We start from the raw sequence: 56,684 nt of genomic DNA, 5'->3' as shown, positions 1-56,684 counted from the left end.
AAAGATCAAGAAGGGTGACCAGGTCATCGTTCTGTCCGGCAAGGACAAGGGCAAGACGGGTACCGTGACTGCTGCCATGCCGAAGGACGGCAAGGTCGTTGTGGCCGGCGTGAACGTGGCGACCCGCCACACGAAGCCGTCGCAGATGAACCCGCAGGGCGGCCTGAACCGCTTTGAAGCGCCGCTGCACGTTTCGAAGGTCGCGCACGTGACCGCCGATGGTAAGCCGACGCGCGTCCGTTTCGAAATGCAGGACGGCAAGAAGGTCCGTGTTGCGGTCAAGACCGGGGAGAAGATCGATGGCTGATGGCTACACGCCCCGCCTGCGCAAGCTGTATGACGAGACCATCGTAAAGGCGATGATCGAGAAGTTCGGCTACAAGAACGCGCTCGAAATCCCGCGGATCGAGAAGATCGTGCTCAACATGGGCGTCGGTGAGGCGACCCAGGACAAGAAGCGTGTCGAGCAGGCCGCTTCCGAGATGGAGCTGATCGCGGGCCAGAAGCCGGTGATCACCAAGGCGAAGAAGTCGATCGCGCAGTTCAAGCTGCGTGAAGGCATGCCGATTGGCGTGAAGGTCACGCTCCGTCGAGAGCGCATGTACGAATTCCTCGATCGCTTCATCACCATCGCGCTTCCGCGTGTCCGCGACTTCCGCGGCCTGAACCCGAAGAGCTTCGATGGACGCGGCAACTATGCCTGCGGCCTGAAGGAGCAGATCGTGTTCCCGGAAATCAACTATGACCGCATCGACAAGGTGCGCGGCATGGACGTGATCGTCACCACGACCGCCAAGACCGACGACGAGGCGCGCGAGCTGCTTCGCCTGTTCGGCTTCCCGTTCCCGCGGGATGAGGCGGCTGAAGAGAAGAAGGCGGCGTGAGCCCCTTGGCAACGAACTGAACGAGAGAGCTTAAGTCCATGGCGAAACTGAGTTCCGTGAACAAGAACGAGCGTCGCAAGAAGCTCGTGAAGCAATATGCCCCGAAGTGGGCGAAGCTGAAGGCAGCGGCGAACGACAAGTCGCTCGACGAGACCGAGCGTCTCATCGCGCGTCTCAAGATGGCCGAACTTCCGCGCAATTCGAACCCGACCCGCGTCCGCAATCGCTGCGAGATCACCGGCCGGCCGCGCGCTTACTATCGCAAGTTCCGTCTTGCCCGCGTGATGCTGCGCGATCTGGCCAACAAGGGCCTGATCCCCGGTCTGACGAAGTCGAGCTGGTAAGGACACCAAGATGGCAGTGACCGATCCCCTGGGTGACCTGCTCACCCGCATCCGCAACGGCCAGCGCGCACGCAAGGACAGCGTCGTGTCGCCGGCGTCGAAGCTGCGGACCCGCGTGCTCGACGTGCTTCAGCGCGAAGGCTACATCCGTGGCTATAGCGAGGAAGATATGGGCCCCGTGAAGGGCGTCCGCATCGAGCTCAAGTATTTCGAGGGCCAGCCGGCGATCAAGCATGTCGCCCGCGTCTCGAAGCCTGGTCGTCGTATCTACAGCGGCTCGCAGAGCCTGCCGCGCGTGATGAACGGCCTTGGCATCACGATCGTCTCGACGCCGCGTGGCGTGCTCTCGGATGCCGAGGCACGTGAGCAGAACGTCGGTGGCGAAGTGCTGGCGGAGGTGTTCTGATGAGCCGCATCGGTAAGAAGGCGGTCCCCGTTCCGGCTGGCGTCACTGCCACCGTCACGGGTAACCAGCTGTCGGTGAAGGGGCCCAAGGGCACCCTCTCGCTGACAATGTCGGACCTGATCACGTACGACATCCAGTCGGACGGCATTTCGGTTCAGCCGGCGAATGACTCCAAGCAGGCTCGCGCCTTCTGGGGCATGCAGCGGACCATGGTGCAGAACCTCGTCACGGGCGTGACCGAGGGCTTCACCAAGAAGCTCCTGATCACTGGCGTCGGCTACCGCGCTGCGGCGCAGGGCAAGAAGCTGAAGCTGCAGCTCGGCTACAGCCATGATGTCGACATCGACGTGCCGGAAGGCATTGAGGTGAAGACCCCGGATCAGACCACGGTCGAGATTTCGGGCGCCGACAAGCAGAAGGTTGGCCAGCTGGCCGCCGAGATCCGCCGCTGGCGCAAGCCTGAGCCGTACAAGGGCAAGGGCATCAAGTACGACGGCGAGTTCATCTTCCGTAAGGAAGGAAAGAAGAAGTGACCAAGGGCCTTTCGCTTTTCGAGAAGCGGCGTCGCCGCAACCGTACGGCGCTTCGTGCGCGCAGCGGTGGCCGTCCGCGCCTGTCCGTGCATCGTTCGGGCAAGCACATCTATGCCCAGGTAATCGACGACGCGCAGGGCCGCACGGTCGCTGCTGCCTCGACGCTCCAGGGCCACGAGGGTGCAACGTCGAACGTCGATGCTGCGAGCGCCGTTGGCAAGCGCATTGCAGAGGCGGCGAAGGCTGCCGGCGTCACGCAGGTCGTGTTCGATCGCGGCGGCTTCCTCTTTCACGGCCGAGTGAAGGCGCTGGCGGAAGCCGCGCGCGAAGCCGGACTGGAGTTCTAAGACATGGCTGACGAGAACAACACCGAGGTGCAGGCCGCAGCGCCTGAGGCGAATGCCGGAGCCGGTGAGGCTCCCCGCGGTCGCGGCGGTCGTGGCCGTGGCGGCGATCGTGGTGGTCGCGGCGGGCGTGATGGCGGCCGCGGCCGTCGTGACGATCGCAATCGCGACGAAGGTGGTGAGGAGCTGATCGAGAAGCTCGTTCACATCAACCGCGTGTCGAAAACGGTGAAGGGCGGTAAGCGCTTCGGCTTCGCTGCACTGGTCGTCGTGGGCGACGGCAAGGGCCGCGTCGGCTTCGGCCACGGTAAGGCGCGCGAAGTGCCGGAAGCGATTTCTAAGGCCACCGCGGCTGCCAAGAAGGCGATGGTTCGTGTGCCGCTCAAGGAAGGCCGCACGCTGCACCACGACGGAAACGGTCACTTCGGCGCAGGCCGCGTCACCGTTCGTTCGGCGCCGCAGGGCACCGGCATCATCGCTGGTGGTCCGATGCGCGCGATCTTCGAGTCGCTCGGCGTCGCTGACGTGGTGACGAAGTCGGTGGGCACATCGAACCCGTACAACATGATCCGCGCCACCTTTGAGGCGCTGAACAGCCAGACTTCGCCGAAGTCGGTTGCGCAGCGGCGCGGGAAGAAGATCGCCGACCTGCTCGGCCGCGGCCATGGCGCTGATGCGCAGACCGCCGCTGCCGAAGCCGCGGCCGTCACGGAGTAAGCGGACATGGCAACCATCAAGGTCAAGCAGATCGGCTCGCCGATCCGCCGCACCAAGGATCAGCGCGCGACGCTGGTCGGCTTGGGCCTCAACAAGATGCACCGTGTCTCGGAGCTCGAGGATTCCCCCGAGGTCCGCGGCATGATCCGCAAGGTGCAGCACATGGTCGAGGTCCAGGACTGATTGTCCTTACCTGACTAGTGACAAATTGCGGAAGGGGGGCTATCGGCCCCCCTTCCTTTATTCAGCGCGAAAACAGCGAAAGCGAGTGCACACATGAAACTGAATGAACTGCGGGACAACGAAGGCGCCCGTCACCGTAAGATCCGCGTTGGTCGCGGCATCGGCTCGGGCAAGGGCAAGACCGGCGGTCGCGGCCAGAAGGGCCAGAAGAGCCGTGAGGGCGTGTCCATCGCGGGTTTTGAGGGCGGTCAGATGCCGCTCCACATGCGTTTGCCGAAGCGTGGCTTCAACAACATCTTCGCTAAGGACTATGCCGAGGTGAACCTCGTCGCGATCCAGAAGGCGGTTGATGCAGGCAAGCTGACCGCGACGGACGTCGATCACGCTGCTCTCAAGGCTGCTGGCCTGGCACGTGGCGGTAAGGACGGCGTGCGCGTGCTCGGTAAGGGCGAGCTGACCGCCAAGCTGAACTTCACCGTGGCCGGCGTGTCGGCCAGCGCACGTGAGGCGATCGAGAAGGCTGGTGGCTCGGTTTCGGTGATCGAGGTCGTTCCTGCTGCTGAGAAGGCCGCTGCCAAGAAGGGCAAGACGCGCGAGGCGCGGCTCGCCAAGAAGGCCGCAGCCAGCAAGTAGAGGCCGGTGCCTCCGGTGATCCGGGGGCACTCGCCAGCCGCTCGCGGTCCGGCTTCGGCCCTCGCCGGAGCGGAAAATGTTCGGTGGGTTAGACAAGCCTCCGAGCGCGACTATATGAGCGGCGGGGCGGGGGCATCAGCACCTTCTCCGCCGTTTCTGATTTAGACCAAGGCCAAAGGCTATTATGGCATCCGCAGCCGACCAGATGGCGCAAAACATCAGCCTCGCGAAGTTCGCGCAGGCCACCGATCTCAAAAAGAGGCTTTGGTTCACGATCGGTGCGCTGATCGTATTCCGTCTGCTCAGCTATGTTCCGCTGCCGGGCATTGACCCGACTGGTCTTGCTGCGCTCGCGCAGCAGACCAAGGGCGGTGTGCTCGATTTCTTCAACACCTTCTCCGGCGGTGCGCTGGAGCGTGCGTCGCTGATCGCGCTGGGCGTGATGCCGTACATCACGGCCTCGATCGTCGTGCAGCTCGCCACTTCGCTGTCGCCGCAGCTTGCCGCGATCAAGAAGGAAGGCGAGAGCGGGCGCAAGAAGCTTAATCAGTATACGCGCTATGGCACGGTGCTGCTCACGGCGATCCAGGGCTATGTGATCGCGACCGGCCTTGAAGCTGGCGGCGCGGTGGTCGAGCCGGGCATGCTGTTCCGCGTCGCGGCCGTGATCTCGCTGATCGGCGGTACGATGTTCCTGATGTGGATCGGTGAGCAGATTACCAGCCGGGGGATCGGCAACGGTATCTCGCTGATCATCATGGCTGGCATCGTCGCGCACCTGCCGACCACACTCGTCAACCTTCTTGAAGGTGGCCGTACCGGCTCGATGAGCCCGGCGGTCGTGATCGCGATCATCCTGGCGGTGGTCGGTCTCGTGCTGTTCATCTGCTTCATGGAGCGCGCTCAGCGCCGCATCCTGATCCAGTATCCGAAGCGTCAAACGGCGCGTGGCGTGCAGGCGGACCGCAGCCACCTGCCGCTGAAGATCAACACCGCGGGTGTTATTCCGCCGATCTTCGCATCGTCGCTTCTGCTGCTGCCGCTGACGATCACGCAGTTCGCTGGCAATCGTGTGTCGGGTGAAAGCTGGTGGGGCGATCTGATCATTTCGCTGAATCAGTATCTGCAGCACGGCAGCCCGATCTACATGCTGCTTTATGGCGCCGGAATCATCTTCTTCTCGTTCTTCTACACCGCGGTTGTCTTCAACCCGGAGGAGACCGCCGAGAATCTGAAGCGCTATGGCGGCTTCATTCCGGGGATACGTCCGGGGAAGAATACTGAGCAGTATTTCGACTACGTGCTGACCAGGATCACGGTGATCGGCGCAGCCTATCTCGCGGTGATCTGTCTGCTGCCGGAATATCTGGTGTCGGCGCTTTCGATCCCGTTCTATCTGGGCGGTACGAGCCTGCTGATCGTCGTCAACGTCACCATGGATACGGTGACGCAGATCCAGTCGCATCTGTTGGCGCACCAATACGGCGATCTGATCAAGAAGGCGAAGCTGAAGGGTGGCCGGCTGCGCTGAGGCGGCTAGCGATACACACAGGGGAGGCGTTTTCGCGTGAACATCATTCTTCTGGGGCCGCCGGGTGCCGGCAAGGGCACGCAGTCCGAACGGCTGGTCGCCGAACGTGGCATGGTTCAGTTGTCCACCGGTGACATGCTGCGGGCCGCTGTGAAGGCCGAATCGCCGGTCGGGCTTCAGGCGAAGGCAGTGATGGATGCGGGGGAACTCGTTTCTGACGCGATCGTGTCGGCTTTGATCGGGGAGAACCTTGATCGACTCGTGGATGGCCAGGGCGCCATCTTTGACGGCTATCCCCGAACTGCCGCGCAGGCGGAGGCGCTTGATCTGCTCTTGGAGGAGCGGTCTCGTGCGCTGGATCATGTGATCGAGTTGGCTGTCGACGAGGACGCGCTGGTGGAGCGGATCGTCGGACGGTTTACCTGCGCGAACTGCGGGGCGGGCTATCACGACCGCTTCAAGCAGCCCAAGATCGCGGACACTTGCGACGTTTGCGGTGCGCATGAGTTCAAGCGCCGGCCCGATGACAATGAAGAAACGGTTCGGACTCGGATGGCGGAATATCGCGCGAAGACGGCTCCGATCCTGCCGATCTATGAGGCGCGGGGCCTGGTCCATCGTGTCGATGGCATGGCGGATATCGCCGAAGTGACCCGCTCGATCGAGGCGATCCTAGACGGGCGTTGAAGGGGGCGGGCCGAGGAGCCTTACGTTCCTCGGGCGCCGCTTAGGGCTGTCGTTATCGACGTCCGACGAACACGAGTTAAGGTCATCAACAAGGGCGGTCGCTGCCCGTGCTAGGTAGCGCGATGTCGGTCGTGTTGACATGATCAAGGGCGAGGGGTAAGGGCATCCCCTTCGACCAATCCGGTTACCGGCAGCGCGCGCCGCGCTTGCCGCTTTCCTGCGTGGTGGAAGTCATGCGAGGAGATGGGGTGCGTGAACCATGCCGCACTCCGTGGAGCACGAGGAGAAAAGTTTCATGGCACGTATCGCGGGTGTCAACATCCCGACCAACAAGCGCGTCCTGATCGCGCTGCAGTACATTCACGGCATCGGTCCGGCCAAGGCCAAGGAACTGACCGAAAAGCTTGAGATCGCACCGGAGCGCCGCGTGCAGGATCTGACTGACCAGGAGGTTCTGCAGATCCGTGAAGCTATCGACGCTGGCTACACCGTCGAAGGCGACCTGCGTCGCGAAACCGCGATGAACATCAAGCGCCTGATGGACCTCGCTTGCTATCGTGGTCTGCGTCACCGCAAGGGCCTGCCGGTCCGCGGCCAGCGCACGCATACCAACGCTCGCACCCGCAAGGGCAAGGCGAAGCCGATCGCGGGCAAGAAGAAGTAAGAAAGCAGTCCGGGGGACTGCTTTCGTCTTCTTCTCCGCGGGCGTCAGGTTGAGGCAGAGCGCCTCCCGACCGCCGTATTGCAAGATAGGGTCAGGATTACCAAATGGCACAGGCACCGCAGCGTATTCGCCGTCGCGAGCGCAAGAACATCACCGCCGGCGTGGCGCACGTCAACGCCAGCTTCAACAACACCATGATCACCATCACCGACGCGCAGGGCAATGCCATCAGCTGGTCGTCCGCTGGCATGATGGGCTTCAAGGGTTCGCGTAAGTCGACCCCCTATGCTGCTCAGGTTGCGGCAGAAGACGCTGGCAAGAAGGCCGCTGAGCACGGCGTGCGTACCCTTGAGGTTGAGGTGAAGGGTCCGGGTTCCGGCCGTGAGTCGGCGCTTCGCGCGCTGCAGGCGGTTGGCTTTCAGATCACGTCGATTCGAGACGTGACCTCGATCCCGCACAATGGTGTGCGTCCGTCGAAGCGCCGCCGCGTCTGATGACTTCTGGCCCCCGGCTGACGAGTCGGGGTGCCCTTTTACACTCGGCCGGACGCGCCCCTGTCCGGCCCAACATCAGGGGACACAAGCCTTGTCCGTCAACGCAAAGAACTGGCAGGAACTCAAGAAGCCCAACGCGCTCGAAAAGAAGGGCGGCGATGGCAAGCGCAAGGCGACCTTCGTTGCCGAGCCGCTGGAGCGTGGCTTCGGCCTGACGCTTGGCAACGCGCTGCGGCGCGTGCTGCTGTCGAGCCTCCAGGGCGCGGCGGTCACCTCGATCAAGATCGAGAACGTGCTCCACGAATTCTCGAGCTTGGCCGGGGTTCGCGAGGACGTTACCGATATCGTCCTCAACGTGAAGCAGATCGCGCTGAAGATGCAGGGCGAGGGTCCGAAGCGTCTGCAGCTGTCGGCGACTGGTCCGGCAGAGGTGAAGGCGGGCGACATCGCCGTGTCTGGCGATATCGAGGTGATGAACCCGGATCTGGTCATCTGCCACCTCGACGAAGGCGCCACGTTCAACATGGAGCTGACCGCCGACACCGGTAAGGGCTATGTTCCGGCAACGGTGAACCGTCCGGCGGATGCGCCGATCGGCCTTATTCCGGTCGATGCGCTGTACTCGCCGGTCCGCCAGGTTAGCTACAAGGTCGATCCGACCCGCGTTGGTCAGGATCTTGACTATGACAAGCTCACGCTGACGGTTGAGACGGACGGCACGGTCACGCCGGAAGACGCGCTTGGCTATGCCGGTCGGATTCTTCAGGACCAGCTTTCGCTCTTCGTTCACTTCGACGATTCTGCGGTCACCCGTGCGGCGCCTGTGGGCGTTGCTGCTCCTGCCGCCGGGGCGGAGCCCGCCAGCGACACGCAGCAGATCAACCGTTATCTGCTCAAGAAGGTCGACGAGCTCGAACTGTCGGTTCGTTCGGCCAACTGCCTCAAGAATGACAATATCATCTACATCGGTGATCTCGTCGGCAAGACCGAGGCAGAAATGCTTCGCACCCCGAACTTCGGTCGCAAGTCCTTGAACGAGATCAAGGAAGTGCTGTCGTCGATGGGCCTGCGTCTGGGCATGGAAATCCCGGGCTGGCCGCCTGAGAACATCGAAGAGATGGCCAAGAAGCTCGAGCAGGAGATCATGGGCTGATCCTGCGCCGGCGCAGCGTGGCTGCGCCGGAGACAGGACAGACCCGGTCGGCGGGTCGGCAAAGCCGATCCCGACCGACGGTTTGGCTGGGTCACGCCGCTCCGGCCAGAAAGTTACCGGGGCCCCGACAGAACGCCGGGGTGACGTACACCGGGTGGCCCCCGTCCCACCTGTCCCGGGGTTCCGTGAAACGGCCCCCTGACGAACGAGAGAAGGAAATACCATGCGTCATCGTGTAGGTGGTCGTAAGCTGCAGCGTACCTCGGCACATCGCGCCGCGCTGTTCCGCAACATGTCGGCCGCGCTGATCAAGCACGAGCAGATCACCACGACCCTCGCCAAGGCGAAGGAACTGCGCCCGTACATCGAGAAGTTGATCACGCTTGGCAAGAAGGGCGGCCTCTCGAACCGCCGTCTCGCGCACGCTCGTCTTCTTGACGATGCGCAGCTGGTGAAGCTGTTCGACGTGTTGGCTCCGCGCTACGCCGATCGCAACGGTGGTTACACCCGAGTGATCAAGGCCGGCATCCGGGCCTCTGACGCATCGCCGATGGCGATCATCGAGTTCGTCGATCGTGACGTGTCGGCCAAGGGTCAGGACTCGGGCCCGGTGCTGAACGACGAGGATTTCGACGAAGCCGCCTGAGCTTCGCCTTAGCGGATAATGAAGGGTCGTTCCGGAAACGGGACGGCCCTTTTTCGTTGTCTGGTGGGAGGCCCGCCCGGGGTAGGCGAGGCGGCGCACACGGCCTCTTCCGTCATTCGTCCCGCGCGGCTACAGGCCCGCCATGGAACACCCCGACAGCATCCTCATCATCGATTTCGGCAGCCAGGTCACGCAGCTCATTGCGCGCCGCGTCCGCGAGGCCGGTGTGTACAGCGAGATTGCGCCGTTTCAGTCAGCCGAAGATGCATTTCAGCGGATGAAGCCAAAAGGGGTCATTCTGTCCGGTGGTCCCGCCTCGGTGGTTGACGAGGGCAGTCCACGGGCGCCGCAGGCAGTGTTCGACAGCGGGGTGCCGCTGCTTGGCATCTGCTACGGGCAGCAGGTGATGAACACGCAGCTCGGCGGGCGTGTCGAAAAGGGATATTCCGGCGAGTTCGGGGAGGCGTTCGTTCAGGTCGACTCCGCTTGTGGGCTGTTCGATGGCCTCTGGCAGGAGGGTGATCGCCATCAAGTGTGGATGAGCCACGGAGACCATGTGGCGGAGCTTGCACCTGGGTTTGCACCAGTGGCGTCATCTTCGGGCGCGCCGTTCGCCATCACTGCGGACGAGACCCGCCGTTACTATGGCATGCAGTTTCACCCGGAGGTCGTTCATACGCCGGACGGTGGCAAACTGATCAAGAACTTCGCCCGGCACGTGTGCGGCCTCACCGGCGATTGGACCATGGCCGAGTTCCGCGAGACCAAAATAGCAGAGATCAGGGCCCAGGTTGGCGACAAACGCGTCATCTGCGGTCTGTCGGGCGGCGTAGACTCCGCCGTGGCCGCGGTGCTTATCCATGAAGCCATCGGCGATCAGCTCACCTGCGTCTTCGTCGACCACGGCCTGATGCGGAGCGGCGAGGCCGAGCAGGTCGTCAGCCTGTTCCGCGGACATTACAATATCCCGCTGGTCCACGTGAATGCGGAAACGTTGTTCCTGAGCGGTCTGGCCGGCGTGACGGATCCGGAAGCGAAGCGGAAGTTCATCGGCAAGACGTTCATCGAGGTGTTCGAGGACGAAGCACGGAAGATTGGCGGTGCCGAGTTCCTCGCTCAAGGAACGCTGTACCCGGACGTGATCGAGAGCGTGAGCTTCACTGGGGGCCCGTCGGTGACGATCAAGAGCCACCACAATGTCGGGGGCCTGCCCGAGCGAATGAACATGAAGCTCGTCGAGCCACTCCGCGAGCTGTTCAAGGATGAGGTTCGCGAACTCGGCCGCGAGCTGGGACTGCCGGACATGTTCGTCGGGCGCCATCCTTTCCCGGGACCGGGTCTGGCGATCCGCATACCAGGCGAGGTGACGCGGGAGCGTTGCGATATCCTGCGCAAGGCTGACGCCATCTACCTGGAGGAGATCCGCAACGCTGGCCTGTACGATGCGATTTGGCAGGCGTTTGCCGTGCTTCTCCCAGTGCGATCCGTTGGGGTGATGGGGGATGGACGCACGTACGACAGCGTGCTGGCATTGCGCGCCGTTACTTCCACCGACGGGATGACTGCCCAGGCATTTGAGTTCCCTGGGGGCTTCCTGCCCCGGGTAGCCACTCGCATCGTGAATGAGGTGAAGGGCATCAACCGCGTCACCTATGACTATACGTCAAAGCCACCGGGCACGATCGAGTGGGAGTGATGTGTCTGACATCCAAGGTCGATTGAGCGACCCCGACTGAGTACGACCAGCTGGCACCAACAGGGAGTGCGCGCCCGGCGGGCGCTCCCCCGAGATTAATCGAAAACGGTGCTAATCCGCACATCCGCGCCAAAGTTGCGGCAAATACGTCGGCACGGCGCGACCTAGCCGCGGCATCGGCCGCTGCCCGCGTCAGGTGACGGGGGCGCACAGCATGCATGGCCGAGCGGCAGTTGGCGAGAACCGGCAGGAGTCGGCGCGCAAGGGCCAGCCGATCACCATCGGTCTTTTGTGGCACTCGCTGAACTCCGGCAATCTCGGCGTCGGGGCGCTCACTGTGGCCAATCTGACGATCGCTCGTCAGGTCGCCGAGGAGTTCGGCCTTGAGCCTCGTTTCGTGGTCATGGGGGCACGAGACAGGCAACAGCCGGTCATCCCATTACCAGGCACTCGCCCGGTGCCGATCGATTGGCGAGCGCTGCGTCCGGGGGGCACGATCTGGCGGGCGATGGCGGAGGTGGACTGCGTGCTCGACATCGGAGCCGGCGACAGTTTTGCCGACATCTATGGTCCGCGCCGCTTCTCCTTCCTCGTTATCAGCAAGCTGCTTGCGCTCGCCCGGCACAAGCCGCTGATCTTTTCACCCCAGACGATCGGGCCATTCACCAGGCGCCCCTATATGGCCGTCGCCGCGTTCGTCATGGGACGCAGCCGGGCCTTGTTCGTACGCGACGAGCTCTCTCGCGATGTAGCACGACGGATGGCACCCTCGGCAGCGGTGACGCTCGCGGTAGATGTCGCGTTTGAGCTTCCGTTCGAGGATCGCTCGCATCTACGCGGGGGACCGCTCCTGCGGATCGGGGTGAACCCCTCCGGACTGCTGTTTGATGAGGCAGAACGGGGAAGCAACCGCTTCGGCCTCTCTTATGACTATGCCCGCCTTACTCGCGGACTGCTGACAAGGCTGTGCTTGAGGGAGGACATAGAGGTCCATCTGGTGCCGCATGCGACCAGCAATCGGGATCCGCGGGACGATGATGGCGCCTTGTGTGATCGCTTAGCCGCCGAGTTCCCCGGTGTGGTCCGGGTGCCAAACTTCGCCACGCCCTCCGATGCGAAGAGCTACATTTCGGGGCTCGACCTGCTCGTCGGCGCTCGGATGCATGCTTGTATTGCTGCCTTCTCCGCAGGGGTTCCTGTCGTTCCGGTTGCGTATAGTCGCAAGTTCGGCGGGCTCTTCGGTTTGCTGGATTACGAAACAATGGTGCCCGTCACCGGCATGAATGAGGAGCAAGCGACCAATCTGATCCTGCAAGCGCTGGCTAACCGAGCTGCATTGGCAGATCAGGAGGCAGCGGGAATGAGGCGGGTGCAGAGCCTGCTTGCCGGTTATCGCGACACCCTTCGTTCGACCTTTCTTGCCGTGAGCGCATCGGCATGATTGCGGCATCACCAACCGTTACGCGTGTCCTCGCTGCCGATCTGTGTACTGGGTGCGGACTATGCGCCGGAGTATCCTCTGGCGCGATCGGGATGGCGACGGACGCGGCGGGCTTTGCACGACCCAGGCAGTTCTGCCCCGTCACGGAGGCCGCCGAGGCACGGATCGCCGGCTCCTGCCCCGGCAGTGTCATTGCGCCCTGGTCAAAGGAGGAGCGGCACCAACACCCTTTATGGGGACCCTGGCGACAGACGCTTACCGGCGCCGCGTCCGATCCCGAGGTCCGCTTCCATGGCGCTTCAGGCGGAGCTCTATCGGCGCTGCTAATCCATGCTCTTGAGCAAGGAACGGTTGACCGAGTGCTGCACATTGAGCCGGACCCGAAGCATCCAACGGGTAACCGAGTTCGATGGTCCTCCACTCGCGAAGAGGTGCTTGCCGGAGCCGGATCCCGCTACGCCTCGTCGTCTCCGCTGGCGGCGATCGAAGAGGCTCTCGCACAAGGCGGGCGATTCGCCTTTGTCGGTAAGCCCTGCGATGTCTCTGCGCTTCGGCAACTCGGCCGATATGACACCCGCGTGGCAAAGCACGTGCCGTTGGTGCTTTCCTTCTTCTGCGGCGGGCTTCCGAGCAGTGCCGGGGCAGCCGATATTTTGCGCGCCATGGGGCTCGAGCAGGGCGACGTCGTCGAGTTTCGTTATCGCGGGCAGGGTTGGCCCGGCCTGACAGTCGCTCGCACGGCTGATGGCAGGTCTGGCGAGATGTCCTACGCCGAAAGCTGGGGCAGGCACCTCAGCCGGCAGGTGCAATTCCGCTGCAAGATCTGTCCAGACGCAGTGGGTGGGGTGGCGGATATCGCCTGCGCGGACGCCTGGTACGGCGACGCCGCGGGTTACCCAAGCTTTGAGGAAAAGGACGGGCGCAGTCTGATCATGAGTCGTACGGCGGCAGGCGAGGCATTCCTGCATTCTGCCCAAGCGGCCGCCGCAATCGAAACAGCGCCGCTGCCAATCGAAGAGATCGAGCGGATGCAGCCAGCTCAAGCGCAGCGCAAACGGATGATCGCGGCGCGCACCGCCGCCGTTCGTGCTTCGCTCCAGCCAGTACCGATCATGCGAGACCTGGAGGTCGGTGCCGCCGCGCGGCAGGGCCGCCCATACGACATCACGCACAACTTTCTGGGAACCATGCGCCGCGTGCTGCTCCGGCGCTGGCGAAAGTGGCGCATCACTGCCGGCGGACGGGGACAGCCGGCATGAGGGCTCCGAGCGTCTTGTTGCTGTCGGGCAGCGCAGCCCTGCTTCCGAGAGCGGCTTGGGGGCAGGTGGCGCAACCGCTCGGCCGAACGTTCTCCGTACCTGCGCGATCGGTCACCCTGACAGTCTCAAACGACCTTCTCTACGATACCAATATTGCGCGGGGCGGCGATGCTGCAGCCCGGCTGCGCGGACTCGAGAACGAGGACCTGCGTGTCCTTCCCACCGCATCGCTGGACATGACCCTGCCGAGAGGGCGAGCGTCAATCACCACGCGCGGCAGCATCGGTTATGATTCCTATGCGCGAAACAGCCGCCTGAATCGCGAACGCATAACCTTCGGCGCTCAGGCGAAACTGCCGGTGGCTTTCTGCACTGTCGCCCCGAATGTTGCTTATGCGCGCCGCCAAAGCGACCTCATCGATCTGTCGATCATCCCGGACGTGTCCGCCGGGTCGGCAGAAAATGTGCAAACGCTCAAGGAAGTCGGGGCGACACTCCTATGCGGCCCCGACATCGGCATTCGCCCTAGCGCACACGTTCGCTACGCGGAGACCGCAAACAGCGCGCGACTGCGGCGAGGGCAGGACGTCGAGGAAGTCCGTTACGGCAGCGAGCTGAACTATGCCCAGCCATCGATCGGCATCGTCACGATCTTCGTGCAACGGCGTGATTTCTCCTATGACCAGCGGCGAAGACTTGCCGCGACGCAGGTGCCGACCTTCCGGATCACCAGTGCCGGTGTGCGTTTCGATCGCCGCCTGGGCGCGCCCCTTCAGCTGGTGGGCTCGATCAGCTATTCCGATCTGGGCTCGCCAGTAAGCCTCAGGGGTGCCGAGCGCTATGACGGCCTGAACTGGGATCTCTCGGCCACGCTTCGGCTTGGGGGCAGGGTCCTCCTGGCCGCTGAGACCGATCGAGCACTTGCCGTCTCACCCGGCTTCTCCTCCGATTTCGTTCGGCAGACCAACTATGTTGGCTCGTTTACCTATGCGTTGACCCCGTTGGTGCAGGTTGGTGCGGCGCTCTCGCGTGCGGAACGTAACTTTCGGCTGGTCGCGGCACCGAGAGGATTATCGATCACCAGGGACCGGGTCGATGCCGCCACCCTGCGCCTCGACTATGCGCGTCGACAGGTGCGCATGAGCGTGCGCGGATCTTATCAGCGGCGCGCCAGCGACAACGATCTGTTCGACTATGAGGGCGCCCAAGCGACGCTAAGCGTCAGCTATATGTTCAAGCGCTGACAGGTTGGTGCGTGGCTCGCTGGTCAGCGCAGGCGGCGAGCGACCAATATGAGGAGGAGCCCCACTACGGCGACTCCGGCGCCGCGATCCGCCCAAACCCGCTGGTCCAGCATGAAGCTGGACGATGGCCAATTCACATAGCCAAGGCCCTGACCGACCCACAGCAGGCCGACCAGGGCAAGCACGGCGCCCAGCGCGAACAGCACCGGGCGCCAGCGCCGCATCTCAGCGCTCGTTCAGCGGCACGTACGAACGTGCAGTCGGCCCGGTGTAGAGCTGACGCGGACGACCGATCTTCTGATCCGGATCAGTGATCATCTCGTTCCACTGCGCGACCCAGCCGACGGTGCGGGCAAGGGCGAACAGCACGGTGAACATCGACGTCGGGAAGCCGATCGCGGACAGGATCACGCCCGAATAGAAGTCGACGTTCGGGAACAGCTTCTTCTCGATGAAGTAATCGTCGCTGAGCGCCAGCTCTTCCAGCCGCAGCGCGGTCTCGAACAGCGGGTCGTTGACGTTGAGTGCCTCGAACACTTCACGCACGGTCTTCTGCATCACCGTCGCGCGCGGATCGTAGTTCTTGTACACGCGGTGGCCGAAGCCCATCAGACGGAACGGATCGTTCTTGTCCTTCGCCCGGTTGATGAACTCGGGGATGCGATCCGGCGTGCCGATTTCCTGCAGCATGTTGAGCGCTGCCTCGTTGGCGCCGCCATGCGCCGGGCCCCACAGGCAGGCGATGCCGGCCGCGATGCACGCGAACGGATTGGCGCCCGACGAACCGGCGAGACGCACGGTCGAGGTCGACGCATTCTGCTCGTGATCGGCGTGGAGGATGAAGATCCGGTCCATCGCCTTTTCGACCGCCGGGTTCACCTCATAGGGCTCGGCCGGCACGCCGAAGGTCATCTTCAGGAAGTTGCCGGTGTAGCTCAGCGAATTGTCCGGATACTGGAACGGCTGCCCGACGCTGTACTTGTACGCCATCGCCGCGATTGTCGGCATCTTGGCGATCAGGCGATGCGACGCGATCATGCGCTGCTGCGGATCGTGGATGTCGGTCGAATCGTGGTAAAAAGCGGAAAGCGCGCCGACGACGCCGCACATGATCGCCATCGGATGCGCGTCGCGGCGGAACCCGCGATAGAAGGTCGCCAGCTGCTCGTGCAGCATGGTGTGGCGGGTGATCGTGTTCTCGAACTTGTTCAGCTCGTCGCCCTTGGGCAACTCGCCGTTCAGCAGGAGGTACGCGACCTCCATGAAGCTCGACTTTTCGGCCAGCTCACCGATCGGATAGCCGCGGTGCAGGAGAACGCCCTCGTCACCGTCGATGTACGTCAGCTTCGACTGGCACGATGCCGTGGAGGTGAAGCCGGGGTCATAGGTGAAGGCGCCCGTCTGGCCGTACAGCTTGCGGATGTCGACCACGTCGGGCCCGACCGTGCCGGACAGCACGGGATAGCCGAAGTTCTTATCCGCGAGGGACAGCTTGGCGTCAGTCATTCTTTTCGTCCTTCCCCTGGGCGGCCGTTTGATCCGCGGCATGATCGGCGATGCGGGCGAGACTTTCGTCCCGGCCTAACAGTGCGAGCACGTCGAAGATTCCGGGCGAGGTCCGGCGGCCGGTGAGTGCGGCACGGAGCGGCTGGGCCACCTGGCCGAGCTTCAAGCCCTGCGCTTCGGCAACCTGCCGCACCGCTTCTTCGAGCGCCTCCGTATCCCACTTGGCTACAGCGTCAAGCGCGGCATGAACCTTTGCAAGCGTGACCCGCGCGTCCCCGGCAAGAAGCGGCTCCGCATCGGCAGCGATGTCGAGCGGGCGAGTAACCAGAAGGAAGCGTGCGCCATCGGCCAGTTCGTTCAAATTGGCGGCACGTGGCTTCAGCGCAGGCATGGCCGCAACCATAAGCGGCCGCCGAGCATCACCTTGTGCGAGACCAAGCCGGTCCGACACGAGTTCGCCCAGCCGGGCGTCATCGGCGCTTCGGATATAGTGACCGTTCAGGTTCTCGAGCTTTTTCAGATCAAATCGCGACGGCGACTTGCCGACGCTGCTCAGGTCGAACCACCCGATCGCCTGTTCGCGGCTGATGATCTCATTGTCGCCGTGACCCCAGCCCAGCCGGAGAAGATAATTGTCGAGCGCTTCGGGCAGGATGCCGAGCTCATCGCGATACGCCTCAATGCCAACCGCGCCATGCCGCTTCGACAGCTTGGCACCGTCGCTGCCATGGATGAGGGGGATGTGGGCATAAACGGGCTCGGGCCATCCCATCGCCTTGATGATGGGCAACTGGCGAAACGCGTTGTTGAGGTGATCGTCGCCGCGGATGATATGGGTCACGCCCATGTCGTGGTCGTCGACCACAACCGCCAGCATATAGGTCGGCGTGCCGTCCGAGCGCAGCAGCACCAGATCGTCCAGTTCGGCGTTCTGCACGGTGACGGCGCCCTGAACCCGATCTTCGATCGTAGTTGCGCCCTCCGTCGGCGCCTTCAGGCGAACGACGAACGGAGCGTTCGCATCGTCATTGGTTCGGTCGCGCCAGGGTGAGCGAATGCGCAGCGGCTGCTTTTTCGCTTGAGCCTCTGCTCGCATCGTCTCGATTTCCTCGGACGTCATGTAGCAGCGATAGGCGGCACCAGCGGCAATCATGGCCTCGGCCACTTCCACGTGGCGTGCCGCGCGGCTGGATTGATAGACTTCCTCGCCGTCCCAATCGAGGCCGAGCCAGCGCATCCCGGACAGGATCGCCTCGATCGCCGGCTGGGTGGAGCGGGCGCGATCGGTATCTTCGATGCGCAGGAGAAAGCGGCCGCCGTAGTGGCGGGCGTACAGCAGGTTGAACAGGGCGGTACGGGCGCCGCCCAGATGAAGGAAGCCCGTCGGCGACGGGGCAAAGCGGGTTACGACAGCAGGCGTGCCGGTATCTGTGGTTGCGCTCAAGCGCGCTAGCTCCCAGGCTGGAAAACGATCATGGCGACAACTGCCGCGCAGCCCCCTAGCACGCACCTCTCGGCGCTTCAAACCGCACGGGCATGGCTGGAAAGCCGGCTGGATGCGGAACGGGATCAGTTACCCCTGTGGCTGCCGGTCATGCTGGGGGCGGGGATTTCAGCGTGGTTCGTTCTTCCGGACAGCATCGGTTGGCGAGGCGTGCTGCTGGCGGGGCTTGCTGTCATGCTGTTTGCTATTGCCCTGGGGCGTGGCGGGCGAACCGGCCGCGTGGTTGCCATCAGCGCGGCTGCCTTTTCGCTCGGCGTAGGGCTGATCTGGACCAAGGCTGATCGCGCCGCTGCGCCGGTGTTGCAGCGCCCCATCGTCGCTCACCTCACCGCCCGCGTGGAGAAGGTCGATCAGTTGCCCGCCCGCAGCTTGGTGCGGCTTCGTCTAACAGACCTTCAATGGACCGATCCTGCGCCCGCCAACCGGCCGATCCGAATCCGCGTGAATGTTCTGGACCGTGACGTGCCGGCAGGGCTGGTACCGCACGCAACGGTGGCGTTGCGCGCGCGCTTGATGCCTCCTCCGCCACCTGTCGTGCCGGGAGCCTATGATTTCGCGCGTGTCGCCTGGTTTGACGGCATTGGCGCCACTGGGCGCGCGCTCGGACCTGTAAGGATCCTGTCAGGGGGTAGCTCGAATGAACCCGTGCGAACCCGATTGTCCCGGCACATCCAGGCGCGGCTGAGCGGCAGTGCCGGCGGCATCGCGGCTGCGCTGGCGACGGGCGACACCGGCGGTATCGACGAGGCCGATCAGGAGGCGATGCGGGCGTCCGGTTTGGCGCACCTTCTGTCCGTCAGTGGGCTCCACATCACCGCTGCGGTCGGTTTGACCATGCTGCTCGCCACGCGGTTGTTGGCCCTCAACCTGCGGCTGGCGCTCACTGGCCGGGTGCCGCTCCTGGCCGCCGCGCTCGGAGCGGCTGCTGCCCTCGGCTATACTTGGCTGACCGGCGGCGAGGTGCCCACAATCCGCAGCTGCATCGCTGCCCTGTTGGTGCTCGCGGCCATGGCGCTGGGGCGGGAAGCGCTCACCCTGCGTCTGGTTGCAACCGGTGCGCTGGTCGTCCTGCTGATGTGGCCGGAGGCGCTGGCAGGGGCCAGCTTTCAGCTCTCCTTTGCCGCGGTCACCGCCATCATTGCCTTGGCGGAGCATCACCGAGTCCGCGAATGGTTCGGGCCGCGGGACGAGGGGTGGCCCAGGCGGCTCCTGCGCGGCGGCGGCTCGCTTCTTCTCACCGGTGTGGCGGTCGAGGTGGCGCTGATGCCGATCGCCATATTCCATTTCCACAAGGCCGGGGTTTACGGCGCGCTGGCTAACATCGTGGCGATCCCGCTGACGACGTTCGTCATCATGCCGCTGGAGGCGCTTGCCCTGCTGGTCGACGCGGTTTCGCTCGGTGCGCCGATCTGGTGGCTGACGGGGCAGGCGCTCGCCGTCCTGCTCTGGATCGCCCATGTCACGGCGGCCGCGCCCGGGGCCACAACGGCAATACCAGTCATGCCGGGCGTCGCTTTCGGTCTCATCGTTGCTGGCGGCCTCTGGCTCGCCCTGTGGCGCACCAGCTGGCGGCCGTTCGGTCTCCTTCCGATTGCGGTCGGAACGGTGTGGACCCTGCTCACTCCGCCACCGGATGTGCTCGTCACCCGCGATGGCAGGCACGTGGCGTTACACATGACGGACGGACAGACCGCGCTGTTGCGGGAACGGGCCGGTGACTATGCGCGCGATATGCTCGCCGAAGCGGGAGGCGCGGAGGAAGAGCTGGTGCCGCTGTCCGAACAAGCGCACGCAAGCTGCAGCCGGGATCTGTGCCGTGCCACCTTGTCCAATGGCGATCGGTCATGGCGCGTCCTGGCGACCCGAAGCGCTTATCTGGTGCCGATTGCCGACATGATCGCCGCTTGTCGTGCAGCGGATATCGTTGTCAGCGATCGCCGCCTTCCCCGCGGATGCAACCCGCGCTGGCTGCGGCTCGATCGCCCAGCGCTGGAGAGCACAGGCGGTATCGCAATCACGCTTGCGACGGGGAATGTGCGTACGGTTCACCGTCCCGGCGACGCCCACCCGTGGGTGTCGGCCACGTCAAGCGCACGTTCTGGACAGCCCTGAAAGCTGCCATCTCGACGCGACATTTCTAGGTGATTAGCATCACGCCGCCGGATCAGTTCAGCGCTAAGTATCCGGTTGCGTCTACCTGCTGCCGCCAGCCACGCAGCTGCTCTTTAACGGAAAATCGCCGGAAAGGCCGAACGGGTCAGGCGTAGCGGCGCAGGATCCCGGCAAGCTTGCCCTGTACCCGCACCTGAGCCGGGGCATAACGCTGCGGATCATAAGCACGGTTGGCGGGATCGAGACGGATCATCGCGCCTTCACGACGGAAATACTTCAAGGTCGCCTCGCTATCCTCGATCAAGGCAACGACGATCTCGCCGTCGCGCGCCACGTCCTGCTTGCGGATAAGCGCAAAGTCGCCGTCCAGAATGCCGGCCTCGACCATGGAATCGCCCGCAACCTCTAGGGCGAAATGCTCCCCTGAGCCCAGCAGGGCGGCCGGCACTGGCAGCGTGCTTGCCCCTTCGATGGCCTCGATCGGCACACCCGCGGCAATCCGGCCATGCAGCGGCACTTCCACCACATCATTGGCAGGTTCCGGCACGATGCGGCGCGTGGAGGCGGGCGTCGGCGATTGCTTCACCTCCGCCCGTTCTGGCATCTTGAGCACTTCAAGCGCACGCGCACGGTTCGGCAGGCGTCTAAGGAAGCCACGCTCCTCCAGCGCCGAGATCAGACGATGCACGCCGGACTTCGACTTGAGATCCAGCGCTTCCTTCATTTCCTCGAACGAAGGGGACACGCCGGTCTCAGCCAACCGGTCGTTGATGAAACAGATCAGCTCGTGCTGCTTCCTGGTAAGCACCGCATCGCCTCCGTCGCGAACAGACGAAGAACCTTTAAGGAACGCTTTACCGGGCGTCAAGCGATCATCAGGATTTCTGCCGAGTCGCCGCGTTCTCGTGCCGGATCGTGCGGGGGGCGTACGATGAGGCAGCCCGCGCGAGCAAGGGTGAGCAACATCGAGCTGTCCTGAATGCTCGCCACGAATGCCCGGCCGTCGCGCAGCTCCGCCCGCATGTAATCGGTGCGTGGCCCGTTGGCAGGTATCGTCTCGCCAAGAACCGCGTGGGTGCTGATTGGGAACGGGTCGGCCGCACCTGCAAGATGCGCGATCAATGGTTTAACGAACAGGATGGTCGTCACGAACGCCGATACCGGATTGCCGGGCAGCCCGAGCACGGCCATGTCGCCGCGGCGGCCCGCCATCAGCGGCTTGCCCGGGCGAAGCGCGACGCGCCAGAAGTCGATATTTGCGCCAGCCGCGCGAAGGGCAGGCTGCACAAGATCGTGATCGCCGACCGAAGCGCCCCCGGTGGTGACGAGGAGGTCCGCCTCCACCTTCGCGAACGCATCGGTCAGCACGTCAAGCCGGTCCGGCAGAATGCCCAGGTCGATGACTTCGATTGGCAGATCGGCGAGCAAGGCACGCAGCAGAAGCCGATTGGATTCGGGCAGCGCGTTCGCAACGAGTGCTGCGCCTGGATCAACCAGTTCGTCCCCCGTCGCCGCAATCGCCACGCGAACACGGCGCCTGACGGTGATTTCATAGGCCCCGCCAGTCGCTGCAACCGCCAGTCGTGCCGGCGTCAGCCGTTCGCCGGCGGATACCAGCGTATCGCCTTCGGAAAAGTCGAGGCCGCGGCGACGCACATTGCCGGTTCGCTTGGACGGTCCTTCACCGCTCAGGATCAGGCGTTCCCCGTCGCGCTGCGCTTCTTCCTGCACCAATACGGTATCGGCCCCGGTCGGCATCACTGCGCCGGTGAAGATGCGAACTGCCTCGCCCGGGTTGACCTCGCCAGCGAAGGGCTTGCCCGCCGCGCTTTCGCCGATCACCTGCCACGGTCCGGGCAGGTCGTCGAACCGAAGGGCATAGCCATCCATTGCCGAAAGGTCGTGCGCCGGCTGAGTCCGCTGCGCGGCGATGGGAGCGGCGGCCCAGCGCCCGATGGCCTGCGTGATGGGCAGGGTTTCGGCAGAGACCGGCGGGTTGGCGGCCAGGAGGCGAGCCTGTGCCTCGGCAACGGGAAGCAAGTTGCTCATAGGTGCGGAGTGGCAGATTACGCCTGGCAGGGACAGCCCGATCAATGACCTTCGCGCGAGCCCTCCACCGCCGGTCATCCGGCTTCAGGCGGTGAAGTCGCCGGACTTGCCGCCGCGCTTGGCGAGCAGGCGCACACCGCTGATCGTCATGCGTTTGTCGATCGCCTTGGCCATGTCGTAGATTGTCAGCAGCGCCGCAGAGACGGCGGTGAGCGCTTCCATTTCGACCCCGGTTTTTCCGCTGGTCGCCACAGTAGCCGTTGCGGACACGCCGTCGGCGCCTACTGCCAGGTCGATCGTCACCTTGGACAGGGGCAGGGGATGGCACAAGGGGATCAGATCGCTGGTCCGTTTGGCCGCCATGATCCCCGCGACGCGGGCGACAGCCAGCACGTCGCCCTTCGCCACCGCGCCATCTGCGATCGCCTTTGCGGCCTCGGCGGACATGGTGATGCGCCCCTCGGCCACCGCCTCTCGCGCAGTCTCGCTTTTGCCGCCGACGTCCACCATCCGCGCGGCGCCCGCTTCATCGAGATGCGTGAGCTGGCTCACCCGACTAGGGCACGCGTGGCGGCGGCGACATCCGGTTGGCGCATCAGCGATTCGCCAATCAGGAAGCAGCGCACGTCATGTTCGGCCATCGCATCGAGGTCCGCGCGCGTGTTGAGCCCGCTTTCGGCGACAAAGGTGCATCCGGCGGGCGCCTGGCCAACCAGCTCGAAGGTGCGGTCGAAGCTGACGGAAAAATCTCGCAGATCGCGATTGTTGACCCCGATGAGGCGGGAGCGGAGTGCCAGTGCCCGCTCCAGTTCCTCAGCGTCATGCACTTCGACCAGCACATCCATGCCGCGCTCGATCGCCGCGGCTTCGATCTCGGCGGCGGCACCGTCGTCCAGCGCTGCCATGATGATGAGGATCGCATCGGCACCGATGGCGCGGGCCTCCGCCACTTGCCAGGGATCGACCAGGAAGTCCTTGCGAATGACCGGCAGGTCACATGCCGCCCGCGCGGCGATCAGATAATCCTCATGCCCCTGGAAATACTCGTGGTCGGTCAGCACCGACAGGCAGGCAGCGCCGCCTTCGCTATAGGCGCGCGCATGGGCAGGCGGATCGAAGTCTTCACGGATCAGGCCCTTGGACGGGCTGGCCTTCTTGATCTCGGCGATCAACGCATAGCGCGGTGCGGCGTCGCCCTTCGAGGAACTGCGGATCCGATCCAGTGCCGCCTTGAAGCCCCTGGGTGCGGTCTGCGACCGCGCCAGTGCATCGAGGTCCCCTACCGAGCGCTCCCGCCGACGTGCCGCAACTTCCTCGCGCTTCGTGGCGAGGATCCGATCGAGGATCGTCATGCCCAGGCGATCCAGCGGTTGAGCAGGTCGTTCGCAGCGCCGCTGTCGATGGCCTCTGCCGCGCGGCGTGCGCCGCTTTCCAGCGGTTCGCCAACCAGGGTCAGTGCCACGGCGGCGTTGAGGAGCACCGCGTCGCGATACGCACCGTGCGTTCCCGTCAGCAATTGCCGAAGCGCCGCCGCATTGTGCGCGGGATCGCCGCCCCTGATCGCATCAATCGGATGGCGTCGGACACCGGCATCCTCCGGAACGATGCGCGCGCCAACATCGACGGCGCCGATCGCAACCGCGATGGTCGGACCCGCGCCCGAGACTTCGTCAAGCCCCTCTTCGCCGGACACCACCAGCGCCGCTTGTGTGCCGAGCTGTTCCAGCGCGTCGGCATAGACCGGCGCGTAATCCGGACGAGCGATCCCGATCAGCTGGCGAGTGACATGCGCGGGATTGGCTAGCGGTCCCATCAGGTTGAAGATCGTCCGCTTGCCGATCTGCCGCCGGATGGGCGTGATCCGCTTCATGGCCGGGTGATGATTGGCCGCGAACAGGAAGCAGATGCCGAGTTCGTTCAGCGTCTCTTCTGCCAGCGCGCCTGCCCGTTCCATGTCGAGGCCAAGAGCCTCCAGCGTATCGGCCGCGCCCGCCTTGGACGAGGCCGCCCGGTTACCATGCTTCGCTACCGGCACCCCGCAGGCGGCCACAACCAGGCTGACGGCGGTGGACACGTTGAGCGTATGGTGCCCGTCGCCTCCGGTTCCGCACACGTCGATCGCTTCCGCCGGGGCGCTGATCGGGATCAAGCGGTCCCTGAGCGCCCGGGCCGCTTCGGCAATCTCGATGGAGGTCTCACCCCGGTCGGACAGGTCGATCAGGAATCGCGCCACGGCCTCGTCGCTGGCCCGGCCATCCAGAATGTCGCTGAACGCCTGTGCCGCGCTTTCGCGCGACAGCGGGGTGGACGGGTTGGGCAGCAGGGAAATGGTGGTCATGAGGTTGCCTTGGCGCCGGTCAGCGCGACGAAGTTCGCCAGCAGATCGTGGCCATGCTCCGTTGCGATGCTCTCCGGATGGAATTGTACGCCATGGATCGGCAAGTCGCGATGGCGCAGGCCCATCACCGATCCATCCGCGGCGACCGCGTTCGGGACGAGCACGTCAGGCACATCCTCCACCACCAGCGAATGGTAGCGGGTGGCCGTAAAGGGCGAGGGCAGGCCGGCGAAGACACCCGTCGAATCATGTTCGATCGCGCTTGTCTTACCGTGCATCAGGCCGCCGCGAACCACGCGTCCGCCAAAATGCTGCCCGATCGCCTGATGCCCCAGGCAAACGCCCAGCAACGGCCGGCGCGCCTCGGCACAGGCGGCGACGAGATCAAGGCTGATCCCGGCTTCGTTGGGCGTGCATGGCCCAGGAGACACGAGGAAACCGGTGGCGTTTGACGCAAGCGCTTCCGCCGCGGTCAGCGCATCATTGCGCTCGACGCGTACCTCGGCCCCCAATTCCATCAGATAATGGACCAGGTTCCAGGTGAAGCTGTCGTAATTGTCGACGACCAGGATCATGTGCCCGGTCCATAGCGCAACGCGGGCAAGCCGCAACGACTGTTGCGCTGGCGTAATCTCGCGTAGGCGCGGGCGCGACGTTCACGCGGGATAAAGCCGCCGCTGCGATCGTTGTGTGATTGCCCCAGGAGGTCGCCTTCCATGTTTCGCTCCCTCGTCTTTGCCGCCGCCGCTTCGGCCGCGATCATTCCCGCCGCCGCCATGGCCCAGTCGCAGGCGGAAAGCGGCCAGCCGCCGCAGCGTATCCGGCAAGTGACGCTGACCGGGAACGAGAAGTGCCCGACCGCCGCGGCGGATGAGATCGTGGTGTGCAGCCGCCTCGATCCGAACGAGCAGTTCCGCGTCCCCAAGGGATTGCGCCGCCCGCCCGAGGTGCCGGCCCAGAATCAGAGCTGGGTGAATCGTGCCGCAACCGTGGATCGCGTGGGCAGGGTGGCCGGCGGCCTTCCCAACACCTGCTCTCCGATCGGTACGGGCGGGCAGACCGGATGCGGCGTCGGGGCGGGTCAGGCTTGGGCCGCGGAGCGCCAGCAGGCGCGTCGGGAGCAGGAAGCCTCGACGCCAGAGGCCCGCACCGATATCGATCTGGAGGATGAGCCCCGGCGCTGATGCGTCGGCGGGCGCCGGGCGAGGGGATCAGCGCGGCGACGAGGTAACTGGCTCCCTCAGCAACCCCGCGAGGTCCGCTTTCCAGAACTTCGCCCATGTGTGGGTGCCGTGACCCTTCGTCTCCGGACTCGCGGCGATCAGCCGGAAGGTCGCGTGCGGCATGCGCTTGGCGGCGGCATCCGTGATCCCGTAGCCGGACGGGTTGATGAAATCGTCCTCGGAATTGATCCACAATACCGGGACGGTGATCTTCTCCAGCGCCGCCGACGGATCGTAGTTTCGTGAGGCGTCCAGCTGGTAGATGTAGTCGTTGGCATCGCGGCCAGCACTGTTGCGCGCGAACGCCTGTGCCAGGAACGCCTCGGATGCCGCCCGCGTCGGATATTGCTTCTGCAGCGCCAATGGGTTCGCGCCCGCGATGATCGACAGGCTTGCTGCGGTGCGCAGGCCCTGTTCCGGCTGCGCCGTATAATTGCCGCCCCTCCACGCCGGGTCCGCCTGGATCGCGTCGATCGACAGCTTGCGCCACATCCGGTTCAGCCCGGCAATCGGCACCGGCAAGCAGGCAAATGGCGCCAGCCGCTCCGCGAACCCGGGAAAGGTTTCACCCCAGACAAAGGCATGCATACATCCCATTGACGTGCCGAGGATTACCTTCAGCCGGGTGACGCCGAGCTTCTCCAGCATTGCCTTCTGTGCGGCGACCATGTCGTCATAGTCATATTTGGGGAACGCCATTCGCTTGCCGTCGGAGGGCTTGGACGAGGCGCCATGCCCGATGTTGTCCGGCAGGATCACATAGTGGGTACGAATGTCGAAGGGCTGGCCGGGCCCGTAGAGTTCATCGGCGAACTGCGGCGACAAGAATTGTTTGCCGGTCCCGCCCGTGCCGTGGAGAACCATGACGGCATTGTCGATCTGCCCGTCGGCGCCGCGATGGGGGGTGCCGAGGGTGGTGTAGTGCATCCGCACGTCCATGGTCTCGCCCGTCTTGAACCGGAACGCCGGCAGCGTGACGTCTGCCTCCTTGCTTGGCCATGCGGACGGGGCCGGTGCTGGATTGGCGGGCGTCGCCACCGGCTGCGTGGTCTGGGCCGTGGCGGGGAGGGCGGTTGCGAGAGCGGCGGTCGAAGCGACGATGGACAAGAAGCGCATGGTCGCAGCCTATCCACGACCGCGTGCCTGGGGAAGAGTTGTTACCGGTCCGCGCCCGGCCGCAGCGGGGTGGCTGCGTGCGCGCCCACCACCGTGTGCCAGGGCTCGACCCGCCACGCTTTCACCAGCCCCTGCAATACATAGGGATCTGCCTTCGCGAAGGCTTCGGCGCTGGCGCGGTCACGGAACAGCAGCAGTGCAGATGCCACGGGCTCGCCCACCGCCCCGCCCAGCACCAGATTACCGGTATCTGCCGCCGTCCAGGCGAGGCGAAGATGCTCCTCGCGGAACTCTCCACGCCGATCCAGATAATCCGGCGCCAGATCATAGACCAGCAACTGGTGCGCGGCGGCGTTCACTGTCCGAACCCGCCAGCGCTGGCTTGTGCAATCGCCTCTCGCGCCGCGGCGAGAAGGGCACCCGCCTTTGCCTCGCACTCGCGCTGCTCATAGGCGGGGTCGCTGTCCGCGACGATGCCGGCGCCCGCCTGAACATGCATGGTGCCGTCCTTCACAATCGCCGTTCGCAGGACGATGCAGGAGTCCATCGATCCATCCGGCGAGAAATAGCCGACGCCTCCGGCATAGGCTCCGCGCTTTTCGCCCTCTAGTTCGGCAATGATCTGGCACGCCCGCACCTTGGGCGCCCCGCTTACCGTGCCGGCCGGGAACCCGGCGAACAGCGCGTCGATGGCGTCATGCTTCGGATCGAGCCGGCCCACCACGTTCGAGACGATGTGCATGACGTGGCTGTAGAATTCGACGGTGTAGCTGTCGGTGACGTTGACCGTGCCGGCGGCGGCCACCCGGCCGACGTCGTTGCGGCCCAGATCGAGCAGCATCAGATGCTCCGCCCGCTCCTTGGGGTCCGCAAGCAGGCTGGTCCGGTTTGCCTCATCCTCGCTTGCCGTACGGCCACGCGGGCGAGTCCCCGCGATCGGCCGGATGGTCACTTCCCCATCACGCACGCGGACGAGGATTTCGGGGCTCGAGCCGGTCAGGGCAAAGCCGGGCAGATCGAGGTGATAAAGGAACGGAGACGGGTTGATCCGGCGCAGTGCGCGATAAAGCTCGAAAGGCGGAAGCGCGAAAGGCGTGGTGAAGCGCTGGGCGAGCACCACCTGAAAGATGTCGCCGGCGACGATATACTCTTTCGCCGCCCTCACCATCTCGCCATAGCGGCCCTCCGGTAGCACTGGCGCCAGAGCGATCTCAGCCGGTTCGCCGCGAACGCGCGGCGGCAGCGTCGCCGCTTCCAGCCGCGCCTCGATAGCGTCCAGCCGTTCACTGGCTTCGGCAACGATCGCCTCATCCGACCGGCCCGCCTTTGGCCAGACCGGTGCGACAAGGAACAGCGCATCGGCCAGCCGATCGAAGACCAGGATCACGGTCGGCCGAACGAACATCATGTCCGGCAATCCCAGCGCATCAGTCTTCGGCGCGGGCAGATCTTCGACTAGGCCGATCGTCTCGTAGCCGAAATACCCCACCAGGCACGCCAGCGCGCGCGGCAGTTCTTCCGGCACGTCCATCCGGCAGGAGGCGACCAGATCGCGCAGCGCGGCGAGGGTCGGCGCCTCGCAAGCAACAAATGCGTCGCGATCGGTCAGCCAGCGGCGGTTGATCGACGCGTGATTGCCTTCCGCCCGGAAGACGACGTCGGGCGCGAGGCCGATCAGGCTATGCCGCCCGCGAACCGCGCCGCCTTCGACCGATTCCAGCAGGAAGTCGCCGCGGCCCGGCTCGATGAGCTTCAGGGCGGCCGCCACCGGCGTTTCGGTGTCGGCGATGCGCCGCCGCCAGACAAGCGCCGGCCGCCCTCCAGCGAGAGCGTCGAGGGCGGCTCGGTTACTGATTGGAGCCACCCTGGCCGACCAGGCTGGCCTTCACGCGTGCCACCGCATCCGGGTTCCGGCTCGCCTTCATCGCCTTCTTCACGGCTTCGGTGAACTGCTGTGCATATTCACCGCCGACCACGCGGCCGAGATCCTGACGGGTAGCGGTCAACACCTGCGGGATCTTCGCGGCATCCCCGGGCGTAATCTGCTCCACTTTGACGATCAGCCAGCCATTCCCGGCCGGTGACTCCAGCATCTTGGCGGTGCCGCCCTTCATGCTGAACATCAGCGCGAGCACCGGATTGGGGCCTCGCGGATCGGCGTTCACCTGCGAGCGTGCGGCAACCAGCCGTTCAACCTTGCCGCCGCGGACACCGGCATCAGCCAGGGCCTTGTCGATGGCAGCACCCTTGTTGATCGCTGCAAGCGCCTTGGTGGCTGCCGCACGCGCGGCGCGACGGGCACGATCGGCGGCGAAGTCTTGCGCCACCTGATCGCGTACCGATGCCAGCGGTCGCGGCGCGGCACGGACGATCCGGTCCAGCGCAACCACCGCGAAGCTGCCGTCGGTGGCAGTCTGGACAACCTGAGGATCGTCACCTTCCTCCGACTGGAAGGCCGCCGACAGGATCGGCAGCAGTGCGGGGTCGGGCTGCACGTTCGGCTTTTCCGGGTCGATGCCAGTCGCGGTGAGCGCCGGTGTGGCGACCGCCGTCAGCTTCTGGTCGGCGACCAGTTCGGAGAAGTTCGCGTTGTCTGCGATCGAGTCTTCCAGGGCGTCGCGGATCGCTGCAAGGCTGTCCGCGGTCTTTTTCTTCGTCAATTCCTCTACGATCGTCGGACGCGCTTCGGCCAGCGACTTGCCGGCGACCTGAGCGACATTCTCAACCTTCGCGACCACGAAGCCGATCGAGCCGCGCACGGGCCCGATCACGCCGCCACTCTGCGCGCCAAACACGGCATCCGCAACTGCAGCAGAGCTCGCCTGCGTCAGCGCCTTCTTGTCCTGCCCCTCCAGGCGGCGCGCCTCCAGGCCGGCGGCACGTGCTGCGTCGGACACGGAAGTGCCGCCGCGGACCTTGCTGGCCAATGATGCTGCTGCCTTTTGATCTAGCACCGTGACGAGGGACACGGTCCGCGTCTCACGGGCGCCCCAGCGCGCCTTGTCGCCATTGTACGCCGCGGCAATGTCCGCCTCGGTCGGCGTCGCGCGTGCCTTCACTGTTTCGGGCGTCACGATGGCGTAGCGGGCGACACGGCGCTCCGGAAGCGAGTAACGCGCGACGTTGCGCTGGTACCAGGTCTGGATTTCCGCGTCGGTCGGTGCGCTGCCGGCCGGCATGGCGGATGCCGGGATCATCGCTATCTGGCCGGCGCGACGCTCCAGCAGCAAGGAGGCGTAAGGGAGGGCAAGTGACTGCGGAACCTGGCTGGCGCCGAGCTGCGGGCGCAGCAGGAACTGCACCATGGTTTCCCGGGCGATATCGGATTGGACCTGGGCATCGGTCAGGCGGTTGCGGGCGAGCACCTGCTCATAGATTGCCTGGTCGAACTTGCCGGTGGGGCCCTGAAGGGCGGGGATGTTGCGAAGCTCGCTGCCGATCAGCGCGCGGCTCACCACCATGCCCTGGTCCTCGCCAAATGCTTCCAGTGCAAGGCCGTTCAGCATCCGGTCCAGCACGCTTTCGACACCGCCTGCGGCCACCAGCTGGCTCATGTCGGCCGTAGGAGAGCGCTGCTGGGCGCCACGCAACTCGTCCTGTACGCGGCGGGTGAGTTCGGTTTCGGAGACGCTCTCGCCTCCGACCTTGGCGACGGTACCGCCGCTGGCCCCTGCGCTCTGCAGGCCAGTGATATCGCCCAGCGCGAATGCCAGCGCGATGACGCCCAGCACGCCCATCGTGATGACGATGCCAAAGCGTGAATAGATGATACGACGAAAGAACCCGAGCATGCAGCGCCAATCCGTTGAACGGCGCTCGCTTTAAGGGCGCCTCTTCGTTACCGCAACGGCGCAACCGACAAGGGGGAGAGAGCATGCGTCGCAAGTTCGTGGCGGGTAACTGGAAGATGAACGGCAATCAGGCGGCGCTGGCCGAGCTCGAAGCCGTGGCAACCTCGATCGATCCGCGCGTTGACGTGGCAATCGCGGTGCCAGCAACGCTGATCCATCCCGCCGCCCAGTGCGCAGGCTTTCCGATCGGCGCCGAGGATGTTCATGCTGCGGACAGCGGCGCACATACTGGCTGCGTTTCGGTACCGATGATCAAGGAGGCGGGCGCCGTCTTTTCCATCGTTGGCCACTCGGAACGGCGGCAGGGCCAGGGTGAAACCGACGCGGACGTGAAGGCCAAGGCCGAAGCATGCCGCCGCCATGGTCTGGATGCGATCCTGTGCGTTGGCGAGACGCTTGAGCAGCGCGAAGCCGGTGAGGCGGAAAAGGTCGTCACGGCTCAGGTCCGCGCCTCGTTGCCGGAGGGCGCCGCCGGCGATTGGCTCGCGATTGCCTATGAGCCGATCTGGGCGATCGGGACTGGTAAGGTCGCGACCGTTGCTGACGTGGAAGCAATGCATGCCGCCATCCGCGGCGCGCTGGTGGAAGTACTCGGGGCGGAGCAGGGTGGCGCCATTCGCCTTTTGTACGGTGGCTCCGTCACGGCCGAGAATGCCGCCGGGCTGCTCCACGCGGCGGAGGTGGACGGCGCGCTGGTCGGCGGCGCGAGCCTGACCGCAGCCAAGTTCGCGCCGATCATCGCGGCGGCTGTTGGCTGATCCGATCTGCCGGTCAGGCGTGCAGACCGCAGGTGCCAGCGCCTACGGTCTGCCGCAGTCTGAGATGGCCGGATCGCGCCGGAACGACGCTGATTGCGTCTGATGCGACGCTGACATCTGCAAGCTTGATTGGGATGTGCGAGGTAGCTCGTGCTTAGCCGTATCGCTTTTTCAGCACGCCCCAGGCTGCCCGCAAGCCGAGCGCTTCGCCACCTTTCGGGCGGGCCGGCTTGGCAGCCGGGCGCCACGCAAATGTGTCGACATGGGCCCAGGCGACGTTCTTCGGCACGAACCTCCGAAGAAACAGCGCCGCGGTGACCGCGCCTGCAAAGCCGCCGTCCGGCGCATTGACCATGTCGGCAATGTCCGACTTCAGCATGTCCTCGTAACCGTCCCAAAGCGGCAATCGCCACATCGGATCGTGAGCAGCGTCTGCTGCCGCCAGGAAGTCGGCCGCGAGCGTTTCGTCATTGGTGAAGAGCGGGGGCAGGTCAGGTCCCAGCGCCACCCGCGCTGCGCCGGTCAACGTCGCGTAATCCAGGATCAGTTCCGGCGACCCCTCGGCCGCCTTCGTAAGCGCGTCAGCCAGGATCAGGCGACCTTCCGCGTCTGTATTGGTATTTTCCACGGTGAGGCCCTGCCGCGTGCGCAGCACGTCGCCAGGTCGGAAGGCATCGCCCGCAATGGCGTTTTCCACTGCCGGGATCAGCAGGTGCAGCCTGACCTTCAGCTTCGCCGCCATAACCAGGCTGGCAAGAGCGATCATGTGCGCCGCGCCGCCCATATCCTTTTTCATCAGCCGCATCGCCGAGGACGGCTTGATATCGAGGCCGCCCGAATCGAAGCAGACGCCCTTGCCGACCAACGCAACGCGAGGGTGGGCGGGGTCGCCCCATTCCAGTTCGATCAGCCGGGGCGAGCGATTCTTTGCCGCCGCCTGGCCCACCGCATGGATCATGGGATACTCGTCCGCGAGCACGTCCCCGCGAATGCAGTTGACCGTGGCGCCATGCTTTTTAGCCAGAGCCTCGACGATCGCCTCCAGCTCGGCCGGACCGAGATCGGATGCACCGGTGTCGACAAGATCGCGGACCAGGGCGGTTGCTTCGGCCAGGCGAACGATTTCCTCGATTCGCGCCGGCTCTCCGGTCAGCAACACGCGTGGCCCCTGTGGTTCCGGGGTGCGATAGCGGGTGAACTTGTGCTGGCCGAGCGCCCACCCGAGCATGGCCGCGCCCGGTTCCCCCTTTGCGAGGCGATAGGTTCCCTCGGGCAGGCCATCGCCGAGGGAAGCGATCCGCCAGGGTGAGCTTTCCGCCTCGTTGCACACCAGCAGCATGGACCAGTCCTCGGCCGAATCGCCGGGCAGAATGGCCCGGTTGCCCGGCTTTCCCACCACCTTGCCCGCCGCGACGGCAGTGCGGCTGCGGACGGGTTGCTGCGCCAGCCAGTCGCTGAAGTCGTCGGGATGAACGACGTGGATCAGGCGGGCGGGCTGGCCGCGATCGGCGGCGAGGAAGGAGCTGAAGTCGGTCATTGCAACCTTTGTCTCTCCTCCCGGGATCGGGAGGGTTGCGGAAGCGCGAGTCTGTTGGGGCAAGGACATGCCCGTCCACTTTGCGCCCCGCAACCCGGGGCGGTGGGATGGTTCCCATGATCCGTCGTGCACCCTACATCGGGGGCATGACGACACACTCGACTCGCATGCTCATTCTCGGCTCCGGCCCGGCCGGCCTTTCCGCTGCCATCTACGGCGCACGCGCCGGCATGAAGCCGATCCTTGTTCAGGGCATTCAGCCCGGTGGTCAGTTGATGACCACCACGGACGTGGAAAACTATCCGGGCTTTGCTGACGTGATCCAGGGGCCGTGGCTCATGGAGCAGATGCAGAAGCAGGCCGAGCATGTCGGTACGCAGTTGATGTGGGATACCATTGTCGCCGTCGACCTGACGCGCCGGCCGTTCCGCCTGACCGGCGACAGCGGCGACATCTACGAGGGGGACGTGCTGGTGATTGCTACCGGCGCGCAGGCAAAGTGGCTCGGCCTGCCGAGCGAAGACGCGATGAAGGGCAAGGGCGTTTCCGCCTGCGCCACCTGCGACGGCTTCTTTTATCGCGGCAAGAAGGTGGCCGTCATCGGCGGCGGCAATACCGCGGTCGAGGAAGCGCTTTATCTCACCAACCATTCCGATGACGTCACGTTGATCCACCGCCGTGACAGTTTGCGTGCGGAGAAGATCCTGCAGGAGCGACTGTTTGCGCATCCCAATGTGAAGGTGCTGTGGAACAAGGAAGTTCGTGAGTTCGTGGATGGCGGCGGCAATGCCGGGCTCGTCGCGCTCGACCTGCGGGATACGGTAACGGGCGAACATTCCCGGCTCGATGTTGAAGGCGGGTTCGTCGCGATCGGTCACCATCCCGCGACCGAGCTCTTCCGCGGGCATCTGGAGCTCGACGAGGATCATTATATCAAGGTCGAAACCGGCTCCACGCGCACCAGCGTTCCCGGCGTCTTTGCGTGCGGCGACGTGATGGACAAGGTCTACCGCCAGGCGGTCACCGCGGCGGGCACCGGCTGCATGGCGGCACTGGATGCGGAGCGCTTCCTGGCGGAGGCGGATTTCGAAAAAATGGCGGAAGCGGCGGAATAATGCCCTGATCTGTCATGCCGGGCTTGTTCCCGCACCGCCGGTGCCGCAAACGCTGCGGGCCAACGGGCACGCCGTTGGGTGCCGGAAAGTGCCCGGCATGACACAAGATCTTGGGGGGTCGCTTGAAGCTGAAATTCGTCCTGGCGTTTACCGCCGCCATTGCCGCACCGCTGGCGGCACAGAACAAGCCTGAGACCAAGACCGAACGGTCGGATGATGCCGCGATCCCACCGCCCGTCGTGTCGGTCACGCGGCACTCCGGCACCTTCGGCGGCACGCGCATCAACTATCGTGCGATCGCTGGCGAGACCTACCTGAAGGACAAGGATGGCAAGCCTCTCGCTGCCATCACGTCATACAGTTACATCAAGGAAGGGCCGGTCGATCCCAAGCGCCCAGTGACCTTCCTGTGGAATGGTGGTCCCGGGTCCGGTTCCCTGTGGCTGCACATGGGCGCATTCGGACCCAAGCGCGTGGTGATCCCATCCGATGCGCGCGACGACGGCGCCCCGCCTTTTCCCATTGTCGACAACGTCGATTCGCTCCTCGACGTCACCGACCTCGTCTTCATTGATCCCGTTGGAACCGGATTCAGCCGGGCGCTCGGCAAGACCGATCCCAAGGATTATTGGGGGGTGACGAAGGACGCCAAGTCGATGGCCGCCTTCATCCGGCTGTGGCTCAACGAGCATGGTCGCTGGAATGCCCCGAAATTTATCGGCGGCGAAAGCTATGGCACCACCCGTTCAGCCGCAGTCATCAATGAGCTTGAGGGTACCTACACCGACGTGTCGGTCAACGGGATCATCCTCATCTCATCGATCCTGGACTTGAGCGCGGCGGCGGACACGCCAGGCAACGAGATCGGCTACATCACGAACCTGCCGTCGATGGCCGCGACCGCCTGGTACCACAACAAGGTTGCTGACCGGCCCGCCACCGTTGAACAGTTCATCGCAGAGGCCAAGGCCTTCGCAATCGGCCCCTATGCCAGCGCCTTGCTGAAGGGCAATGCGCTGACCACCGAAGAGCGGCAGGCAATTCTTCCGCAACTCTCCCGCTACACCGGTGTGTCGCAGGAATATCTGGCGCGTGCCGATCTGCGTCTGGCGCCGGGACGCTTCTACAAGGAGCTGCTGCGCGATCGCGGTCAAACGATCGGGCGGCTCGACACGCGCTATCTGGGCAAGGATTACGACAATGCCGGCGAGGAGCCGGACAATGATCCCAGCTTCTATGCGATCGATGGTGCCTACACGGCGGCAATGAACGCCTATGCCCGCGAAACGCTGAAATACTCGCCCGACGTCACCTACGTTTCCATCGGCGGCGTCGGCGACTGGGACTGGAAGATCGGCGGCCCCCGCGGCGGCGCCGGGTATGTCAATGTTGCGCCGTACATCGGCCGCGCAATGCGTGAGAACAGCGGCCTGCGAGTGTTCGTTGGTCAGGGCTATTACGACTTTGCGACGCCCTTCTTCGGTGCGGAATATTCACTGAACCGAACCGGCATTCCCAATGACGGGCGGATTACCTGGCATTGGTACAATGCCGGTCACATGATGTACGTCCGCGATGAGGATTTGCGTAAGCTGTCCACGGACGTGCGCGCCTTTATCAGGGCGCGCTGAGGACGGATCGGATCGCCCGCTCGAGCGCAACGGCGTCGCCCGGGCGAGCGAAGCTGTGTGATCCGGTATCGATGGTGATGGTGCGCGGGAAAATACCCGCGCGCCTCGCCGCATCGGCATAGGCGATGGCTGTTCCATCACCGCGAGCCAGGATGACGGTGGCGCGGTCGCCCCAGCGAGCGATGGCCTCCAACGTGCGGGAGGTCAGATCCGTGGCCTCCTCGCGCGCGGCAATCCTCTTCAACCCGCGGAGCAGCTTGGCAGGCGAGAGCCCGCGGGTGGCGATCCGTTTCCAAGCCGCCGGGCTTTGCAGTTGCGCCAGATAATGCGCCTTGATCGCGGCCGGCGGCGGCAGGTTGGCCGCGCTTTCCACCACCCATGGATTCGCCAGCACAACTGAGTTGCAGCCGGCCTCGTTCCCCCACCACGCAAGACTGGTGGCCGCGTCGCAGTTTCCGAACCCGATCAAGCGACTGACCTGGGGCGCGACTGCTCGGAACGTGGCGGCAGCAGCAAGCAGATCTTCGCTGGCGTTCGCAAATGTCCGGTTGCTTCCGCTGGAGTCTCCGACACCGCGCCGATCATAGCGGAAGACAGGTGTGCCGGCGCTCGCCAGGCGAGCCGCAAGCATCGCCATTGCGCGATGTGCGCCAGCCCGAATCTCGTTGCCGCCAGTGACGATCAGCAGGCCGGTCGTTCCCGGCGCCTCATCGATCGTGCCCAGAAGCGTTTCTCCGGCACATTCAAAGGTCAGATGTCGGCGGTTCACCCGAACCAGTCCGCCGGAATTGCCTGTATCATCTCCGCCGGCAGGCGCCGTTCGCCCGCCATCACTCGGACTGCGCTCTAACCCAGGCAGCGAGATCGTCCGCCACAAGGCTCTGCAGTTGCTCGTCCGTATCGGGCTCACTGGCGCGCCATAATGGTCGGCCTGCCAGCTTGTGGTCGGCCGGTTTGATGTCGCTATCCAGACGAACCACGCGCAATCGCCCGGTCACCGTGGGTTGCGCGAGTGCCAGGGCGCTCAGCATCTCGGACGATAGCAGGTTCCCCGCCAGATCGGCGCCTCCCGATAGCTCGCGGACCCGCCCAAGCTCTCGGATCAGGGGCTCGCCGGATTGCGGAGAAAGATACCACCGGCTGGCCGCCGCTGCCTGGCCATCAACCAACACGCCACTTCGCCACGCACAGATATGCACCGGGCCTGCGATCTGCCCGCAAGCGGCGGCGAACGCTTCCCTCCAGGCCTGCAGTGTGGCGTCCTTTGTATCGACCAGGCTCTCGCCAGTACCGGGCAGATCGGGAAGGGCCGAAGCGATGCCGTGCTTTGCGAGCTGCCTCAGGACGTCGACCATTGCTGCGCGCGTGCGATTGCCTTCTTCGAACAAGGGCAATGCAGCGATCACGCGAGGCGGGCCCTCGGGGCCGAAGCGAAGCATCAGCTCACGCCCGCCCGCCCATTGATAATGATCGATGCGCGGGCCAGTTGTGCCCGCCATACGTTCAGATCAGCGTCTTGCTGGCGGCGAAAGTGGTGAGCGCGCCGAAGGTCTCGAGCATATCTCCGTCGACCTCATCATCGTCGATCACGATCCCCAGGCGGTCCTCGATCTCGGTCAAAACCCCTGCGACGGCCATCGAATCAAGTTCGGGCAGCGCGCCGAACAAGGGCGTGGAATCGTTGAAGGCGGATACCCGCTCGTCCGATAATGCAAGCACGTCCTTGAGCACGGCGCGCACCGTGGCGTCGACTTCGGGTTTGCCTTCCGGAATCACCTGCGTCCCCTCAAAAATCTTGGGTGCCGTTAAGCCCGGGGGATGAAATCCGCAACGCCCCGGCGCTATGACCGCTCGATGGTTCCCCTTGATCCGACGCCGCGACAGATAGACCATATACTCATGGGCGATGGCAGTGCGCCTGCGATCGTCGATCGCGCCGGTGTGCTGACGTATGCGCAGGCAGAAGAGCAGGTCGGCAGGCTGGCCGGCTGGCTGGCCGCTCAGAACCTGGCGAAGGGAGATCGTGTCGCCACTTGGCTGCCGAAGACCAGGGAGGCATGTTTGATGCCCCTTGCGGCGGTCCGGGCCGGCCTAATTCACGTCCCCATCAATCCGCTGCTCAAGCGAGCGCAGGTGGCGCATATCCTGGCAGATAGCGGCGCTCGGTTGCTGTTGACGCAGCCTGCCCGCGCTTCGACCCTGGAGGCCGGCGACGTTGCCGCGGTGGCCGTTCACACCGCGCCAGGTGCCGGCGACGAACTGCCCCCTTCGGCCGGCAATCCACGTGCGTTGGCGGCAATCCTGTACACATCGGGTTCTACCGGTCGGCCCAAGGGGGTAATGCTCAGTCACGCCAACCTGTGGCTCGGCGCTAACAGTGTCGCCCACTATTTGCGTCTCGTGCCAGAGGATGTGGTATTAGGCGTGCTGCCGTTCAGTTTCGACTACGGCCAGAACCAGTTGTTTTCCACTTGGGCAGCGGGCGCTGCAGTGGCGCCGCTGGATTATCTGACGCCCCGCGATGTTGTGAAGGCCGTTGAACGTGTCGGCGCGACGACCTTGGCGGGTGTGCCGCCATTGTGGGTTCAGTTGCTGGAGGCGGAATGGCCGGCGGCCGCCGCGAAGCGGTTGCGCAGGCTCACCAACTCCGGCGGCGCACTCACGGCCCGCATGGTGCGCGCGCTGCGCCAGCGCTTTCCAGAAGCAGAATTGTTCCCGATGTACGGCCTGACCGAGGCCTTCCGCTCCACGTTTCTTGATCCTGCGCTGGTCGATACGCATCCTGAGTCGATCGGGCGCGAGATCCCGCATGCCGAGGTGATGATCGTCGGTGCGGACGGCAGCCGCGCTGCGGCGGGGGAGCCTGGTGAACTGGTTCACGCCGGCCCGCTGGTGGCGCAGGGCTATTGGCAGGATCCGGAACGCACCGCCCAGCGGTTTCGACCGGCCCCCGCGTTCTCCCGATATGGTGGCACGGCGGTCTGGTCTGGCGACACCGCCATGATGGATGATGATGGCCTGCTGCGATTCGTCGGCCGCGACGATGAGATGATCAAGTCCGCTGGCAACCGGATCAGTCCCGGAGAGGTGGAGGAGGCAGTGGTCGCCGGCGGGGAGGCTGCGGAGGCGGTCGCGATCGGCGTTCCTGATGCACGCCTGGGTCAGGCCATTGTCGTGATCCTCCGTGGAGATCACACGCGCGAGACGGATCTGCGGGAACGATTGCGGCGCGAGTTGCCGAACTTCATGCAACCGGTGCGGTTCGAATGGCGATCCGAACTGCCGCGCAACGCAAACGGCAAACTCGATCGAGCGATGCTTCGCGCGTCGGTGCAGGACCAGGGCGTGGCGCAGGCGAATGCCGAGTCAGATCGCGACAACGCGGCAGGGGATAGCGGAAAATGAGCAAGCCATTTGGTCCTTTGCCGCCGGAGTTCGCGTCGCAAACGGGTGAATTGACCATCGGCGGCCGGGCTGCGCCCGAGTGGATTGCCGAGCACGGATCACCGCTATTCGTCTATGATCCCTCCATTGTGGCCGCGCGGATCGCCGCCTTCCGAGGCGCCTTTCCCGCCGTCGATCTTCACTACGCCATCAAGGCCAATCCTCATCCTGCCTTGCTGGCGGCCATCGCTCCATTGGTCGATGGGCTCGATGTTGCGTCCGCCGGAGAACTGCAGAAGGCGCTTGCGGTCAAAGCTGCCAAATCGATCAGTTTCGCGGGCCCGGGCAAGCGCGATGGCGAGCTCGAAGCGGCGATCAACGCGGGCGCCACACTTAACGTCGAATCGGAGGGTGAGGCGGATCGGGCGATCGGGATCGGCGAGCGGCTCGGGATAACTCCGCGCCTGGCTGTCAGGGTCAATCCCGATATGGAGCTGAAAGGCTCCGGCATGAAGATGGGGGGGCGGCCGTCACCGTTCGGTATCGATGCCGAGCGCGCCGCCGCGCTGGTGCAGGCTATCGTCCGCCGTGGAGCCGACTGGCGGGGGTTCCATATCTTTGCCGGAAGCCAGGCCTTGGACAGCCGAGCGCTTATCGAGACGCAAGCAGCGACTCTCATGTTGGCGGAGCGGCTGAGCGAGGAGGCAGGGCATCTGCCACCGCTCGTCAATCTCGGCGGCGGCTTCGGTATTCCCTATTTCGCTGGCGATACGCCGGTCGATGTTGGGGCAATCGGTTCGGCGCTTGCGGAAGCGATACATGCCTCATCGCTGACGGCGGCGGGCACGTCCTATGCGATCGAGCTAGGCCGCTGGCTCGTCGGGGAGTGCGGTGTCTATCTGAGCCAGATCGTGGATCGCAAGGAGAGCCGCGGCGAGACCTTCCTGATCGTGGACGGCGGGTTGCATCACCAACTGGCCGCTAGTGGCAATTTCGGGACGGTGGTGCGCCGCAACTATCCGGTTGCCGTTGCTGGCAGGACAGGCGGTTCGGGGTCGGAAGAGGAGGTTTCGGTAGTGGGGTGCTTGTGTACGCCGCTCGACCGACTGGCGGATCGGGTGACCCTCCCTCGAGCGGACGTGGGCGACGTCATCGCGATCTTTTTGGCCGGTGCGTATGGCGCAACCGCCAGCCCCAGTGCCTTTTTGGGACACCCGGCCCCCACCGAGGTCGTCGTACAGCGCTCCTAAACCCTATCTTCACCTCTTACTTTCAAGTGGAAGTTAGCGGAGCCCGGCAGGGGAGGGTGATCTTCCCTGCGCCGGTCGCTTGCGCCCGACGGAGGTTATTCGATGCGCTTTTCGCGAGGGTACAGTTCCTTGCCTGCAGCCCTGCTCGCTACGACGATGCTGGCGGGATGCGCCACCGTCGGTGGTGCACGGCCGGAACTGCCTCCGGCGGCCTTTGTCGCGCAGCGTGAGCAGCCCGGCGACGAATATGTTATCGGGCCGCTGGACTCTCTCCAGATCTTTGTCTGGCGCAACCCTGAACTGTCGGCGAAGGTCCAGGTGCGACCGGATGGTCGTATCACCACGCCGCTCGTCAACGACATGCCAGCCGTGGGCAAGACGCCCGCGATGCTTGCGGACGATATGAAGCTGGCGCTGCGTGAATATATCAAGGATCCGATCGTCAGCGTCATCGTCGACAGCTTTTCGGGCACTTACAGCCAGCAGGTGCGGATCGTTGGCGCCACCGAAAAGCCGGCAGCGCTGCCCTACCGCGCCAACATGACGCTTCTCGACGCCATGATCGCGGTGGGCGGCTTGAATGAATATGCCGCGGGCAACCGCGCTCGCCTGATCCGCTATGATCGGACAACCGGCAAGCAGACCGAGTACCAGCTCAATATCAACCGTCTGCTGAAGAACGGGGATTCCAAGGCAAATGTGCGCTTGGAACCGGGCGATGTGATCATCATCCCCGAGAGCATGTTCTAAAAGGCGGGCCGGTGACTGGGCTTTACGAAGAGGTCAGGATCGCGGTTCATGCCGTGTGGACCAGGCGCTGGCTGGCGCTCGCGGTGGCTTGGGCGATCTGCCTGTTGGGCTGGCTGGCGGTCAGTCAGATCCCCAGCCGCTACGAAAGTCGCGCTCGCGTCTTCGTCCAGATGCGCTCGGTCCTGCCCGCCGGCAGTGAGGCCGGCGCGATGGGCGATCAGCAGCGCGACATCGATACCGTTCGCCAGACGCTAACCTCTTCGGTGAACCTGGAGAAGGTGGTGCGGGGCACCGACCTTGCCAAAACCGCGTCGTCCGACCGCGAGGTCGCCGATCGAGCCGCTGGCCTTCAAAACGCTATCAAGATCACTGCCCAGCAGGACAATCTGTTCGAGATTGTCAGCACCGCGGCAACGCCAAAGCTCGCGTCCAGCATCACGCAAAAATTGATCGATATCTTCGTCGAAACCAATCTTTCCGACGATCGCGCGCAGAGCACCCAGACCCTGCAATTTCTTGACGGCCAGCTCCAGTCGCTCGGCGCCAAGCTGCAGGATGCCGAGGCGAAGCGTGCCGACTTCCAGAACCGCTATCTTGGATCGCTGCCGGGCAGCGGCTCGGTGGCGGATCGCATGGGCGCCGCGCGGGCGCAGATGAGCCAGGTCGACGGAGATCTTGCCGCGGCAAGCTCGAGTCTTGCTGCTCTGCAGGGGCAATTGTCCGGCACCCCGCCGACGATCGCGGGTGCAGCAGCAGGCGGAGCCGGTGTGGGCCCGGCGCGTGCCCGATTGGCTGCGATCCAGGGCCAGTTAGCCGACGCGCGCGGCCGCGGTTACACCGATAATCATCCCGACGTGATCGCGCTTAAGTCGCAGCTGGCACAGGCGCAGGCCGCCGTGCGAAGCGAGCCGGCAGGCGCGGCTGGCGCCGGCGTTCCCAATCCTGCGTATCTTTCGCTCCAATCGATGCTGGCTGATCGCCAGGCGAATGTTGCGGCGCTGCGCATGCGCAAGCAGCAGCTTCAAGCCGATCTCGACACGCTGAGTGCCAAGCTGTCGGAGGATCCCGAAGTGGCGGCGGAGCAGGGAGAGATCGAGCGCAACTACACCGTCCTGAAGGATCAATATGATCGCCTTCTGGCACAGCGCGAGCAGGTCAACCTGCGCAGTCAGGCGCAGTCGCAGACAGATGCCGTCAAGTTCAGCGTGATTGATCCTCCGACGCAGCCTCGTACGCCGGCCGCGCCCAACCGGCCGCTATTGCTTACCGGCATTCTGATCGTCGGCATCCTCGGCGGCATCGGAAGCGCTTTTGCGATGTCCAAGCTGCAAGCGACTTTCCCTACTGCCCAGCGGCTTGAAAAGGCGTCCGGCATGCCAGTGATCGGCTCCATCGGGGAAATGCTGACCCGGCATCAGGCGGAGCTTCGACAACGGCAATTGAAGCTTTTCATCGGTGGAGCGGGCGCGCTCGCCATCGGCTATGTGGCGCTGCTCGGCGTCGAAATGCTTCAGCGGGGTCTAGCAGCATGACGAACGCCGACAAGAAACAGGAAGAGTCGCTGATCGAGCGGGCGGCGCGCGTCTATGACTTCGGCGCCCACCTGCGGCAGCGTCAGGCTCCCGTGCAGCCGGCGTCGTCGATCCCGGCGGAAGGCGTCCCGACCGAGGCACAGGACCAGCCCGGAGTGGATAGTCTGGAGCAACCGGACTCTGTTCCGGCCGACGAACAGACAACTGCTCCACATGACCGCTCTACTCAGGATAATCCCGAGGATGCGAGGCCGCTCGACCTGACCTTCGACCTGCTTTCGGCTGCTCCTCCTGCTCCCGAAGGCGCCGAAACGCTTTCACGGGAAGCCGCGGCGACGCTGATGGCGATCCCGCCGGAGCTTCGCGCTGGGGCTGAACCGGAAGATGACTTCGAAATCCTGCTTGATGGGATCGCCCGCATCGATCGGGCCATGCTGGCCGAAAAGGGCATGCTGGTTCCCGGTGCCCCGATCGGCGCGCTGGCGGAGGAATTCCGGCTGGTTAAGCGTCAGTTGCTTCTTGGCGCTCGCGCCCTCGCCGCAGGGTCGCTGGGGGAGCGGTCCCGCACCCTTCTGGTGGGATCGGCCAAGCCCGGCGAGGGCAAGACATTTTGCGCGATCAATCTCGCGATCAGCCTTGCGGCGGAACGCGATATCGAGGTCCTGCTGGTCGATGGCGATTTCGCCAAGCCCAATATCATGGCGACGCTCGGCCTCGACGACTCGACGGGCCTCCTCGACATTCTTGCTGACCGGACGCTGGATCCGGAAGAGTTCGTGGTCCGCACCGACGTGCCTCAACTGTCCCTTCTTCCCGCCGGCAAGCGCACTCATTCGGATACCGAGCTGCTCGCCAGCGCCCGCACCGGGGAGATTATCGATCAGCTGTTGGCGAGTGACCCGCGTCGCATCATCGTTTTTGATACGCCGCCCGCACTCGCCGCGTCGCCGGCGTCGGTTCTGGCGCTTCTTGTCGGTCAGGTGATGCTGGTGGTGCGTGCAGATCGCACCACCGAAGCCGAAGTCCGCGAAGCAGTGAACATCCTCGATGGATGCGAGCAGATCAGCCTGGTTTTGAATTCGCGCTCCTATGAGCCGGGCGGCGGCCGGTTCGGAAGCTATTACGGTTAGGAAGGTAACGTGCTGAGGCTCCGGGATACAGCACTGGCTCACGGCATCGCCCTGGCGATGGTTCTGGCCGCTAGCGGCGCCCAGGCGCGCGATCGTTATGTGGCGCCCTATATCGAGCTCAGTCAGGTGCTCGATGCCAATCTCAGCAACGACGATGTTCTGACATATTCGCAGATCGCCGTCGGCGTTGATGCCGGCGTGACCGGGCGCCGGGCCGAAGGGCAGGTCAGCTACCGTTACGAGCGGCGCATCCAGTGGGATGACCGGGTGGCGGACGAGAATGTGCACACCGGTCTTGCGCGCGCCTCCGCTTCCGTGGCGCCCGGCTTTTCGCTCGAGGGCGGCGCGGTCGCGACCCGGGCCAGAGCGGACATCCGGGGCGCAGCGCCCGGGAATTTCGTCGGCAATGTCGACAATGTCACTCAGGTCTACTCCGTCTATGCCGGACCGAGCCTTACCACCAGCGCAGGTCCGGTGCAGATCGCAGCCTCGGCCTTCGGCGGCTACACCAAGGTGGAATCACCAGTAGTCACGGGCGTGGGTCCGGGTCAGCCGCGGTTGGACTATTTCGACGATTCCAAGAGCGTCCTTGCCCAGGCGTCCGCTGGCGTGGCCGCGGGAACCGTGCTGCCCGTGGGCGTTACCGTTAGCGGTGCCTATGAGCGTGAAGAGGCCGGCCAACTCGAGCAGAAGTACGAAGGATATTACGCCCGCGGCGACGTGACGCTGCCGGTAAGCCGCACGGTCGCCCTGCGCGCCGGTGCGGGCTACGAGAAGATCAAGGCCACCCAGCGGGACGCCCTGGTTGATGCCGCCGGTAACCCTGTTGTTGACCGGGATGGACGCTTCGTCACGGACCCCGCGTCGCCAGAACGGATCGCCTACAATACGGACGGCTTGATCTATGACGCAGGCGTTATCTGGCGCCCGAGCCCTCGCTTCGAACTCCAGGCGAATGCCGGCTATCGCTATGGCGGGGAGACGTATTTCGGCTCTCTGAACTGGGAGATGGCGCGAAATACGGGTCTTCAGGTCGTCGTTTACGACGGGATCGAGACGTTTGGCCGTCAGCTTCGAGATGGCCTTCGCGACTTGCCCACCGCATTTCAGGGAACGGCCAGTCCCTTTGGACAGCAGTTCAACGGTTGCATCTTCGGCAGCAATGCCGGCGGCAGCGGGGCGGACGCAGGCGGCTGCCTGAACAACGTGTTCCAGTCCATCTCGACGGCCAGCTACCGGGCGCGCGGGATCGATGCCGTGGTATCCGCCACGCAGGGCCGCACGGCTTACGGCGTCGGCGCGGGCTATGCCAATCGCCGGTTGAACACACCGGTTGTCGCCCCAGGCACAGTGGCGATCGCGGTCACCGACGAGAGTTATTACGCCCAGCTTTTCTGGTCGCGTGCGCTAAGCCGGGTTTCCCAGGTCGATGTGAACTTGTTCGCCAATTACTACGACAGCGGCCTGCCCGTGGCGAACGGCGTGTTCAACCTGGGTGCGACCGGCAGCTATTCTCGTCAGTTCGGACGGCTGGGCACCATCGCATCGCTCGGTCTCTACACGTTCGATCAAGAAGGCTTCGATAGCCAGTGGTCGGCGCAGGCGCTGCTTGGCGCCCGTTACACATTCTAACCGGACAGCAATCTGAAGGGGTGGCCCGGCATGTATGAGGAACATTTTGGCCTGACTGAGCGGCCGTTCCAGCTGACGCCCGATCCGCGTTACTGGTTCGACTCCGCGACCCATCGCAAGGCCATGGCATATCTGGGCTATGGCTTGGCCCAAGGTGAAGGCTTCATTGTCATCACCGGCGATATCGGCGCCGGCAAGACGACGCTTGTCGGCCATGTTACGGCACAGATCGATCCCGCCAACCTCAACGTCATCACGATCGTGTCCACCGCGATCGAGGGGGATGATCTGCTCCGGGTGGTCGCGACCGGGCTCAACATCGAGCCGGCTGGACGTTCGAAGGCGGAGCTGCTGACGCTCGTGGAGCGAGGCCTTCATGCCGTCGCACGCACCGGGCGCCGCACGTTGCTGATCGTCGACGAGGCGCAGGCGCTGCCGGTGTCTGCGCTGGAGGAGCTTCGCATGCTCTCCAACTTCCAGGCAGGCGGCCGCGCGATGCTGCAGATCTTCCTGCTGGGTCAGCCGGAGTTTCGCGAACGCCTCAACGGTTCCGACCGGCTCGAGCAACTGCGACAGCGGGTGATTGCCATCCACCATCTCGAACCGATGGCTCCTGACGAAGTGGCGAGCTACGTCAATCACCGGCTGAAGATCGCCGGATGGACCGGCGCGCCCAGCTTCGCGGACAATGTCTTCCCGGTACTGCACCGGGCAAGTGGCGGTGTGCCGCGCCGCTTGAACCAGTTGATGGGACGAGTGCTGCTGCACGCCGCGATCACCGAGGCCAAGGTGATCGACGCTGCGCTGGTGAACACCGTACGCGCGGATGCCGCCAGGGATTTGCCCAGCGCCTCCAGCATCACGCCCGCGGTACGCGCCGTGCCGAACGCACCATCCGCGGCGGCGCGGCCAACGGACGGCCATTCCCAGTTGGCGGCCAATCCCGAGCTGCTGCAGCGGATTGCCCGTCTTGAACAGCGGGTGGAGGAGCAGGACGCCGCGCTTCGCCGGATGCTGACGTTGCTTGTGGACTGGGTCGAAAGCGATGCTCCCGCACCCCGCGGCGGACTGGAAGCGGTGCGCGGCGCGGCAGCGTGAGATGATCGGCCTACCCAGCGGAAAAGCCGCCCACGGTGAGACGATCACCAATGGCATGTCGGTAGATGTGGAAGAATGGTTCCAGGTCGGCGCATTCGAACACACCATCGACAAGGGCGATTGGGAAAGCCTTGAAAGCCGCGTGATATACAACACGAGCGCGGTCCTGGATCTGTTCGCCGAATGCGGCGTGTCGGCGACCTTCTTCACCCTCGGCTGGGTCGGAGCGCGCCATCCTGCGCTGGTCAGGCGGATTGCTGAGGGCGGCCATGAAGTCGCGAGCCACGGTTGGGATCATCAGCGCGTCTTCACCATGAGTTCGGCGCAGTTTCGAGACGATCTCCGCCGGGCTCGTGCGGCTTTGGAGGACGCCGGAGGCGTCAAAGTCACCGGCTATCGAGCCCCAAGCTTCTCCATCGACGCCCGCACGCCTTGGGCACACCCGGTGCTGGCGGAGGAAGGCTATGATTACTCCTCCAGCGTCGCCCCCGTCGCGCATGACCATTACGGCTGGCGGGACAGCCCGCGTTTCGCTTGGCGTCCGCTGCGCGACAGCTCACTGATCGAACTCCCGGTGTCCGTCGCTGAGGTTGGCGGCCGCCGCATGGCGGTGGGCGGTGGTTTCTTCCGGTTGCTTCCCGCCGCGTTGACGGATGTGGCGGTGCGTCAGTCAAACGCTGCTGGTCGCGCGGGCATGTTCTACTTCCACCCCTGGGAAGTTGATACTGGCCAGCCACGCGTTGCGAATGCCCCCCTGCGCTCCCGCCTTCGGCACTACAGCCGCATCGGCGCCATGAAGGGCAAGCTCCGCGGCCTGCTGGGGCGTCATCAATGGGGCAGGGTGGATGAGGTAGCCGCCCGAGAGACGCGCCAGTGAAGCACGCCGCTCCTGATCAGGAGCTGTCGGTTCGCGAGGCGTCGGGGGAAGATGCTCGCATTGATGCCTTTGTCACCGCCCATCCTGACGCCACGCCCTTTCACCTCGCCACCTGGCTCCGTGCGGTTGAGCGTGGCTGCGGTCAGCGGGCGCGCCTTCTTGTTGCGGAGCGTGGCTGCGAGATGGTCGGCTATTTGCCGCTGACGGAGATGCGCTCACCAGTGTTCGGCCAGGCATTGGTGTCTTCCGGCTTTGCCGTTGCTGGCGGCGTGCTGGGCGAGGGCGTTGAACCACTCGCCGCGGCTGCTCGTGCCCTTGGCTTGCCGACGGTCGAACTCCGCGGTGGTGCGCTTCCCGCTGACTGGCTTGTCGACGACGAAACTTACCTTGGCTTCGTCAAGCCATTGGCAGCTGACGATGAGGCAGAACTGAACGCCGTCCCGCGTAAGCAGCGTGCGGAGCTCCGCAAGGCGCTGGCGAACGATCTGGAGGTGGTCACTGGCGGACTGTATCTCGCCGATGAGCACTATCGCGTGTACGCCGAGTCGGTTCGGAACCTTGGAACCCCTGTCTTCCCGCGCGCGCTTTTTCGTGAAGTGCTGAAGAACATGGACGCCGATATCCTGACGGTGCGTCATCATGGACGTGCGGTCGCGAGCGTGCTCAGCCTCTACTTCAATGGCACGGTTTTCCCCTATTGGGGGGGCGGGGTCGAAGCGGCGCGCCGGCTGCGCGCCAATGATCGCATGTACTTCGCTTTGATGGCGCACGCTCGAGCGCGTGGCTGTAACCGTTTCGACTTCGGGCGCTCCAAGGCGGGAACCGGACCTGCGGCGTTCAAGAAGAACTGGGGCTTCGCAGGACAGCCACTCTGCTACGCCAAATGGTCCTCCGGGCCGGCGCGCGACGTAAACCCGCTCAACCCGAAATATGCGCTGATGGTGCGCACCTGGAAGAAGCTGCCGTTGCCGGTGGCCAACCTCCTTGGACCCTGGATCAGCCGAGGGCTGGGCTGAGGTGGAAATCCTGTTCCTGGCGCATCGGGCGCCCTTTCCGCCTGACCGCGGCGATCGCATTCGCAGCTTCAACATCCTCAAGCATCTGTCGGCGCGCGCGCGCGTTCATCTGATCGCCTTCGTGGATGATGATGCCGTCATCACGGACGAACATCGGGCGCTGGTCGATGAATGCGTGCTGGTTCCGCGGACCAAACCGCAACTGCGCGCCGCTGCTGAGGCTCTGGTGAGCGGTCAGCCTGTTTCGCTAACCGCCTTCGCCGATCGACGGGTGAGGGGGGCGGTCAACGACATTCTCTCGCATCGTCGCTTGGACGCTATCTACGCGTTCTCCGGTCAGATGGCACAATATCTTCCGGCGACTGGCCCTAAAGCGATCATGGACTTCGTTGATCTCGATTCAGCGAAGTTTGCCGCTTATGCAGACGATGCGTTGGGACCGATGCGATGGATGATGCGCCGCGAGGCGCGGCTTCTCGCCGCCTTTGAGCGTTCAGTGGCGGCGCGTGTGCACGAATCCTTGTTCGTCAGCGCATCAGAAGCAGCCCTGTTGCCGGGAAGTCGTGCTCTTGAGAACGGCATCGACACGGTCCTTTACGATCCCGCCGTTGCCGCTCCGGTTTCAAGCCCGCGTCCGCTCCTCGTATTCACGGGTCAAATGGATTACCGGCCGAACGTGGATGCTGTGACATGGTTTGCGCGATCGGTCCTGCCGCTTCTTCCCGCCGTGCATTTCGCAATTGTGGGTCGGGCGCCGACACCGGCGGTGCAAGCGCTGGCGGGAGCAGACGTGACCGTCACCGGAGAGGTGACGGATGTCCGTGGCTGGCTTGCCGCGGCGGACGTGGTGGTGGCGCCGCTGCAACTTGCCCGCGGCGTACAGAACAAGGTGCTAGAGGCAATGGCGATGGCTCGCCCGGTGGTTGCCAGCACCGGTGCAGCGGAAGGAATCGACCATGCCGGTACCATCCGCATCGCGTCCGATGCCCGCGAATATGCGAACTGTATCATGGCGCTTTTGCAGGATCCGCCCGGCGCCACAGCGCTTGGCGATGCGGCGAGGCGTCAGGTGATCAAGCGCTACGGATGGGAAGCCCGGCTGGCTTCCCTCGATGACCTTCTTGGGCTTGGGGCGGCGAGCCCGGCCGCGTGAATACCGCACTTCACCCGGGGACAGCCGACGCCATTGTCGGGCGCTGGCGTATGCATGTGGCGGCGCTCGCGCTCGCGTCGCTTTGCGTGTTGCTGCTTTTCCAGCGTGATGTCGCCGATCTTGTACGTTTGTGGTGGACCAGCACCACGTACGGGCACTGTCTCTTTATCCCAGCTGTAGTTGCGTGGCTGATCTGGACGCGAAGGCGAGAGCTTGGGGCGCTGACGCCCGTCGCCTGGTGGCCCGGGCTAGCGATTGTCGCGGCGGGCTGTTCCGGATGGCTGCTCGGCGAAGCCGCTGGCGTTGCGGGCGCCCGGCACTTCGGCGTGGTGATCATGCTGCAGGGCGCCGCCGTGACGGTGCTGGGCCCGCATGTGGGCCGCGCTCTCCTGTTTCCGCTCGCTTATGCCTTTTTCGCCGTTCCGTTCGGGGAATGGCTGGAGCCGCCGCTTCAGCAGATCACCGTGTCGATCGTCATGCCGCTGCTTCACCTGGCGGGTGTCCCCGCGGCAGTTGAGGGCGTGCTGATCCATGCCGGCCCATATTATTTTGAAGTGGCCGAAGCCTGTTCCGGTTCGAAATTCGTCCTCTCGATGCTCGCGTTCGCCGCACTTGTTGCCAACACCTGTTTCCGCTCTTCGCGTAGAAGAGCCACGTTTCTGGCAGTGGCGCTGGTGGTGCCGGTGTTGGCAAACGGCGTGCGGGCGTTTGGTACCATCTGGGCGGCGCAGTTCTTCGGCCTTCAGGCCGCCACCGGCTTTGACCATATCGTCTACGGCTGGGTCTTCTTTGCCTTGGTGATGGCGGCGGTAATGGCAGGCGGTTGGCGATGGTTCGATCGCGCGCCCGACGAAGCTGCCTTTGATCCGGCCGATTTGCCTGCACCTCGGCGACATCGGATCAGCGTGACGTTGGCTGCTGTCCTGATCATTTCAGGGTGCGCGGCGTTTGCGATCTGGGCGGCTGCGATCGGCGGGCGCACACAGCACTTGCCCCCGCAGTTACACCTTCCGGACGTGCCAGGATGGACCCGCGCCCCGCTAAGCAAGGGGGCGCCTTGGGAGCCTTTCTATCCCGGCGCAGACCATCGCCTCATTGGGCGCTATGTCGACGGCAGCGGTCATGCGGTTGATCTCGCCATCGCGGTTTTCGCCCGGCAGGAGGAAGGCAAGGAAGTGATCTCTTACGGTACGGGCGTCCTGCGGGAGAGCGATCGCTGGGTGCGCGTGGCGTTCCTGCCGGATATCGACGGCGGCTCGGCAATGCGGATCACGGCGCCAGGTCCGGTGGAGCGCGTGGTCGCCACCTGGTACCGGGTAGCGGGAAGGGTGACCAACAGCCCCGTGGTGGTCAAGCTAGCGACGCTGCAGGCGCGGTTGATCGGCGGCGAGCCGGCGGCCGTCGCGCTTCATCTTTCTGCCGAGGAGGGCAAGGAGCATGACGCCGCGAGCGTGATCGCGCGGTTCCGCACCGCTCTTGGCTCAATCGACCATGTGTCTGCCGAGGTGATGCGCTGATGTGCGGACTGGCAGGGCTATTTTATCCCGAGACACCAAAGCCCGTCGATCCCGCCCGCATCCGCGCGATGACCGATGCGATGGCGGTCCGCGGCCCGGATGGCGAGGGTGTGTGGACTGCGCCCGGCGTCGGTCTGGGCCACCGGCGGCTGTCCATCATCGACGTGGAGGGCTCACCGCAGCCGATGCATGGTGGGGAGGGTGCGCTTTCCGTGCTCTTCAACGGTTGCATCTACAATTACCGTGAGTTGCGGGCGGAGCTCGGCGCCAAAGGCTGGGTATTTCAAACCAGCGGCGACACCGAAGTGCTGCTTGCCGCCTGGGCAGCCTGGGGTCCGCGAATGCTGGACCGGCTGAACGGCATGTTCGCCTTCGTCATCCATGATGCCCGCACGCAGCAGTTGTTCATGGCGCGGGACCGCTTGGGGGTGAAGCCGCTCCATTATGCCCGGCTCGCCGATGGTGCGCTTGCCTTTTCATCGGAACTCAAGGGCTTGCTTGCCCATCCGCTGTTGCGCCGCGTGCCTGACCTCCGAGCGATCCAGGATTATCTCGCTTTCGGTTACGTGCCCGACGACGCCTGCGTGGTGGCGGGCGTGAGCAAGCTGCCGGCCGGCCATTATCTCCTGGTGCAGCGTGGCAAGCCAGTGCCGGCGCCGGTGCAATGGTGGGACGTGTCCTTTGCCGATCGCGCGACCGGCTCGGCGAAGGCGCTCGAAGAAGAGCTGATCGCGCATATGCGCGAGGGGGTGCGATCGCGTCTGGTGGCCGACGTGCCCCTCGGCGCTTTCCTGTCGGGGGGCGTGGATAGCTCAGCCGTCGTTGCGCTGATGGCGGAAGCGAGCCCGCAGGCTGTCCGCACCTGCACCATCGGATTTGCGGAATCCGGGCATGATGAAAGAGCCTATGCCGCCGCAATAGCGGAACGGTTCCGCACCGATCACGATACGCGCGTCGTCAGTTCGGAGAATTTCGGCCTCATCGATCGCGTGGTTGCCGCATTCGACGAGCCCTTTGCGGACGCCTCGGCGCTCGCCACCTATCAGGTATGCGCGCTCGCTCGCGAAAGCGTGACGGTGGCGCTTTCGGGTGACGGCGCCGACGAGATCATGGCCGGCTATCGCCGCTATCGGTTCCAGGCGGCCGAGGAACGGGTGCGAGCCTTATTGCCGCAGCAGTTTCGTAGCGGCGTGTTCGGCACGCTGGGCCGCCTCTACCCCAAAGCGGATTGGGCGCCCCGGCCGCTGCGCGCGAAGACGACACTGCTGGCGCTCGCTGACGACGGTGCGGAGGCCTATGCCCGATCGGTCGGTGTCACCACGCCCGCCATGCGCGCACTTCTGTTCAACGATGCCGCGCGCCGCGCAATGAGCGGTTATCGCGCCGAGGACCGTTATGTCGAAGCCATGCGCGCGGCGCCCGCACGCGACCCGCTGGACCGCGCCCAATATGCCGACATGAAGATCTGGCTGCCCGGAGACATATTGGCGAAGACCGACCGGACCAGCATGGCGGTGAGCCTGGAAGCGCGCGAGCCGTTGCTCGACCATCGGCTCGTCTCGTTCGCGGCGCGCCTTCCATCATCGATGCGGCTGCGCCACGGCCAGGGCAAATGGCTGATGAAGAAGGCCATGGAGCGGTATCTTCCCGAGGACATCCTCTATCGCCCGAAGATGGGCTTCGTCACGCCGGTAAGCGAGTGGTTCCGCGGAGCACTGGCGGGCGAAGCGGCCGCACTTTCACGATCCCGCACTCTTTCCGACACCGGCTGGTTCGACATGGAGGCGCTGCGTAGGATAGCCGAGGCGCATCGATCCGGGCGGGAGGAACATGGTCGCACGCTGTGGCAGTTCGTGATGCTGGAGCGCAGCCTGAAACGACTGTTCGGATGATCGCGCAGCGACCACGGAGTAGGCCAGGCTGGCGATCCAGCGCGTTACCGACAGGTCTCTAGGACCGGGCACACAACCGCCGAATAGATCCGGCGTGACAATTCAGCTCACGGCCGGGCTAACCTGGCTTGTGTCGCCTGCCACGCCTGAAAACGCTCAACCGCAATGGAGCGGCGCAGCACGCGGGCCATCGGATCGATGGCGACATGGGCGCCGGGCGGGAGCGTGAGTTCTGCGGCGCCAGCGTCCATGTTCACGCGCTCGATGCGATCGCCGACCTTCACTTCGACCGGCATGGGGAATGGCCCGCCGGATTTCCATTCAAGCCGCAGGCGGTCGCCGCTTCTCGTCTCCACCAACTCCGGAAGCGCGGCGCGGCGCAGATAGGCGTCGAAGAACCACCCGAGGTCGCGACCGCTTTCCTCTTTCACAATCGCTTCGAATTCACGGGTGGAGGTGTAGCGGGGCGCAAAGTTGCCGGGTTGCGGATCGCGGCGCCCATAAACGAGGCGGCGGGTTGCGGCAAAGAAGGCGCGGTCGCCGATCAGCCAGCGCAGCGTGTGCAGCGTCCACGCACCCTTGAAATAGATGTCGGTACCGGCGCCGCCTCTGCTGGGTTCATAGACCTCTTCCTCCGACAGCAACTTGTCCCGCACCACAGGGGCGACATTCGTGATCCGGTTCCGCTGCGTCTCCAGCATCACGAGATATCGACCGTCGCCCTCTCGCCACTGTCCGTAGAGCGGCTGCATATATTGGGCGAAGCCTTCATGTAGCCAGTAATCGTCCCAGTTCGCCGCCGTCATCTGGTTGGCGAACCATTCGTGGCTGAGTTCGTGCTGGAACAACCAGTCAAACCCTTCGGGTGCCTTGGCGTAATTGTTGCCGTAGGCGTTGATGGTCTGGTGCTCCATGCCCATGTGCGGTGTCTCGACGACGCCGAGCTTCTCGTCAGCAAAGGGATAGGGCCCGATCACTTCCTCGAAAAAGTCGAGGGTGGGCGCAAATTCGGCGAAGAGCGCGCGGGCCTGTTCCGCCTTGCCGGGCAGATGCCAGTAATGGAGCGGGATCTTGTTTCCGTACCGGCTCTGGTAAATGGCGGTGACTTCCTCGAACGGGCCGATCGCCAGCGCTATTGCATAAGTGTTGGGCTGCCGGGCTTGCCAGTTCCAGCGGGTACGACCGTCGGGGAAGGTCTCGACGCCGATCAGCCGGCCGTTGGCAGGCGCTTTCAGCCCGGCAGGGACAATAATGTGAAGGTCGACCGAGCGTGGCTCTCCCGCGGGGAAGTCGAGGCAGGGCCACAACAGATCGCAGCCATAGCCTTCGGTGGTGCTGGCGATCCATGGTCGGCCGTCAGGCGTGGTGCTCCAGACCATGCCGTCGTTCCAGGGCGCGTTTGCCGCTACATGCGGGGTGCCTGCATAATCGATCCGCGCGCTCACCTTTTCGCCGGCGGCAAGCGGCCGCGCAAGAGCGATGCGTAACTGCCCGTCCGGATTGGACCAGGCGCGTTTCGGCAGAGGCTCACCGTCGACGGCGACGGCGGCGACGGGGAGGTTGCGATCGAGATCGATCACAAGGCTGGCGAGCGGCGCCCGCGCCGTGAAGGACAGGATTGCCGAGCCTTCTATGCGTCGCTGCTTCGGGCGTACCTCGATCGAAAGGTCCGCGTGGTCGAACGTCACGGCGGTTTGCTCGGATGGGCGGGGGCCGCCGGAAATCTGCGTCTGCGCGGTGAGCGGCGGTTCGCCCTTTTGTGGCAGGCCGGTCGGACCTGGCAACGACGCCGGGGTGAGGAGCAGGGCGGCCAGCCACAGGGGTGAAGAGATCATGTGGTCCTAAAATGCGATCAAAGGGAGCTTTGCTCCATGATCGTCGTGCGATGATTGATGGAAACCGCGCGCACCCCATATAAAAGAAGCATGCCGCCTGTTCGAAGCGGCACCGGAGTGTTCATGACCCAGACTTTCCCCGTTCTCCCGCTGCGCGACATTGTGGTGTTTCCGCACATGATCGTGCCGCTGTTCGTCGGCCGCGACAAGTCCGTGGCGGCGCTCGAGGCAGCCATGGCTGCAGACAAGGAGATTTTCCTCGTCGCTCAGCTCGATCCGGCTGAAGACGACCCCAAGGCAGACGACCTTTACGACATCGGCGTCACCGCAACCGTGCTTCAGCTGCTGAAGCTGCCGGACGGCACCGTGCGCGTGCTGGTGGAAGGCAAGCTGCGCGGCCGGCTCGGTGGGTTGACCGACGCTGGCACGTACATGACCACCGAAGTGATCCCGATCGAGGAAGTCACGGCGGAAGGCACCGAAGTGTCCGCGCTGATGCGCTCGGTGATCGACCAGTTTGAAAATTATGCCAAGCTGAACCGCAAGCTGCCCGCGGAAACCGCTTCGCAGCTGGGCGAAATCGAGGATGCCTCGCGCCTCGCCGATGCGGTGGCGGGCAATATTTCGATCAAGGTTGCCGACAAGCAATCCTTGCTGATCGAAACCGATCCGGCTCGCCGGCTGGAGATGGTGTTTGCCTTTATGGAAGGCGAGCTTGGCGTCCTGCAGGTCGAGAAGAAGATCAAGAGCCGCGTCAAGCGCCAGATGGAGAAGACGCAGCGCGAATATTACCTCAACGAGCAGCTGAAGGCGATTCAGCGCGAGCTCGGCAATGAGGGCGAGGAAGGCGAGGGCGATGAGCTCGCCGAGCTGACGCAGAAGATCGCGACGCTGAAGCTTTCCAAGGAAGCGCGCACCAAGGCAACGGCCGAGCTCAAGAAGCTGAAGACCATGGCGCCGATGAGCGCCGAGGCGACCGTTGTGCGCAATTACCTCGACGTGCTGCTCGGCCTGCCATGGGGCAAGCGGTCCAAGTTGAAGAAGGACATTGCCGCCGCGCAGGCGATCCTCGACGAGGATCATTATGCGCTGGAGAAGGTGAAGGACCGGATCGTCGAATATCTCGCGGTCCAGGCGCGCACCAACAAGCTGAAGGGGCCGATCCTGTGCCTCGTCGGCCCGCCGGGCGTGGGCAAGACCTCGCTGGGCAAGTCGATCGCCAAGGCGACTGGCCGCGAGTTCATCCGTCAGTCGCTGGGCGGCGTGCGTGACGAGGCCGAGATCCGCGGCCACCGCCGCACCTACATCGGCTCGCTGCCGGGCAAGATCGTGACGAACCTGCGCAAGGCAGGTGCGGCGAACCCCTTGTTCCTGCTCGACGAGATCGACAAGCTGGGCCAGGACTTCCGCGGCGACCCGGCCTCCGCACTGCTCGAGGTGTTGGATCCGGAGCAGAACAGCAAGTTCAACGATCACTATCTGGAGATCGATATCGATCTCAGCGACGTGATGTTCGTCTGCACCGCGAACACGCTGAACCTGCCGCAGCCGCTGCTCGACCGCATGGAGATCATCCGTCTTGAGGGTTACACCGAGGACGAGAAGGTTGAGATCGCGGAGCGTCACCTGATCGCCAAGCAGATCGAGGCGCATGGGTTGAAGGACGGCGAGTTCACGTTGACGCAGGAGGGTCTGCGCGCGCTTATCCAGCGCTACACCCGCGAGGCGGGCGTGCGTACACTGGAGCGTGAGATCGCCAAGCTCGCGCGCAAGGCGCTGCGCCAGATCCTGGAAGGCAAGGCGACCGACGTGACGATCACGCCGGAGAACCTCCACGAGTTCGCGGGCGTGCAGAAGTATCGCCACGGCCTGTCCGAGGAGGAGAACCAGATCGGCGCCGTCACCGGCCTCGCCTGGACCGAAGTGGGCGGCGAGCTGCTGACGATCGAAAGCGTGACGGTGCCCGGCAAGGGCGCGATCAAGTTGACGGGCAAGTTGGGCGATGTGATGAAGGAATCG

Annotated in this window: 55 protein-coding genes (2 of these 55 cut by a window edge); 37 read left to right on the top strand and 18 right to left on the bottom strand. The window is 64.6% G+C overall.

The genetic code is table 11. From position 1 onward, the window contains the following. The 19 genes from rplX to LK535_RS06030 form a co-directional block, all read left to right on the top strand. Nucleotides 1-307: the 3' portion of a 50S ribosomal protein L24 gene (rplX, locus tag LK535_RS06120; RefSeq protein ID WP_227770947.1), read on the top strand. 11 nt of this gene lie to the left of the window's left edge; the window shows 307 of its 318 coding nt (coding positions 12-318); the start codon falls outside the window, past its left edge; the stop codon is at nucleotides 305-307. Further along, the gene (gene rplE / locus LK535_RS06115; RefSeq protein WP_227770946.1) at nucleotides 300-884 is read left to right on the top strand and encodes a 50S ribosomal protein L5; all 585 of its coding nucleotides are present in this window, start codon (nucleotides 300-302) and stop codon (nucleotides 882-884) included. The genes rplX and rplE overlap by 8 nt, the downstream gene beginning before the upstream one ends. 38 nt (nucleotides 885-922) lie before the next feature. Further along, nucleotides 923-1,228 (top strand): 30S ribosomal protein S14, encoded by a 306-nt coding sequence (gene rpsN / locus LK535_RS06110; RefSeq protein ID WP_227770945.1) that lies wholly within the window; start codon nucleotides 923-925, stop codon nucleotides 1,226-1,228. Nucleotides 1,229-1,238: 10 nt separating this feature from the next. Beyond that, nucleotides 1,239-1,634: a 30S ribosomal protein S8 gene (gene rpsH, locus LK535_RS06105; protein WP_046408570.1), complete on the top strand. Its 396-nt coding sequence runs from the start codon at nucleotides 1,239-1,241 to the stop codon at nucleotides 1,632-1,634. After that, the gene (gene rplF / locus LK535_RS06100) at nucleotides 1,634-2,167 is read left to right on the top strand and encodes a 50S ribosomal protein L6 (protein WP_227770944.1); all 534 of its coding nucleotides are present in this window, start codon (nucleotides 1,634-1,636) and stop codon (nucleotides 2,165-2,167) included. The genes rpsH and rplF overlap by 1 nt, the downstream gene beginning before the upstream one ends. Then, nucleotides 2,164-2,514: a 50S ribosomal protein L18 gene (gene rplR, locus LK535_RS06095; RefSeq protein WP_227770943.1), complete on the top strand. Its 351-nt coding sequence runs from the start codon at nucleotides 2,164-2,166 to the stop codon at nucleotides 2,512-2,514. The genes rplF and rplR overlap by 4 nt, the downstream gene beginning before the upstream one ends. A 3-nt stretch (nucleotides 2,515-2,517) precedes the next feature. Continuing rightward, nucleotides 2,518-3,228, top strand: a complete 711-nt coding sequence (gene rpsE, locus LK535_RS06090; protein WP_227770942.1) for a 30S ribosomal protein S5 — start codon at nucleotides 2,518-2,520, stop codon at nucleotides 3,226-3,228. A 6-nt stretch (nucleotides 3,229-3,234) separates the two neighbouring features. Continuing rightward, nucleotides 3,235-3,411 carry a 50S ribosomal protein L30 gene (gene rpmD, locus LK535_RS06085; RefSeq protein ID WP_227770941.1) on the top strand — a complete coding sequence of 59 codons (177 nt, stop codon included), beginning with the start codon at nucleotides 3,235-3,237 and terminating at the stop codon, nucleotides 3,409-3,411. 93 nt (nucleotides 3,412-3,504) lie between these two features. Beyond that, on the top strand, nucleotides 3,505-4,044 hold the full coding sequence (gene rplO, locus LK535_RS06080; RefSeq protein WP_227770940.1) for a 50S ribosomal protein L15: 540 nt from the start codon (nucleotides 3,505-3,507) through the stop codon (nucleotides 4,042-4,044). Between the two features lie 184 nt (nucleotides 4,045-4,228). After that, nucleotides 4,229-5,575, top strand: a complete 1,347-nt coding sequence (gene secY, locus LK535_RS06075) for a preprotein translocase subunit SecY (RefSeq protein ID WP_227770939.1) — start codon at nucleotides 4,229-4,231, stop codon at nucleotides 5,573-5,575. A gap of 36 nt (nucleotides 5,576-5,611) precedes the next feature. Then, nucleotides 5,612-6,262 (top strand): adenylate kinase, encoded by a 651-nt coding sequence (locus LK535_RS06070; protein WP_227770938.1) that lies wholly within the window; start codon nucleotides 5,612-5,614, stop codon nucleotides 6,260-6,262. 295 nt (nucleotides 6,263-6,557) lie between these two features. Beyond that, nucleotides 6,558-6,926 (top strand): 30S ribosomal protein S13, encoded by a 369-nt coding sequence (gene rpsM, locus LK535_RS06065; RefSeq protein ID WP_227770937.1) that lies wholly within the window; start codon nucleotides 6,558-6,560, stop codon nucleotides 6,924-6,926. Nucleotides 6,927-7,030: 104 nt separating this feature from the next. Further along, on the top strand, nucleotides 7,031-7,420 hold the full coding sequence (gene rpsK / locus LK535_RS06060; RefSeq protein ID WP_019516037.1) for a 30S ribosomal protein S11: 390 nt from the start codon (nucleotides 7,031-7,033) through the stop codon (nucleotides 7,418-7,420). Between the two features lie 91 nt (nucleotides 7,421-7,511). Then, nucleotides 7,512-8,573 (top strand): DNA-directed RNA polymerase subunit alpha, encoded by a 1,062-nt coding sequence (locus tag LK535_RS06055; protein ID WP_227770936.1) that lies wholly within the window; start codon nucleotides 7,512-7,514, stop codon nucleotides 8,571-8,573. Between the two features lie 223 nt (nucleotides 8,574-8,796). After that, nucleotides 8,797-9,219: a 50S ribosomal protein L17 gene (gene rplQ, locus LK535_RS06050; RefSeq protein WP_227770935.1), complete on the top strand. Its 423-nt coding sequence runs from the start codon at nucleotides 8,797-8,799 to the stop codon at nucleotides 9,217-9,219. Between the two features lie 142 nt (nucleotides 9,220-9,361). After that, nucleotides 9,362-10,915, top strand: coding sequence for a glutamine-hydrolyzing GMP synthase (gene guaA / locus LK535_RS06045; RefSeq protein ID WP_227770934.1), 1,554 nt, complete (start codon nucleotides 9,362-9,364; stop codon nucleotides 10,913-10,915). Between the two features lie 214 nt (nucleotides 10,916-11,129). Then, nucleotides 11,130-12,356 carry a polysaccharide pyruvyl transferase family protein gene (locus tag LK535_RS06040; protein ID WP_227770933.1) on the top strand — a complete coding sequence of 409 codons (1,227 nt, stop codon included), beginning with the start codon at nucleotides 11,130-11,132 and terminating at the stop codon, nucleotides 12,354-12,356. Continuing rightward, nucleotides 12,353-13,615: a Coenzyme F420 hydrogenase/dehydrogenase, beta subunit C-terminal domain gene (locus LK535_RS06035; RefSeq protein ID WP_321576540.1), complete on the top strand. Its 1,263-nt coding sequence runs from the start codon at nucleotides 12,353-12,355 to the stop codon at nucleotides 13,613-13,615. Before LK535_RS06040 ends, LK535_RS06035 begins: the two co-directional genes overlap by 4 nt. Then, the gene (locus LK535_RS06030; RefSeq protein ID WP_227770931.1) at nucleotides 13,612-14,859 is read left to right on the top strand and encodes a hypothetical protein; all 1,248 of its coding nucleotides are present in this window, start codon (nucleotides 13,612-13,614) and stop codon (nucleotides 14,857-14,859) included. Before LK535_RS06035 ends, LK535_RS06030 begins: the two co-directional genes overlap by 4 nt. Nucleotides 14,860-14,882: 23 nt before the next feature. Here the strand turns inward: LK535_RS06030 and LK535_RS06025 are convergent, their stop codons facing one another. Genes LK535_RS06025 through gltX form a run of 3 tightly spaced genes read right to left on the bottom strand, consistent with a single transcriptional unit; the run spans nucleotide 14,883 to nucleotide 17,809 of the window. Next, nucleotides 14,883-15,083 (bottom strand): hypothetical protein, encoded by a 201-nt coding sequence (locus LK535_RS06025; RefSeq protein WP_227770930.1) that lies wholly within the window; start codon nucleotides 15,081-15,083, stop codon nucleotides 14,883-14,885. A 1-nt stretch (nucleotide 15,084) separates the two neighbouring features. Further along, a complete protein-coding gene (locus tag LK535_RS06020; protein WP_227770929.1) occupies nucleotides 15,085-16,365 on the bottom strand; it encodes a citrate synthase in 1,281 nt (426 codons plus the stop codon). Further along, on the bottom strand, nucleotides 16,358-17,809 hold the full coding sequence (gene gltX, locus LK535_RS06015) for a glutamate--tRNA ligase (RefSeq protein ID WP_227770928.1): 1,452 nt from the start codon (nucleotides 17,807-17,809) through the stop codon (nucleotides 16,358-16,360). The genes LK535_RS06020 and gltX overlap by 8 nt, the downstream gene beginning before the upstream one ends. A 30-nt stretch (nucleotides 17,810-17,839) precedes the next feature. Here gltX and LK535_RS06010 point away from each other — a divergent pair, with 30 nt between their 5' ends. Continuing rightward, nucleotides 17,840-19,981 (top strand): ComEC/Rec2 family competence protein, encoded by a 2,142-nt coding sequence (locus LK535_RS06010; RefSeq protein WP_227770927.1) that lies wholly within the window; start codon nucleotides 17,840-17,842, stop codon nucleotides 19,979-19,981. A gap of 145 nt (nucleotides 19,982-20,126) precedes the next feature. Here LK535_RS06010 and lexA read toward each other — a convergent pair whose 3' ends face one another. The 6 genes from lexA to LK535_RS05980 all read right to left on the bottom strand — a co-directional run bounded on the left by lexA (nucleotide 20,127) and on the right by LK535_RS05980 (nucleotide 24,943). Continuing rightward, complete coding sequence (lexA, locus tag LK535_RS06005; RefSeq protein WP_227770926.1) at nucleotides 20,127-20,789, bottom strand: transcriptional repressor LexA; 663 nt, start codon at nucleotides 20,787-20,789, stop codon at nucleotides 20,127-20,129. Between the two features lie 56 nt (nucleotides 20,790-20,845). Next, nucleotides 20,846-22,030: a molybdopterin molybdotransferase MoeA gene (locus LK535_RS06000; protein WP_227770925.1), complete on the bottom strand. Its 1,185-nt coding sequence runs from the start codon at nucleotides 22,028-22,030 to the stop codon at nucleotides 20,846-20,848. 84 nt (nucleotides 22,031-22,114) lie between these two features. After that, nucleotides 22,115-22,582: a cyclic pyranopterin monophosphate synthase MoaC gene (moaC, locus tag LK535_RS05995; RefSeq protein WP_227770924.1), complete on the bottom strand. Its 468-nt coding sequence runs from the start codon at nucleotides 22,580-22,582 to the stop codon at nucleotides 22,115-22,117. Further along, nucleotides 22,579-23,382: an indole-3-glycerol phosphate synthase TrpC gene (trpC, locus tag LK535_RS05990; protein WP_227770923.1), complete on the bottom strand. Its 804-nt coding sequence runs from the start codon at nucleotides 23,380-23,382 to the stop codon at nucleotides 22,579-22,581. The genes moaC and trpC overlap by 4 nt, the downstream gene beginning before the upstream one ends. After that, nucleotides 23,379-24,368, bottom strand: coding sequence for an anthranilate phosphoribosyltransferase (trpD, locus tag LK535_RS05985; protein ID WP_227770922.1), 990 nt, complete (start codon nucleotides 24,366-24,368; stop codon nucleotides 23,379-23,381). Before trpD ends, trpC begins: the two co-directional genes overlap by 4 nt. Further along, a complete protein-coding gene (locus LK535_RS05980; RefSeq protein WP_227770921.1) occupies nucleotides 24,365-24,943 on the bottom strand; it encodes an anthranilate synthase component II in 579 nt (192 codons plus the stop codon). Before LK535_RS05980 ends, trpD begins: the two co-directional genes overlap by 4 nt. Nucleotides 24,944-25,084: 141 nt before the next feature. Here LK535_RS05980 and LK535_RS05975 point away from each other — a divergent pair, with 141 nt between their 5' ends. Next, nucleotides 25,085-25,552 carry a hypothetical protein gene (locus tag LK535_RS05975; RefSeq protein WP_227770920.1) on the top strand — a complete coding sequence of 156 codons (468 nt, stop codon included), beginning with the start codon at nucleotides 25,085-25,087 and terminating at the stop codon, nucleotides 25,550-25,552. Between the two features lie 27 nt (nucleotides 25,553-25,579). On the opposite strand, the gene LK535_RS05970 is transcribed toward LK535_RS05975, so the two are convergent. From LK535_RS05970 to LK535_RS05955, 4 genes are read right to left on the bottom strand one after another with little or no spacing between them, the layout of a single operon-like run. Beyond that, nucleotides 25,580-26,707, bottom strand: coding sequence for an alpha/beta fold hydrolase (locus LK535_RS05970; protein WP_227770919.1), 1,128 nt, complete (start codon nucleotides 26,705-26,707; stop codon nucleotides 25,580-25,582). A 41-nt stretch (nucleotides 26,708-26,748) separates the two neighbouring features. Beyond that, nucleotides 26,749-27,066: a YciI-like protein gene (locus LK535_RS05965; RefSeq protein WP_227770918.1), complete on the bottom strand. Its 318-nt coding sequence runs from the start codon at nucleotides 27,064-27,066 to the stop codon at nucleotides 26,749-26,751. Continuing rightward, a complete protein-coding gene (gene trpE, locus LK535_RS05960; RefSeq protein ID WP_227770917.1) occupies nucleotides 27,063-28,571 on the bottom strand; it encodes an anthranilate synthase component I in 1,509 nt (502 codons plus the stop codon). The genes LK535_RS05965 and trpE overlap by 4 nt, the downstream gene beginning before the upstream one ends. Then, nucleotides 28,555-30,498 carry a peptidylprolyl isomerase gene (locus LK535_RS05955; protein ID WP_227770916.1) on the bottom strand — a complete coding sequence of 648 codons (1,944 nt, stop codon included), beginning with the start codon at nucleotides 30,496-30,498 and terminating at the stop codon, nucleotides 28,555-28,557. The genes trpE and LK535_RS05955 overlap by 17 nt, the downstream gene beginning before the upstream one ends. Nucleotides 30,499-30,581: 83 nt before the next feature. Here LK535_RS05955 and tpiA point away from each other — a divergent pair, with 83 nt between their 5' ends. Next, entirely contained in the window at nucleotides 30,582-31,316 is a 735-nt protein-coding gene (tpiA, locus tag LK535_RS05950) for a triose-phosphate isomerase (protein ID WP_227770915.1), read from the top strand. A gap of 154 nt (nucleotides 31,317-31,470) precedes the next feature. Here tpiA and LK535_RS05945 read toward each other — a convergent pair whose 3' ends face one another. Further along, on the bottom strand, nucleotides 31,471-32,853 hold the full coding sequence (locus LK535_RS05945) for a leucyl aminopeptidase family protein (protein ID WP_227770914.1): 1,383 nt from the start codon (nucleotides 32,851-32,853) through the stop codon (nucleotides 31,471-31,473). A gap of 146 nt (nucleotides 32,854-32,999) precedes the next feature. Here LK535_RS05945 and trxB point away from each other — a divergent pair, with 146 nt between their 5' ends. Both trxB and LK535_RS05935 read left to right on the top strand, forming a co-directional pair. Further along, nucleotides 33,000-33,968 (top strand): thioredoxin-disulfide reductase, encoded by a 969-nt coding sequence (gene trxB / locus LK535_RS05940; RefSeq protein WP_227771097.1) that lies wholly within the window; start codon nucleotides 33,000-33,002, stop codon nucleotides 33,966-33,968. 122 nt (nucleotides 33,969-34,090) lie between these two features. After that, nucleotides 34,091-35,599 (top strand): S10 family peptidase, encoded by a 1,509-nt coding sequence (locus LK535_RS05935; RefSeq protein WP_415837086.1) that lies wholly within the window; start codon nucleotides 34,091-34,093, stop codon nucleotides 35,597-35,599. Here the strand turns inward: LK535_RS05935 and LK535_RS05930 are convergent. The 3 genes from LK535_RS05930 to LK535_RS05920 form a co-directional block, all read right to left on the bottom strand. Further along, nucleotides 35,586-36,368 (bottom strand): hydrolase 1, exosortase A system-associated, encoded by a 783-nt coding sequence (locus LK535_RS05930; protein WP_227770913.1) that lies wholly within the window; start codon nucleotides 36,366-36,368, stop codon nucleotides 35,586-35,588. The two genes, LK535_RS05935 and LK535_RS05930, sit on opposite strands and share 14 nt — an antisense overlap. A 61-nt stretch (nucleotides 36,369-36,429) precedes the next feature. Beyond that, nucleotides 36,430-37,098 carry a hypothetical protein gene (locus tag LK535_RS05925; protein ID WP_227770912.1) on the bottom strand — a complete coding sequence of 223 codons (669 nt, stop codon included), beginning with the start codon at nucleotides 37,096-37,098 and terminating at the stop codon, nucleotides 36,430-36,432. Nucleotides 37,099-37,102: 4 nt separating this feature from the next. Beyond that, on the bottom strand, nucleotides 37,103-37,375 hold the full coding sequence (locus tag LK535_RS05920; RefSeq protein WP_227770911.1) for an acyl carrier protein: 273 nt from the start codon (nucleotides 37,373-37,375) through the stop codon (nucleotides 37,103-37,105). Between the two features lie 78 nt (nucleotides 37,376-37,453). On the opposite strand from LK535_RS05920, the gene LK535_RS05915 reads away from it, so the two are divergent. From LK535_RS05915 to LK535_RS05860, 12 genes are all read left to right on the top strand, one after another. Beyond that, nucleotides 37,454-39,004 (top strand): AMP-binding protein, encoded by a 1,551-nt coding sequence (locus tag LK535_RS05915; protein ID WP_227771095.1) that lies wholly within the window; start codon nucleotides 37,454-37,456, stop codon nucleotides 39,002-39,004. Further along, a complete protein-coding gene (locus LK535_RS05910) occupies nucleotides 39,001-40,233 on the top strand; it encodes a pyridoxal-dependent decarboxylase, exosortase A system-associated (RefSeq protein WP_227770910.1) in 1,233 nt (410 codons plus the stop codon). The genes LK535_RS05915 and LK535_RS05910 overlap by 4 nt, the downstream gene beginning before the upstream one ends. A gap of 102 nt (nucleotides 40,234-40,335) precedes the next feature. After that, nucleotides 40,336-40,983: an XrtA/PEP-CTERM system exopolysaccharide export protein gene (locus tag LK535_RS05905; protein ID WP_227770909.1), complete on the top strand. Its 648-nt coding sequence runs from the start codon at nucleotides 40,336-40,338 to the stop codon at nucleotides 40,981-40,983. Between the two features lie 11 nt (nucleotides 40,984-40,994). Continuing rightward, entirely contained in the window at nucleotides 40,995-42,515 is a 1,521-nt protein-coding gene (locus tag LK535_RS05900; RefSeq protein WP_227770908.1) for an XrtA system polysaccharide chain length determinant, read from the top strand. Beyond that, the gene (locus tag LK535_RS05895) at nucleotides 42,512-43,645 is read left to right on the top strand and encodes an AAA family ATPase (protein WP_227770907.1); all 1,134 of its coding nucleotides are present in this window, start codon (nucleotides 42,512-42,514) and stop codon (nucleotides 43,643-43,645) included. Before LK535_RS05900 ends, LK535_RS05895 begins: the two co-directional genes overlap by 4 nt. Nucleotides 43,646-43,654: 9 nt before the next feature. Then, entirely contained in the window at nucleotides 43,655-45,277 is a 1,623-nt protein-coding gene (locus LK535_RS05890) for a hypothetical protein (protein WP_227770906.1), read from the top strand. 30 nt (nucleotides 45,278-45,307) lie between these two features. Next, nucleotides 45,308-46,375, top strand: a complete 1,068-nt coding sequence (locus LK535_RS05885) for an ExeA family protein (protein ID WP_227770905.1) — start codon at nucleotides 45,308-45,310, stop codon at nucleotides 46,373-46,375. A gap of 1 nt (nucleotide 46,376) precedes the next feature. Further along, the gene (locus tag LK535_RS05880) at nucleotides 46,377-47,252 is read left to right on the top strand and encodes an XrtA system polysaccharide deacetylase (protein ID WP_227770904.1); all 876 of its coding nucleotides are present in this window, start codon (nucleotides 46,377-46,379) and stop codon (nucleotides 47,250-47,252) included. Further along, nucleotides 47,249-48,268, top strand: coding sequence for a FemAB family XrtA/PEP-CTERM system-associated protein (locus tag LK535_RS05875; RefSeq protein WP_227770903.1), 1,020 nt, complete (start codon nucleotides 47,249-47,251; stop codon nucleotides 48,266-48,268). The genes LK535_RS05880 and LK535_RS05875 overlap by 4 nt, the downstream gene beginning before the upstream one ends. Next, on the top strand, nucleotides 48,237-49,421 hold the full coding sequence (locus LK535_RS05870) for a TIGR03087 family PEP-CTERM/XrtA system glycosyltransferase (protein WP_227770902.1): 1,185 nt from the start codon (nucleotides 48,237-48,239) through the stop codon (nucleotides 49,419-49,421). The genes LK535_RS05875 and LK535_RS05870 overlap by 32 nt, the downstream gene beginning before the upstream one ends. Next, a complete protein-coding gene (xrtA, locus tag LK535_RS05865; RefSeq protein WP_227770901.1) occupies nucleotides 49,418-50,938 on the top strand; it encodes an exosortase A in 1,521 nt (506 codons plus the stop codon). The genes LK535_RS05870 and xrtA overlap by 4 nt, the downstream gene beginning before the upstream one ends. Continuing rightward, a complete protein-coding gene (locus LK535_RS05860) occupies nucleotides 50,938-52,830 on the top strand; it encodes an XrtA/PEP-CTERM system amidotransferase (protein WP_227770900.1) in 1,893 nt (630 codons plus the stop codon). The genes xrtA and LK535_RS05860 overlap by 1 nt, the downstream gene beginning before the upstream one ends. A gap of 107 nt (nucleotides 52,831-52,937) precedes the next feature. Here LK535_RS05860 and LK535_RS05855 read toward each other — a convergent pair whose 3' ends face one another. Beyond that, nucleotides 52,938-54,665 (bottom strand): M1 family metallopeptidase, encoded by a 1,728-nt coding sequence (locus LK535_RS05855; RefSeq protein WP_227770899.1) that lies wholly within the window; start codon nucleotides 54,663-54,665, stop codon nucleotides 52,938-52,940. Nucleotides 54,666-54,788: 123 nt separating this feature from the next. Between LK535_RS05855 and lon the strand changes: the two genes are divergently transcribed. Further along, nucleotides 54,789-56,684, top strand: the 5' portion of a protein-coding gene (gene lon / locus LK535_RS05850) for an endopeptidase La (RefSeq protein ID WP_227770898.1). 501 nt of this gene lie beyond the right edge of the window; only the first 1,896 of its 2,397 coding nucleotides appear in the window; it begins with the start codon at nucleotides 54,789-54,791; the stop codon falls past the right edge of the window.

Source organism: Sphingomonas sp. IC4-52, assembly GCF_020707225.1.
In the GTDB taxonomy this organism is placed as follows: domain Bacteria; phylum Pseudomonadota; class Alphaproteobacteria; order Sphingomonadales; family Sphingomonadaceae; genus Sphingomonas.
Note: the sequence above shows the minus strand (reverse complement) of the source record. Positions and strands in the feature narration are given on the sequence as shown.

Bases quoted from the DNA above. Each gene is read 5' to 3' on its own strand.
- rpsE (WP_227770942.1), top strand. From the start codon at position 2,518: ATGGCTGACGAGAACAACACCGAGGTGCAGGCCGCAGCGCCTGAGGCG.
- trpD (WP_227770922.1), bottom strand. From the start codon at position 24,368: ATGACCACCATTTCCCTGCTGCCCAACCCGTCCACCCCGCTGTCGCGC.
- LK535_RS05955 (WP_227770916.1), bottom strand. From the start codon at position 30,498: ATGCTCGGGTTCTTTCGTCGTATCATCTATTCACGCTTTGGCATCGTC.
- LK535_RS05880 (WP_227770904.1), top strand. From the start codon at position 46,377: ATGATCGGCCTACCCAGCGGAAAAGCCGCCCACGGTGAGACGATCACC.
- LK535_RS05925 (WP_227770912.1), bottom strand. From the start codon at position 37,098: ATGGCGGGCACAACTGGCCCGCGCATCGATCATTATCAATGGGCGGGC.
- rplQ (WP_227770935.1), top strand. From the start codon at position 8,797: ATGCGTCATCGTGTAGGTGGTCGTAAGCTGCAGCGTACCTCGGCACAT.
- guaA (WP_227770934.1), top strand. From the start codon at position 9,362: ATGGAACACCCCGACAGCATCCTCATCATCGATTTCGGCAGCCAGGTC.
- secY (WP_227770939.1), top strand. From the start codon at position 4,229: ATGGCATCCGCAGCCGACCAGATGGCGCAAAACATCAGCCTCGCGAAG.
- LK535_RS06025 (WP_227770930.1), bottom strand. From the start codon at position 15,083: ATGCGGCGCTGGCGCCCGGTGCTGTTCGCGCTGGGCGCCGTGCTTGCC.
- rplE (WP_227770946.1), top strand. From the start codon at position 300: ATGGCTGATGGCTACACGCCCCGCCTGCGCAAGCTGTATGACGAGACC.
- LK535_RS05915 (WP_227771095.1), top strand. From the start codon at position 37,454: ATGGTTCCCCTTGATCCGACGCCGCGACAGATAGACCATATACTCATG.
- LK535_RS05910 (WP_227770910.1), top strand. From the start codon at position 39,001: ATGAGCAAGCCATTTGGTCCTTTGCCGCCGGAGTTCGCGTCGCAAACG.
- LK535_RS06035 (WP_321576540.1), top strand. From the start codon at position 12,353: ATGATTGCGGCATCACCAACCGTTACGCGTGTCCTCGCTGCCGATCTG.
- rplO (WP_227770940.1), top strand. From the start codon at position 3,505: ATGAAACTGAATGAACTGCGGGACAACGAAGGCGCCCGTCACCGTAAG.
- LK535_RS05885 (WP_227770905.1), top strand. From the start codon at position 45,308: ATGTATGAGGAACATTTTGGCCTGACTGAGCGGCCGTTCCAGCTGACG.
- LK535_RS05905 (WP_227770909.1), top strand. From the start codon at position 40,336: ATGCGCTTTTCGCGAGGGTACAGTTCCTTGCCTGCAGCCCTGCTCGCT.
- rpsH (WP_046408570.1), top strand. From the start codon at position 1,239: ATGGCAGTGACCGATCCCCTGGGTGACCTGCTCACCCGCATCCGCAAC.
- rpmD (WP_227770941.1), top strand. From the start codon at position 3,235: ATGGCAACCATCAAGGTCAAGCAGATCGGCTCGCCGATCCGCCGCACC.
- LK535_RS05975 (WP_227770920.1), top strand. From the start codon at position 25,085: ATGTTTCGCTCCCTCGTCTTTGCCGCCGCCGCTTCGGCCGCGATCATT.
- rpsK (WP_019516037.1), top strand. From the start codon at position 7,031: ATGGCACAGGCACCGCAGCGTATTCGCCGTCGCGAGCGCAAGAACATC.
- LK535_RS06000 (WP_227770925.1), bottom strand. From the start codon at position 22,030: ATGAGCAACTTGCTTCCCGTTGCCGAGGCACAGGCTCGCCTCCTGGCC.
- trxB (WP_227771097.1), top strand. From the start codon at position 33,000: ATGACGACACACTCGACTCGCATGCTCATTCTCGGCTCCGGCCCGGCC.
- LK535_RS05860 (WP_227770900.1), top strand. From the start codon at position 50,938: ATGTGCGGACTGGCAGGGCTATTTTATCCCGAGACACCAAAGCCCGTC.
- rpsM (WP_227770937.1), top strand. From the start codon at position 6,558: ATGGCACGTATCGCGGGTGTCAACATCCCGACCAACAAGCGCGTCCTG.
- LK535_RS05980 (WP_227770921.1), bottom strand. From the start codon at position 24,943: ATGATCCTGGTCGTCGACAATTACGACAGCTTCACCTGGAACCTGGTC.
- LK535_RS05895 (WP_227770907.1), top strand. From the start codon at position 42,512: ATGACGAACGCCGACAAGAAACAGGAAGAGTCGCTGATCGAGCGGGCG.
- tpiA (WP_227770915.1), top strand. From the start codon at position 30,582: ATGCGTCGCAAGTTCGTGGCGGGTAACTGGAAGATGAACGGCAATCAG.
- LK535_RS05945 (WP_227770914.1), bottom strand. From the start codon at position 32,853: ATGACCGACTTCAGCTCCTTCCTCGCCGCCGATCGCGGCCAGCCCGCC.
- rplF (WP_227770944.1), top strand. From the start codon at position 1,634: ATGAGCCGCATCGGTAAGAAGGCGGTCCCCGTTCCGGCTGGCGTCACT.
- trpC (WP_227770923.1), bottom strand. From the start codon at position 23,382: ATGACGATCCTCGATCGGATCCTCGCCACGAAGCGCGAGGAAGTTGCG.
- LK535_RS06010 (WP_227770927.1), top strand. From the start codon at position 17,840: ATGGCGACAACTGCCGCGCAGCCCCCTAGCACGCACCTCTCGGCGCTT.
- LK535_RS05970 (WP_227770919.1), bottom strand. From the start codon at position 26,707: ATGCGCTTCTTGTCCATCGTCGCTTCGACCGCCGCTCTCGCAACCGCC.
- LK535_RS06030 (WP_227770931.1), top strand. From the start codon at position 13,612: ATGAGGGCTCCGAGCGTCTTGTTGCTGTCGGGCAGCGCAGCCCTGCTT.
- LK535_RS06020 (WP_227770929.1), bottom strand. From the start codon at position 16,365: ATGACTGACGCCAAGCTGTCCCTCGCGGATAAGAACTTCGGCTATCCC.
- rpsN (WP_227770945.1), top strand. From the start codon at position 923: ATGGCGAAACTGAGTTCCGTGAACAAGAACGAGCGTCGCAAGAAGCTC.
- LK535_RS06040 (WP_227770933.1), top strand. From the start codon at position 11,130: ATGCATGGCCGAGCGGCAGTTGGCGAGAACCGGCAGGAGTCGGCGCGC.
- LK535_RS05855 (WP_227770899.1), bottom strand. From the start codon at position 54,665: ATGATCTCTTCACCCCTGTGGCTGGCCGCCCTGCTCCTCACCCCGGCG.